The organism is Streptomyces sp. NPDC026575 (genome assembly GCF_055567415.1).
The window spans coordinates 168952-224119 of record NZ_JBVHQM010000005.1 but is presented as its reverse complement, the minus strand read 5'-3'; the positions used below and the strand labels follow the sequence as shown (position 1 = coordinate 224119).

Sequence of the window (55168 nt, the reverse complement as noted above, 5' to 3'; positions counted from 1 at the left end):
GGGACGGAGCGGCTGCTGCCCGGATGGTTCCAGCCGGTCTTCCTCGCCCTGGTCCTCCTCGGCTCGGTCACCAACTCGATCATCACTCTCTACTCCTCCTCGCTGAACCTCCAGGTCCTCGGCATCCCCTGGAGCCGGGCCAAAGCCATCGTGATCAGCGCCGCCGTCACCGCCCTCGGCTCGCTCGGCGCCCTCTTCCTCACCGACTTCACCGAGTCGCTGCTCTCCTTCCTCTCCCTGCTGATCATCGTCTTCGCCCCCTGGGGCGGTGTCTTCCTCGCCGACATGCTGCTACGCCGCTGCCGGTACGACACCGCGGCGCTGCACTCCGGGCGCGCCGGCGCGTACTGGTACCGCTCCGGCTACCACCCGGCGGGGCTGGCCGCACTGCTCGCCGGGATGCTCTTCGCCGCCCTGACCTGCGACTCCGAGCTGTGGACGGGCCCCCTGGTCGCGCCGTTGGGCGGTGCCGACCTCACCTTGGCCGGCGCGGTCGTCTCCGGCCTCGCCTACTGGGCGCTCGCCGGGCGCGGCCTGTCCGCCACGACACCGGCCGCCTGATACGCCCCCTGTCCCGTCCTGCCTCACCTCACCTCGCCTCACCCACCTCGCCCCTCTTCCCCCTACGTGCCACCGGGAGCCTCACCCTCATGACCCGTACCACCCCGCCCGCCGCCCCCGCCGAACTGGTCCTCACCGGGGCCCGTATCCACACCGTCGATCCCGCCCTGCCCGAGGCCGAGGCACTCGCCGTGCGCGACGGCCGGATCGTATGGCTGGGCACGGGCGCGGACGCGGCGGCGTGGACCGGTCCGGACACCCGGGTGATCGACGCCGGCGGTCGGCTGGTGCTGCCCGGCTTCATCGACGCCCACAACCACGTCCGGCTCGGTTCCGACGACGCCTGCGTCCAACTCGCGGGCGCGCGCACCCTGGAGGCGATCGACGAGCGCATCCGCGCCTGGCGCACCGCCCACCCGGACGCCGAGTGGATCGAGGCCGAGGGCTTCGACTACTCGGCGATCCCCGGCGGCCGGATGCCGCGCGCCGGCGACCTCGACCCGGTCACCGGCGACACCCCCGCCTTCGTCCTGAGCTACGACGTGCACACCGCCTGGCTGAACACCGCGGCCCTGCGCCGCCTCGGCATCGACCGGAACCGGACGAGCCTGCCCTTCGGTGAGGCGGAGACCGACCCGGAGACCGGCGAACCCACCGGATTCGTCAAGGACTTCGCGATCAAGGGCCTCTCCCGCGCCGGACACCGCGCCCTGAAGGAACTCGGCGTGCCCTGGGCCTCGGCCGACCGCCAGTACGGGCGCCTCGCCAAGAGCCTCGACGACGCCATCGGCTTCGGCCTCACCACCGTCGTCGAACCCCAGAACTCCCTGGACGACCTCGCCCTCTTCGAGCGCGCCCGTGCCGAGGGCCGGCTGCGCTCCCGGATCGTCGCGGCGCTCTTCCACCCGCGCGGTACCACCGCCGCCGACCTCGACGACTTCGCCGAGGCGGCGCGCCGCCACCGCGACGACCGGCTGCGCGTCGGCCCCCTCAAGCTCTATATCGACGATGTGGTCGAGCCGCGGACGGCCGCCCTCCTGGAGCCCTATGCGGGCTGCCGCCACCACCGGGGCGAGACCTTCTACCCCGCGGAGGAGTTCGGCGACCTGCTGACCGGGTTGGACGCCCGCGGCTTCCAGTGCTTCGTCCACGCCACCGGCGACCGGGGCATCCGCACCGTCCTCGACGCGGTCGAACGGGCCCGCACGGTCAACGGGCCGCGCGACGCCCGCCACCAGGTCGTGCACGTCGAATGCCTCGACCCCCGCGACACCCCGCGCTTCGCCGAGCTGGGGGTGGTGGCCTGTATGCAGCCGCGGCACTGCGCCCCGGAGATCGCCGGACCCGGTCAGGACTGGGCGCAGAACGTCGGCCCGGAGCGCTGGCACAAGGCATGGCCGATGCGCAGCCTGCACACCGAGGGCGCCGTACTGGCCTTCTCCAGCGACTGGAACGTCGCCGAGATGGACCCGATGATCGGCATCTACACGGCGGTCACCCGGCAGCCGCTGGCGGGCGGTGCGGCCTGGCAGCCGGAGGAGACGGTGAGCGTCGAGACCGCGGTGCACGCGTACACGATGGGCTCGGCGTACGCCAACTTCCTGGAGGAGGACCGGGGCTCGCTGACCGTCGGCAAGCTGGCCGACTTCGTGGTCCTCTCCCGGGACATCCTGCGGACCGGGCCGGAGGACATCCCCGGCACGGTCGCGGAGACGGTAGTCGTCGGCGGGGAGATCGTGCACCAGAGGTGACGGGGAGATCGTGCACGAGAGGTGACGGGAAGGTCGTGGATGAGAGGCGAGGGGGAGATCGTGCACTACGAGGACGACCTGGTGGAGGTCATGAACCACTGCGCGGCCGCGCTGCGGCGGGAGTGCGCCATGCCGGACGCGGCCGACCAGCCCGCGGGGGAGGAGCGCGCGGAGGACTTCATCACCGGCCCGCCCGCCAAGGCGGAGAGCCGCCCCTTCCCACCCGTCAGCCGGCCCGGCTCCGTCAGGGGGTGACGTCCGAGTCGGCCGGGCCGGATGGATCCGTCAGCCGCACTGCCAGGTGAACATCGCGCGGTCGAAGCGGGCCTCGGCCAGGTCTTCGGGGCGTATCAGCCAGTAGAGGGCACCACAGTCGCCCCACATCATGTCGGCGTCGTCGTCCGAGTCGAACTGGGCGAGCAGCACCCAGCGGAGAGCCTCCTCGTCGATGCGGGGATCGTCCCACGGCGGGCTGCCCAGCGCGCCGCGGGCGACCTCGAACTCCACTTCGGCCTGCACGGGTGTCGCGTGGCCGCCGAGGCGGTGCTCCGTGCCCTCGCAGTGGTCCCACAGGGCGTCCGCGAACTCCTCGTCGTGCAACGGGTGGTCTTCGGGAAGCTGCGCGAACTCCCGGTGCATCACCGGATGCTCGGGGAACGGCGCCGTCTCCTCAACCCGCGCCGTCACCGCTACCTCGGGGTACGGCCGAATCCCTGCCGGCGCGGTCCGTTCGGCGACCGGAACGTCCGCCGGTATGTACAGCACCCGCGCCCCCGCCCAGCTGTCGGGCTCATCGGGCGCGACCACCGCACAGCCGTCGTCCAACTGCCCGTCGAAGTAGAAGAAGGCCAGCGTCCCGTCTGCCGGCAGGGCGATGTCGAGGGCGGCGGAGGGGAGCGCGGCACAGTCGAGCGCGGCGACGAAGGAGAGCGGGCCGTGCCCCTCCCACACGGGCCACTCCTGGCTCTCCGGAAGCTCGGGCAGGCCGCCGAGCCGACCCACGACTGGCCCCGTATCCGCACCGGTACCGCTACTCGTACTCGTACTCGTACTCGTACTCGTACTCGTACTCGTGCCCGTGGCCTTCTCCAGGCGCAGGCTCGGCCGCAGCAGGCCGATCCACCGCTCGGCGATCTCGGCGGGCAGGTGCTCGTGGGCGAGCGTGTGCAGCGGTTCAGTGGTGCGCTGTGTCATGGGAACGATGATGCACCGAGCCACTGACAACGGCCGCAGAGCCCGGACTCGGTGGCCGTCCGGGCCCGAGACGTCAGGGGGTGTTCAGGTAGGCGAGGACCGCGAGGACGCGGCGATTGCTGTTGTCGTCATCGGTGATGCCGAGTTTGCCGAACATGGAGGTGGTGTATTTGCTGATGGCGCTGTCGCTGAGGAAGAGCCGTCGGCCGATGGCCTGATTGGACAGCCCTTCGGCCATGAGGCCGAGCACGGAGTGTTCGCGTTCCGTGAGCTGCCCCAGTCGCCGGTTCGAGGGTCCGCTGGACAGCAGCTTCGCGATGACGGCCGGGTCCATGGCGGTCCCGCCCCCGGCGACCCGCTCCAGGGCGTCGACGAACTGGTCGGCGTTGAACACGCTGTCCTTGAGGAAGTAGCCGATGCCACCGGAGCCATCGGCCAAGAGCTCGCGGGCGTAGAGCTGTTCGACGTACTGCGAGAGGATCAGCACCGGCAGTCCGGGCAGTTCGCGGCGCGCGGCCAGGGCCGCCCGCAGCCCCTCGTCCGTCTGGGTCGGCGGCATGCGGACGTCGACGACGGCGACGTCCGGCCGCCACTTCAGCAGCGCGTCGAGCGTCTCGGGGCCGGTGGTCGCGGTCGCCACCACCTGATGTCCGTACGCCTCGATGAGGCGGACCATCCCGTCGCGCAGGAGGTAGAGGTCTTCGGCTACAACGATTCGCATGGCACGACCATCCTTGCACGGGTCGGACCGCCCACCGGGCTGCTGATCTCCAGAGTGCCGTCGAAGACCGCGAGGCGGCGGCGCAGCCCGGCGAGCCCACCGCCGGTTCGCTCGTCGGCCCCGCCCTGACCGTCGTCCTCGACATCAACGACGATGTCGTTGCCGTCCCGGGAGACGATGATGCGCGCCCGGGTCGCGCGGGCGTGCTTGACCGCGTTGGTCATCAGCTCGGCGACTCCGAAGTACAGGGCGGACTCGATCGGCGGGTCCAGGCGCAGCGTCACCTCGGCGCTGAGCGCCGCTTCGAGCGGGCTGTCCAGCGCAAGCGCGCGCAGCGCGTCGATGAGCCCCCGGTCGTTCAGCACCGGCGGGTTGATGCCCCGGACCAGTTCGCGGAGTTCGGTCAGCGACGTGGCAGCGCCGGCTCGCGCCTCGCGCAGCAGCTCCTTGGCCCGCTCGGGGTCGGTCTCCATCAGCTTCTCCGCGGTGGCCAAGGAGAGCCCGAGCAGGACCAGGCGCGCCTGTGCCCCGTCGTGCAGGTCCCGTTCGATCCGGCGGATCTCGGCGGCCTGCGCGACCGTGGTGTCCGCGCGCTGGGCGGTCAGCTCGTCCACCCGCTCCGCCAGCGCCATCTCGGGCGACGGGCGCAGGAAACGGACGGCCACCGGCTCGACGGGTCGCCAGGCGTACGGGGCACCGGCGACGGCCACGACCAGACCGAGCGCCCCTATGACGCGTGCGGCGGGCTCCGACTGGCCGAGCCCGAGGACCGCCGCGACCAGGGCGGCCGGCGGGAGTGACGCGACCACACCCGCAGTGAGCGGCGCGATGGCCGTGAACCGCAGGTCGCGCCAGTTGGCGGGGTCGCGCCACCGGACCCGCCACCTCTGGTCCATGAGAGCGTCGCGGCTGGTGCGCTCGTAGCCGAAGCCGTTCCACCAGTACCCGGTGGACAACTGCGTCACCGGTCCGGCCTGCCGGTATCCGGAGGGGATCTCGGTGGCGGTCCACTTCGCGACGAGGCGGCGGACCATCTGGCAGACCGGGCGGGACAGGGCGAGCGTGCCCACGCTCACCAGCACGAGCGGCGCCAGCCACGACCACGGGTTCGCCGCCCCCCACCAGATCCCCAGGGCCACGGCGGCGGCCCATACGGCCGGCACCAGCAGGGTGACGACCGCCACCATGCACGCTCGCACGAACCCCACGCAGGCGCTTGCCACCCACGTCATCAGCTGTCGCATGTCTCTTCCTTCTCACTTCGGCTCGGTGAGTCCACTGTGCGCCGACCGGAGCCGGATTCCGCACGGATCGGCTCGGGAGTGGGTCCAGCCCCACCCAGCCGTACGTCCAGGCCGATACCGCGCCACCCATGCGCTTCCTAACGTCGACATCACACCGGAGATCGCACCGGAGTCCACATCGGACATCGCACCGGAGATCGCACCGGACACGCGACAGATGACGCACCAGACGACGCACAAAGACAACGCACAAAGACAACGCAACGGAAGACGGAGACATGGAAACCACCCAGCGCACCACGGTCGAGCCCACTCACCTGAACCGCACCGACACCCACCCGGCCTTCGGCAAGGTGAAGGTCCTCGTCGCCGTCTACGGCGTGCTGAGTGCCGCGGTCCTCGTCACGGTCGCCGTCCTCGCGCTCACCGCACAGCCGGTGACCTCGTTCATGTGGGGCCGGTCGGCCGGAGTGCTGGCGAGCGCCGCGGTGACCTACTGGCTGACGGTCCTCGCCGCACGCGGAGCGCGCTGGGCCTATCTGCGCATACGCATCATCACGATCGTCATGCCGCCCGTGATCGTCGCCATCGACACGATCCCCGGTGCCCTCCCGGTGTGGTTCATCGCGATGCAGGGTGCATGTGCGATCGCCCTGGCCGCGGCTGCCTTCCTCGTCAACGGATCCGGACTGCGCACCGCCTTCCCCAAGAAGCGCTGACCCGCCGTCACTTGCTGGACACACCGGCCCGCTGACCCGGTCCGGCCTCCCGGCGCGGGTGCCGGAAGGCTCCTGCTCCCCGCATGGTCCTATCGTCCCTATCGTCGCCAACGGGAAACGTGCGAAGCGCCGGTCCGGTGATTGAACGCAGCCCGCCCGTAGCCCGTACAGATACAGACAGCGGCGGGTTTCGGCCTCCCGGGGCCCGCCCGCCGTACCGCCACCGGGCTTCGTAGGGAAGGACCATCGGGTGCCGCACTTGACGCGCTCTCCTCAGCTGCCGGAGACGGACCGGGCGACGGAGGAGGCGGAGGGCCGGACGCCGGACGAGGGCGGCGCGGAGCCGGCGGTGTCCGCTCCGGCCAAGGATCGGGCGGAGGGCAGGGCGGTCGGCGGGTGGCGCGATCGGCACCCGGCTGCCGCGCGGGTCCTGGCGCGGACGGCAACCGTCCTTTCCGCGGTACTCGTACTCTTCGCCCTGCTCCTGCCCGACCAGCTCTCCGGACTCACACCAGGGCAGTTCGCACGTATCCCGGTGGAGGGGATCGCCGGTGCCGCTCTGCTGCTCGTGCTGCCGCCGAAGGCGCGGCGCGTGGCGGCGGTGCTCGCCGGGGTGGCCCTCGGCCTGCTGACCGTCCTCGACTTCCTCGACATGGGCTTCTATTCGGTGCTGGCCCGACCCTTCGACCCCGTGCTCGACTGGGGCCTCTTCGGCGACGCCGAGTCCTTCCTCAGGGACTCGGCCGGCGAGGCGGGGGCCATCGGCGCCGTGATCGGCGTGCTGGTCCTCGTCGTCGCCCTGCTGGTCCTCATGACGCTGGCGGTCGTCCGGCTGAGCCAGGTCATCTCCCGGCACACGGCCGCGGCGACGGGCACCACCCTGCTGCTCGGGACGTCCTGGGTCGCCGTCACGGCGCTCGGCGTGCAGATCGCCGGTGTCCCGGTCTCCTCCAGGAACGTTGCCGAGCTGGTCGGCAACCGTGTGGACCAGGTGCGTGCGGACCTCAAGGACGAGCGCGCGTTCGCCGAGGCGGCCGCCGGCGACGCCTTCCACGACACTCCGCCCGACCGACTGCTGACCGGGCTGCGCGGCAAGGACGTCATCTTCACCTTCATCGAGAGCTACGGGCGCAGCGCCGTCGAGGACCCGAAGATCGCTCCGGGGGTCGACGCCGTACTCGCGGACGGGACCCGCCGACTGCGCAAGGCCGGGTTCTCCGCCCGGAGCGCCTGGCTGACCTCGCCGACCGCGGGCGGGGGCAGCTGGCTGGCGCACTCCACCTTGATGTCGGGCCTGTGGATCAACAACCAGCAGCGCTACCGCACCGTCACCTCCAGCGACCGCCTGAGCCTGACCGGTGCCTTCCGGCGCACGGGGGCCTGGCGGACCGTCGGCATCATGCCGGGGGTCACCCGGTCCTGGCCGGAGGGGACGTTCTATGGTCTCGACCGCGTCTACGACTCCCGGAACCTCGGCTACCGGGGCCCCAAGTTCAGCTGGTCGACCATGCCCGACCAGTACAGCCTGTCCGCCTTCGAACGCCTCCAGCACGGCAAGCCGGGCGGTAAGCCCCTGATGTCGGAGATCATCCTGACGTCCAGTCACAACCCCTGGGCGCCGCTGCCCAAGATGCTCGGCTGGAACGAGGTCGGTGACGGTTCGGTCTACAACGCCATACAGAAGGCGGGCAAGAACCCCACGGAGGTGTGGCGCGACCCCGCACAGGTGCCTGTCGAATACGGGCATGCCATCCAGTACTCGCTGCGCAGCCTCATCTCCTACGTGGAGAAGTACGGCAACAAGAACACCGTGCTGGTCTTCCTCGGTGACCACCAGCCCGTTCCGGCCGTCACCGGCGAGCACGCCGGCCGGGACGTACCGGTCGCGATCGTCGCCCACGATCCGGCCGTGCTGGAACGGATCTCCGACTGGGGCTGGCAGACCGGCCTCAAGCCCGGCCCGAAGGCGCCCGTCTGGCACATGGACGCCTTCCGCGACCGCTTCCTGACGTCGTACGGCCCGCACCCCGGCTCCGCCGCGTCGGCACCGACCCGGTAACCGGCGCCCGGCCGGCCGACCGGTTGGACGGCGCCGGCGCTCACCCCGTCCGTACGCTCACCCCCGTCCGTACGCTCACACGGTCCGTACCGTCACGCCCGCGGCGGCCAGCGCCCCGGCCTCGTCGACCGGGGCGGCCTCGTCGGTGACGAGGGTGTGCAGGGCGGCGGCGGGAGCGACGAAGGCGAGGGCGGTACGGGAGAGCTTGGCGCCCTCCGCGACGGCGATGATGCGGCGCGACGAGGCGATCGCGGCGCGCTTGACGGCGGCGTCGTCGAGGTCGTACGCGGTCAGGCCGTCCGCCGCGGTCACCCCGCAGCAGCCGACCACGGCGGTGTCGAAGCGCACGGCGGCCAGCGACGCGGCGGTCAGCGGGCCGGTCAGCGCCAGTTCGCCCGGCCGCGGCCGGCCGCCCGGCACCAGCAGCGTCAGTTGCGGTGCCGCGGCCAGCGCGTTGGCGGCGTGCAGCGAGAGCGGCATCACCGTCAGACGGCGGTGTTGCAGTGCGTGGGCCACTTCCAGGCAGGTGGTTCCGCTGTCGAGGACGACGGACTCGCCGTCGGCGATCAGTTCGGCGACCGCGGCGGCCAGGCGCCGCTTGGTCTCCTGCCCCTCCTGCACCCGCAGCGCGAACGGCGGCTCGTCGCCGCGCAGCAGCAGACTTCTCGCCCCACCGCGGTAGCGCTCCAAGACGCCCTGGTCGGCCAGTACCTCCAGGTCGCGGCGAATGGTCATCTCCGAGGCCCCGGTGAGGGCCGCCAGCTCCGCGACGCCGATGCGGCCGGCCCCGCGTACCGCGTCGGAGATCTGCCTCAGTCGATCCGTGCTCACCATGCCCATATTGAACATCGATTCTGCTCGAATAGCAATCTTTCGAACATCAATCATGTTCGCTATGTTCGTTTGCATGGAGAGAACGCTACGAGCCGGCCGGCTCGCCACCTTCGTCTACTTCGCCCTCAACGGCTTCCTCATGGGGATGTGGGTCGTGCACATCCCCGCCGTCGAGCATCGCGCCGGGGTCGGCCATGCCGTGCTCGGCTGGCTCCTGCTGCTGCTCGGCGCGGGAGCCTTCGCGGGGATGCAGCTCGCCGGCCGGCTCACCGACCGCCTCGGTGCCCGCCGGGTCGTACCGGCCGGCGCGGTGCTGTGCAGCGCCGCGCTCGTCCTGCCGGGACTGGCCGCGAACGGCTGGCTGCTGGGCGTGGCGCTGCTGGTGCTCGGGTTCGGCAACGGTTGCCTGGACGTCAGCATGAACGCCCATGCCGTCCAGGTGGAGCGCGGCTACCGACGGCCCGTCATGTCCGCCTTCCACGCCACCTTCTCCATCGGCGGCGTCCTGGCCGCGTTGGTCGGCGCGCGCACTCTCGACGGCGGCGCGGGACCGGCGGTCACACTCGGCGCGGCGGCTCTCCTGGGCGTCATCGTCTCCGTACTGGCGGCTCCCGCCCTGCTGCACCCCGAGCCCTCTCGCGCCGTGCACGCACCCACGGAGGCACACCCCGACGCGCCGGCCCCCACCGCGGCCCCGGCCCGGCCCCGCACAGCCCGGCGCATTTGGCTGCTCGCCGCGTTGGCGCTGATGCTGATGCTGTGCGAGGGCGTCGCCAACGACTGGAGCGTGCTCCATCTCCGGGACGTCCTGGATGCTCCGGCCGCCACCGCCGCCCTCGCCTACGGTGCCTTCGCCACGGCCATGACCCTGGGCCGTCTGCTGACCGACCGGGTGGCCGCGCGCTTCGGCCCGGTGGCGATACTCCGCTACGGCGCGTCCCTGGCGGCGCTCGGGCTGACGGTGGCGGCGCTGTCCCCGTGGACGCCCCCGGCGCTGGCCGGCTGGACCCTGTTCGGGGCCGGGCTGTCCGGCTGCATCCCCCAACTCTTCAGCGCCGCGGGCCACACCGACCTGGACGCCGCCGGTGCCAATGTCTCGCGCGTCGCCGGCCTCGGCTACCTCGGCATGCTCGCCGGGCCCGCCCTCATCGGCCCGCTGACCCGCCTCGTCCCCCTCAACCTCACCTTCTTCCTGCCCGTGGCGTGCTGCCTCGTCGCCGCCGGCGCGGCGGGCATTCTGCGTACCGCACGTCCCGCCCCCGTCCGCCAGGAGGCCGAAGCCGAGGCCGTATGACCGCAACATGACCACGGCGTGACCACGGCCCTTACCTCAGGCGGATCGGGCGGGCCGCCGAACGGTGGCCCGGCCGGGCGTACACCCGGCCGGGCCGCAGCCCGAGCCGTCGGCAGCGGTCACGCTGTCTGTCGGCCGCCGCGCACGTTCAGAAGCACAACAGGTTCTCCATCCGTACCGGCCTCCCCGGTGGCAGCGCAGGTTCCAGGGCTCGTCCAGGGGGACGTCGGACCAGTCGCATCGGAAGGGGCCTTCCTTCGGCTCGGCGGGGATCCGGCCCGTCAGGTCGAAGGTGGCGACCGGCTGCCCGGGGCGGTGCGCCTCCAGCTCCAGCTCGATGAAGCCGTCGAGGTCCTCGCGGGTCAGGTCGCCGGTGTCGCGCAGTCTCGCTTCGGCTATGTCCCGTGCGGCGGCGAGTGACCTGCGTACATGGCCGGCGTCGGGTGTCGGTCGTCTATCGGGGGCTGTGGGTGCACTGTCGGCGGCGTGTCGGCGGGGCCTGGCACTTTTTCAGGAACGGCCGCCGAAGATCGCCGGGCGGTCCCGACCCCGAGGAGTGCCCATGCCCACCCCCGTCACGATCATCGGCGCCGGACTCGGCGGCCTCACGCTGGCCCGCGTGCTGCACGTCCACGGAATCCCGGTCACGGTCTACGAGGCCGAGCCCTCTCCGACGGCGCGCACGCAGGGCGGGATGCTCGACATCCACGACTACAACGGGCAGCTCGCGCTCAAGGCGGCCGGTCTGATGGACGCGTTCCACGCCATAGTCCTGGAGGGCCGCCAGGCGATGCGGGTCCTCGACCGGGACGGGACCCTCCTGTTCGAAGAAGCCGACGACGGCACGGGGGGCCGCCCCGAGGCGCTGCGTGGCGAGCTGCGACGGATTCTCCTGGACTCGCTTCCGGCCGGCACCGTCCGGTGGGGGCACAAGGTCGACGGCACCCGTGCCCTCGGCGAGGGCCGCTACGAGGTGACCTTCGCCGACGGCGGCACCGTCGTCACGAGTCTGCTGGTCGGTGCGGACGGCGCGTGGTCGCGGGTCCGGCCGCTGCTCTCCACCGCCACACCCGAGTACATCGGCAAGTCGGTCGTCGAGACCTATCTGTTCGACGCCGACACCCGGCACCCGGCCGCCGCAAAAGCGGTCGGTGGCGGGTCGATGATCGCGCCCTCCCCGGGCAGGGAGATCTTCGCCCACCGGGAAAGCGGCGACACTCTGCACGCCTACGTGGGGCTGTCCGAGCCCCAGGACTGGTTCGCCGCCATCGATTTCGCCGATGCCGCCGCCGCGGCCGCGCGGATCGCGGCAGAGTTCGACGGCTGGGCACCGGAGCTCACCGCGCTGATCACCGACGGCGACACCGCACCGGTCCTGCGCCCCCTCTACGCCCTGCCGGCCGAGCACCGGTGGGACCGGGTGCCGGGGGTGACCCTGCTCGGTGACGCCGCCCACCTCGCGGCCCCGAACGGCGAAGGCGCCAACCTCGCCATGCTCGACGGCGCCGAACTCGGCAGGGCCCTCGCCGCGCGCCCCGACGACATCGAGGCCGCGCTCACCGAGTACGAGCAGGCCATGTTCGTCCGCAGCGCCGAGGCCGTCAAAGGCGTCGAGGTCCACGGGAGCGACTCCGGGAACAACACACCCCAGGCCATGCTCAAGATGTTCACCGAGCAGAACCGACAGGCCACTTGAGCCCGGAGCGGCGGACAGCCGCTCGGCGCTCTCGCACCTAGCCGGGCACGCCCATGTGCTGTGTGCCGACGACGGACAGCAGCCGCAGTGCCTCTGCGGACGGTGAGCCGGGGGTGGCGGTGTAGATGACGACCCGCTGGTCCCGGTCGGTGATGTCCAGGACGTCGCAGGCCACCGCGACGGGGCCGACCAGCGGATGCTGGAAGGTCTTGCAGAGGGTGGGCCGGGCGGCCACGTCGTGGGCGGCCCAGAGCCGGGCGAACTCCTCGCTACCGGACAGGAGTTCCTCGACCAGACCGGTCACCTCCGGGTCGTCGGGATAGCGGGCCGCGGCGGCGCGCAGGTGCTGGGCCGAGGTCCGGGCGAACTCCGCGGCGTCCGAGGCTCCGTACAGCCGTCGGCCGTCCCGGTACGGCCCGAGGAAGTGGCGCCGGATGAGGTTGCGGTCGCGGCGCGACAGGGCGGAGAAGTCCTCCAACAGGGCGGTCGCCAGGTGGTTCCAGGCGATGACCTCGTACGTCGCCGACATCACGAGCGCCGCGGCCTCCGGCAGCCGGTCCAGCAGGTCGACGACGCTCTGCCGCACCTCTCGTGACGGCCCGGCAGGGGGCCCGGGCGGGGCACCGGCGAGGTGGTGGAGGTGGTCGCGCTCGGCGTCCGACAGGCGCAGGGCGCGGGAGAGCTGGGCCAGCACCTCCCGGGAGGGGTGCGGGGCGCGAGCCTGCTCCAGCCGCGTGTAGTACTCGGTCGAGATGAACGCCAGCTGCGCCACCTCCTCGCGGCGCAGCCCCGGGGTGCGGCGGCGCGGCCCGGCGGGCAGCCCCACCTCGGCGGGGGTGATCCGCTCACGCCGGCTGCGCAGGAAGTCGGCCAGTTCTCTTCGATTCACCTCCCCAGTGTGCGTGGTGATCGAATCGCCCAGCCAGGTACTGCCGGTGCCTGGATGAGCGGGGCGGTCGGACACAGGCTCGTCGGCATGAACCACACACGCATCACATCCACCACGACCGCGGGCCTGCTCGCCGACAAGGTCGCCTTCGTCACCGGTGCCGGCAGGGGCATCGGTGCGGCCGCGGCGCGGCTGTTCGCCAGGGAAGGCGCCCGGGTCCTGCTCGCGGCCCGTACGGAGTCCCAGCTCAAGGCGGTGACCGAGGAGATCCGGGAAGTGGGCGGGATCGCGGACTATGTGCTGTGCGACCTGTCCGACGCGGCCGGCGTCCGTGCCGCCGTACAGCGGGCCGTGGAGCTGTACGGCCGGCTCGACGTCGCCTTCAACAACGGTGCGACGGGCCAGCCGCCCGGTCCGATGGACCAGCTGTCGGAGGCCGACTTCGACCATGTCTGCGCCGTCGACTTCAAGGGTCCGTGGCTGGCCATGACCGCCGAGATCGCCGCCATCCGCGACACCGCGCGACGCGGCGCCATCGTCAACACCTCCAGCGTCGGCAGCCTGATGGCCAACCCCTGGCTGCCCGCGTACGGCGCGGCGAAGCGGGCGGTCAACAGCCTCACGGCATCGGCCGCCGCGACCTACGGCCCCGAGGGCATCCGCGTCAACGCCATCGCCCCGGGAACCACGCTGACCGAGATGCTCCACGAGTGGGACGAGAAGTCCCCCGGCACCATCGACCAGCTCAACGCCCAGACCCCGCTGGGCCGCGCGGCCGATCCCGACGAGATCGCCCAGGCCGCCGCCTGGCTCCTCAGCGACCGCTCCTCCTACGTCACCGGTACGGTCCTCCGGGTCGACGGCGGGATGCGCGCCTGAGCCGCCACCGGTCCACGGTGCCGGTGACTCCGTGGCCTCCGTCAGCCACATGCGGTGAGGAGGCCGCGGTAGTCGCGGCATACAGAGCGTAACGGAGGGTGACGGGTCGCCGGCCGGTGGCGAGGCCCCGCGAAACGCTCTGTGGGGCGCCCTGGGGCGTGGGGGTAGGGACCTCGGCCGGGCGAGGTGTCCGGTCGGCCGGTCCGGGGGGACCATGGAAGCCGGAAGCACTCACGGGACGTGGGGACGGGGGCACACCCGTCGGCAGGCCACGGCCCGGAGCCAGGGGAGTGCGTGCGTGGTCCGGCGACCGGAAGGAGGGCCCGGTGAGCGCAGCCGATGACCTTCCGGCCGGCTCCGCCGAGTCGGCAGCCGGGTCGCCCCAACCGAGCGGACTGCTGGATCTCCTCGGCGTGGCCGCGGTGCTGCTCGACGCCGAGGGACGGATCGTCCTGTGGAGTCCGCAGGCCGAGGACCTGTACGGCTACCCGGCCGAGGAGGCGCTCGGGGAGTTCGCCGCCCAGCTGCTCGTCAAGGAACAGCACTGGGACCTGGTGCTCAAGGAATTCGCCGAGGTCATGGAGACCGGCAAGACCTGGGGCGGCACCTTCCCCGTACGGCACAAGGACGGCACCGCGCGGATGGTGGAGCTGCGCAACATGCGGCTGCTCGACGACCGCGGCGACTTCTACGCACTCGGGCTCGGCACCGACTCGCCGACGCTGCGCGAGGTGGAGCGCGACGTCGCCCTGTCCACCCGGCTGATCTCCCAGTCGCCCATCGGGGTGGCGATCCTCGACACCGATCTGCGGTACGTCGCCGTCAACCCGGCCCTGGAACGGATGCACGGCATCCCCGCGAAGGACCACCTCGGCAGGCACTACCGAGAGATCATGACCGCGTCGAAGTTCGCGGTGCCGGAGGCCGCGATGCGCAAGGTCATGGAGACCGGGGTTCCCATGGTCGACCAGTCGACCATTGTCGGCCGCACCCCGGCCGACCCGGGCGGCCACGAGCACGCCTGGTCGATCTCGCTGTACCGGCTGGAGGACCCCCAGGGGCGAGTACTCGGAGTGGCCGACCTGGTGGTCGATGTCACCGACCGCCATCAGGCGGCAACGGAGGCCGCCGAGGCCCGTCGGCGCCTGGCCCTGATCGCCGACGGCTCCGCCCGGATCGGCACCACCCTGGAGGTCGACCAGACCGCCCGCGAGCTGGCCGACGTCACCGTTCCCGAACTCGCCGACATGGTCACCGTCGATGTGCTCGACTCCGTACTGGACGAGCACCGCCCGGCCAGCAGGGCCGGCGGCCCCGCGGTCTTCCGCGCCCTCGCGGTCAAGGCCGCCTACCCCACCGGGGCCGTCGACGCCGTCGACCGCCCCGGTGAGATCGCCGCGTTCGACGCCGACCGCCTGGCCACCCAGTGCGTACGCACCGGTCGGCCGATCCTGATCTCCCACATCGACGACGCCGACATGGCGCGCATCGCCCGCGACGACCACGCCGCCGAGCTCCTGGCCCGCGCCGGGGTGCACTCCTACATGATGGCCCCGCTCACCGCCCGCGGCCATATCCTCGGCTTCCTCGGCCTCAGCCGCGCCCGCAACCCCCTGCCCTTCAGCGAGGACGACCTCGCCCTCGCCGCCGAGCTGGCCTCCCGAGCCGCCGTCTGCATCGACAACGCGCGCACGCACGAGAGCGTGCGCGCCGCCGCCGAGACCCTGCAACGCAGCCTGCTCCCCGACCATCCGCCCCACCGCCCCGGTCTCCAGGTCGCCTCCCGCTACCGGCCCGCGCTGGCCACCTACGAGATCGGCGGGGACTGGTACGACGTCCTCCCGCTCGACGGCGACAAGACCGCCCTGGTCGTCGGCGACGTCATGGGCAGCGGCATCGACGCCGCCGCGACCATGGGCCGCCTGCGCACCGCGACCAGCGCCTTCGCCGACCTCGACCTGGACCCCGCCCAGGTGCTCCAGCACCTCGACCGGATCACCTCGGGGCTGGAGCACTACATCGCCACATGCGTCTACGCGGCCTACGACCCGCACCGCGGCGAATGCCATATCGCCACCGCCGGCCATCTTCCCCCCGCCCTCGTGCGCAGCGGTAGGCGCCCGGAGTTCCTCGACCTGCCCACCGGCACCCCGCTGGGAGTCGGCGGGGTCCCCTTCGAGACCACCACCATCGACCTCGGCCCCGACGACCAACTGGTCCTGTACACCGACGGCTTGGTCGAAACCCGCCACCACGCCATCGACGAACGCCTCGAAGCCCTGCGCCAGTTGCTCGACGCGCCCGACCGCACCCTGGAAGAGACCTGCGACCGACTCCTGCGCGAACTCCGCCGCCCCGACGACCCGGACGACGTCGCCCTCCTCATCGCCCGCATACGGCCCTTCGCACCTCGTACGTAGCGCCCGGCACGTGGCGCGGCGAACCCTCCGTACGGCGGCGCCCTCGACGGATCGAGCCGTTGTCGGACCCTGGCGTTACGGTCGAGACCGATCGGCACACATCCGCCCGCCTCTACGAGTCACGGTCGCGGACCGAGCGGTCACGCTCAGCGGCCACTCGCGGGACGATCCAATGGTGCTGGTACCTGCATCGCGCCGGCGTCCGATGACGCCGGTATCCGATGGCTCCGGTGCCCGACGACGGTGCCGTACGGGACGGGAAGTCCAGGGGCCTTCGGCGCGGTCACTGCTGGTGGTGCCGCCCCTGGGCGTCGAGTTCCGCCCACTCCTTCTCCCACTGGGCGGAGCGCTTGCGGTTCAGCAGGCGGACGCCGGCCTTGTCCGCGCCGAAGAGCAGCAATCCGGTGCCCGACGCGGCCACGGTGCCGGCCACGACGCTGATGGCCAGGGCGTCCCCAGGGGTGCCCGGGTCCCGTATCAGCGCCCCATGCCCGTCCAGCCACACCGTGGTCCGGTCCCCGGCGCGCACGCCGGGCGCCACGGTCGTCTCTCCCGTGCGCGCCTTGTGGTCCGGGGCCATCCACCGGACCACCGCCTGCACCCGGCCTGCCGAGCCACCACTGGTGTCGACGCCGATGCGGGAGGGCGGCTCCTTCGCCACCACAGCACTGACCGAGTGCCATCCGGCGCGCTGCTGCTGGGACGCGGCGTGCACCGCCTGACCGGCCACCACCCCGGCGGCCGGCGCCGCCACCGCGATGACCAGCCCCGTGAGCAGCGCCAGCCAGGACTGCGCCACGTCCGTGCCACGTCGCAGCGGCTCGCGCCGCCATGGTGCGTGCGGTTTCCAAGGAGTCATCCCGCACCCCCTTCACCTGCTGGTATCGAGGGTCTCACCACAGGCGGGCGGGTGCGAGGGCCGAATGTCCCCATCGGCGGGCTGCGGCATGACGACGGCGTCTCCGTATGCCGTGAGCTGCGCTCGAACATGCCGGGGCCGGCCTGCCTGATCCTCACCTCGTTCGACGACGATGACGCGCTGCTGGACTCGATCACGGCCGGGGCGGCCGGCTATGTGCTGAAGGAGATCAAGGGGGCCGGATCCGGTCGCCGCCGTGCGCACGGTCGCCTCGGGGCGGTCCATGCTCGACCCGGCTACCACGGCGCGGCTGATGCGCCGCCTGCGGGGCGTGGAGGACGAAGCCCGGCCCGAGGAGGACGCGCTGTCCGGGCTCTCGCCACGGGAGCGGGAGATCCTCGACCTGATCGGCGAAGGGTTGACGAACCGTCAGATCGGTGCGCGGCTCTGTCTGTCCGAGAAGACCGTCAAGAACCACATCTCCCCTCTGCTGTCCAAACTCGGCGTCGAGCGACGCATCCAGGCCGCGGTGCTCGCCACACGGGGCGGCACGGTGTCCGGCGCGGACATGGGGCGGTACGGGCATGGGGCGGTACGGGAACTGAGCGCCTGCTCATCGAAGGTCTGGCGCGGCGGCCGGAGCGCCGCCGGCCGGTGCTGTTCCGGGAGCGGTGCCCACCACCGCAGACGGGTGTCGCCGTCCGGCCCCGCCTCGACGGTCATTCCGCCGCCCGCGCTCTCGGCCCGTCTGGCCAGGTGCTCCGACCTGATCGTGCACGCCGAGGGCTACGACCGCATGGACGACGCACGGGACGCCGAACAGCGGAGCTGGACCCGCGACCGCCCCGCCGACTGGCTCCGCGCCGGCCAGGCCCTGGAACGCGTGCTGCTGCTCGCCACCAGCGAAGGGCTCGCCAGCTCCTGCGCGTCCCAGGCGCTGGAATGGCCGGACCTGCGCTGGCTGCTGCGCGACCCGGTCCACGGCACCGGCAATGTGCAGATGATCCTGCGTCCGGGCTACGGCCCCCAGGGCCCGCGCACACCGCGCCGACCGGTGGACCAGGTACTGACCATCACACCGTGACCCCCTCGCCGCCGAGCGAATCTGGGCCGTTCGGCCCCCCTGGCAAGGCCCAACGGCTCATTGGTGCGGAGGCGGAATGTCCCGCAGGCTGGACAACAAGGGTCGGCTACCCGGGCGACCCGCGATGGATCCACGCAGCCGCGTGGGAAGAAGGACAGCCATGGAGCCGGAGATCATCACGGTGGGGCTCGACGGATCAGTGGAGAGTCTGGCGGCCGCACAGTGGGCGGCCGACGAAGCGGACCGGCGGAAGGCCGTGTTGCGGCTCCTCCACGCCTGGATACTGCTCGCCGCCGAGGCGCCGGACACCCCGCCCGACCGCGACCAGAACGCCGGCGCCCGCCGGATCGTGCGCCAGGCTCTGGACGAGGTACGGGAACGCCATCCTGATGTGCGGATCGTCGAGGACCTGGTGGGCGCCGAGGCCGAAGCGGCACTGCTGCACGCGGCCGACGAATCGCGGATGGTCGTGCTCGGGACGCGGGCGCTCACCGCGTGGGAGAGCTATGTGCTGGGTGATGTGAGCCTGGACGTGGTGGGCCGGGCCGAAGGGCCGGTCGTTCTGGTGCGGGGCGGTTGGTCCGCCAAGGCGCAGCGCGCCGAGGCGGCGCACGAGGCCCCCTCGGGCCGGGAGCCGCGGGTCGTCGTCGGCGTCAGCCTGAACGGTCCCTGCGACCCCCTGCTCGCCTTCGCCTTCGATGCCGCGGCGACCCGTGGACTGCCGCTGCAGGCCGTGCACGGACGGTCCCTCCCCGTGCACGCCTACGCGCCCTGGGGGGTCGACCCCGATGTGGCCGACGCGATCACCAAGGAAGCGGACGCCGAGCTGCGAGAGTCCGTAGGCCCGTGGGCGGAGCGCTTCCCGGACGTGGCGGTGCGGCTGACCGTTCTCCCCGAGAGCCCGGCGCGGGCCGTGATCGAGACGGTCTCCGGAGCCGAACTCCTGGCGGTCGGCCGCAGGCGCCACCGCCCGCTGCTCGCCTCGCGCCTCGGACCTGTCGCACACGCCGCGATCCACCATGCGACCTGCCCCGTGGCCGTGGTCCCGCACGAGTGAGGCAAGGCGACCGTGAACCCTCCGGGCAACCGGCCGAGTGCCCGGGCCGGCTCGATGGCGCCGGCCAGCGGGAGCCGACCCCGTTCCCGCCACGGGGTGCGGCGTGCGGCAGACCACCGCCGGGCGCGGCAGGCTCGTCAGCACAGCACATGAGGTTCGTAGGAACGGGACTTGCGACAGACCCGTACGCACAGGACGTGACGTCCACACAGGACGTGACGTTCACACAGGACGCGAGAAAGGACCAGCACGAGATGCGGCACCGCAGCGTTGCCGACCTGATGACGCCCCAGGCCGTCGTCGCCCAACCAGGCACCCCGTTCCGAGAGATCGCGCGGCTGCTCCATGAGTACGACATCACCGCCGTCCCGGTCGTCGACGAGGACGAGCGGCCGGTGGGTGTCGTCTCCGAAGCCGATCTGCTGCGCCGGCCGTCCGACGAGCGGGGCCGCACCACCGCCGGTGCGATCATGACCAGCCCCGCCGTGGTGGCGCGGCCCGATTGGAGCGCGGTGCAGGCGGCCAGGACGATGGAGGAGCGGAAGGTCAAACGCCTACCGGTGGTCGACGACACCGGCCGGCTCATCGGGGTGATCAGCCGCAGCGACCTCGTGCAGCTGTTCCTGCGGCGGGACCGTGCCATCCAGGAGGAGATCCTGGAGGACATCCTGACCCGCACCCTGGGCATCGCGCCCTCCGCCGTCACGGTGGACGTCGCCGACGGCACGGTGACCCTCAGCGGCACCGTGGCACGCGGGAGTCTTGTGCCCATCGCCGTGCGCCTGTGCGAGAGCGTCGACGGCGTGGTCGAGGTGATCGACCGGCTCACGGCCGAGGAGGACGACGCTTAGGTGAGGCCGACGGCGCCCGGCACGAGACCACCGATGTCGGGCGGTTGCCGTACGCGCACGGCCCGCAGCCCGGTGTGATGGGCGTCGGCGGCCGTGAACCCGAAGTCCAGTACGGACTCGCCCGCACAGGCGGCCCGCGCCGCCGCTTCCGCCGTGTGCAGTACCTCGGCGCCGCAGCACTCCCTGTCGCCGGCCCGCTGCGTGTCGCGGACGCCCGGCGGCTGTGAGCGCCATGAATCGACGAGGTGAAGCGGCCGGTCGCGGGCCGCTGCCTCCGCGGCACCCCAGTGCACCGCCGGCACGCTGTTCCCGGTGCCGTCCACGCCGACGACGACCGAGCCGCTGACGACCGAGCCGCTCATGACGCACCTCCGCTGAGCCGGGACCACCGACCACATCCCCTCCTGCCTCCAGCATCGCGGGAACAGCTGTGCAGACCCATAGGCCGAGCGGACCAATGAGAGGGAATTTTGCGATTGTTCCGATTTTGGGCAATTGCTTGTAAGGTCCCCTGTACGTCTCCGTGAAGCTGCGGCCCTGAGTGCGTGGTGAGGTGGGGGTGTGCGGCCTCGGCCGCTCGTGAAGCGGTTGAGTGCCCAGCCCCCACAGGTAGTTCACGCACGCGTGGGAACTGGGAGGAGCCATGAAGAAGCTCATCGCGACAGCGTTCATCGCCGCATTGTGCGCCCTCGGCGGCGCCGGTACCGCTTCCGCGGCCACCGCCTCGCCCGGACCCCCGCCGGGTCCCGACACCACCACCGTGACGTTTCACTGCCCCCGCCCGCACGGCACCTTCACGATCGCGGCGGATGCGTGGGTGATGGGCCAGTACGAGTGGTATTACGCAAAGCTCGGCTGCGCCCACACACCGTAGCCCTGCGCGCCCCCGCCGACCGCCGTCTCCAAGCCCCTGACCTGCGAGCGTCCGGACCTGCTCGCCCTGCCCGCCTACCGGTCGGGCCAACTGCCGCCCTCTGGGCGTGATTTCGCCGGAGCCGCCGATCGGTACGCATCCGGAAAATGCGTCGCACTATCAGACGAGCTACTGTGCTCGGGTGTCTTGTGCGGCACGCCATGACTCCGGCGGGCGTGCCTTCGTTCGGCGAGACGGCGAGACCGGCGGTGGGAAGGAGCAGGCATAGGCCGTGGCCTTGACCTCCAGGGCTCACAAGCAGCCCCGCAAGAAGGAACTCAAGCACCTGCGACGGGCCGCGGATGCCTTACTGGCACGCCTGGACCTGTCCGACGGCTGCGATATCACCACGCTGGTGGAACAACTCAGCGCGGACAGAGGACGCCCGATCCGGCTGATATCGCTTCCCCTGGGTGCCACGGCTCCCTGCGGTATGTGGCTGGCGACGGACACCTTCGACGTCATCGTGGTCGAGTCGGACACCAGCCGTCTGCACCGGGACCACATCATCGCCCACGAGCTCGCGCACATGCTGTGCGACCACTGCGACTCCGCCGGATTCAACACGGCGATGATGCGCGATCTGATGCCGAATCTGGATCCACAGCGGGTGCGGGAGATGCTGGGCCGCACCAGCTACTCCACCGCGGAGGAGCAGGAGGCGGAGATCGTCGCCTCCCTCATCCTCGAACGCGTCACACGTCCTTCGGTGGAGTCGGTGTGGAGCGTTCCGTCCGCTGACGCCGAGACGGTCGGTCGTATCGAGAGCTCGCTCAACCCTGGCTCGGGACCGCATGCCCACTAGGGCCTGTCCGATGGGTCAGGATCGGACAGGCCCTGGGGTTTTCGCACAGCGTCGGGCCCTCGGCCGTCAGGAGCTCTCATGACCGCTGTGAAGGCCGTCGTCTTCCCCGCGTGCGCCGTGCTGTGCGCACTCGCGCTGCTCTACAAGCTGCGCGATCTGCGCCATCACAGACGCGATCCGGCACTGCTCGCCCTGCTCATCGCCTTCGGCTGCAAGGGCATCTCGTTCACGCTCTCCACGCCCTCGGTCGCGGAGGCCGTGGACGCGCGCCTCGGCGTGTCCGACATCGGGGCGCTGGGCATCCATCTCTTCGGCGGTGTCGCGTCCAGTGCCGCCTTCCTCACGGCGATCGTCTACTGGGTGTACCCACCCGAGGCCGCCCGGCGGCGCGCCCTGGTCCGGCTGCTCATCGCGGCCCTGTGCGCGGTCGCCATGGTCACCATGTGGGCGGTGGCGGGCACGGGCGCACAGCACCGCAGCGCCCACTATCTGCTGCAGAACGCGCACCGCCCGTTGGTCGCCGGCTATCTGCTGCTCTACGTCAGCGCGTTCGGCGCCGGCATGATCGAGATCATCCGGCTGTGCCGCCGCTACGGGCGGGTGGCCGGACGGCAGTGGCTGCGAAGAGGTCTGTACTGCACGGCGATCGGCGCGAGCGCCTGCCTCGTCTACTGCCTCAACCGCCTGCTCTCGCTGATCGCGGTGCAGAGCGGACTGGACCCGCTGGAATGGGAACTGCTGACGCCGGTGGCCAACGGCACCGGCATCCTCTTCCTGGTGGCGGGACTCACCATGCCCTCCTGGGGGCCGCGCCTCGCCGAGTGGCGGCGTCGGGTCCGCAACTTCGTCACCTACCAGCGGCTGCATCCGCTGTGGGCGGCGCTGTACGCGGCGGTGCCGGACATCGCCCTCAACCCGCAGCACGCCGGTCGCCTCGCCCGCTTCCTGCCCGGCGACATCAGCTACCGGCTCTACCGCATGGTCATCGAGATCCAGGACGGTCTGCTCGCGCTGCGGCCGTACATGGCCCCGGCCGTGGCCGCGGAAGCTCGGCGGTCGGCCGAGGAGGCGGGGCTGTCGGGCGACCGGCTGCACGCCATGGTGCAGGCCAGATCGCTGGTGTCGGCCCTGCGGGCCAAGCGCGACGACCGTCCGCCGGTCCGGGATCCCGAGGCGGCCGGCCCCGAAGCCGGCACGGACGGAGGCGACGCCGCAGAGCAGGCCGCCACGAACGGCGGCTACGCCGAGGAGGTCGGGTGGCTGCTGCACGTCGCCCGCGCCTACACCGCTGTCCGGACCACCGGCCACCGCTCCACTGATCGATCCACCGTCCAGTCCACCCCTGGCCCCACCGAGAGGAAAGTTCGATGAAGTACCGCAAGCTGGGCGCCGACGGCCCCGAGGTGTCCGCGATCGGCTTAGGCTGCATGGGCATGTCGATCGCCTACGGGGTCCCGGACGAGGAGGAGTCCCAGCGCACCCTGGACGGCGCGCTTGAGGCGGGCATCACCCTCCTGGACACCGCTGACGCCTACGGGCAGGGCGGCAACGAGGAGCTGGTCGGCCGCTGGCTGCGCCGGCACGCTCATGAGCGCGACCGGGTGGTCGTGGCGACCAAGTTCGGGCTCCGCCATGACGCGGCCACGGGCCGGGTGGGCGATGTCGACACCTCCGCCGACTACGTTCCGCTCGCCTGCCGGGCCTCGCTGCGCCGCTTGGGCGTCGAGCACATCGACCTCTACTACGCACATCGCCGCGACCCCGCCACCCCCATCGAGGAGACGGTCGGCGCCATGGCCCGGCTGGTGGAGGCCGGACTGGTACGCCACATCGGACTGAGCGAGGTCAGCCCCGCGACGCTGCGCAAGGCCCATGCCGTCCACCCGGTCAGCGCGGTCCAGGTGGAGTACTCCCTCTTCACCCGCAGCGTGGTGGAGGGCGAACTGCTCGACACCTGCCGGGAACTGGGCATCGCCGTCGTCGCCTACTCCCCGCTCGGGCGCGGCATGCTCACCGGTGCCGTCTCCTCCCGCGGCGACCTGGCCCCGCAGGACAACCGCCGGCGCTGGCCCCGGTTCGCCGACGAGAACATCCAGCACAACCTGGCGCTCGTCCAGGCCGTACGGGACGTCGCCGAGCGGATCGGCTGCTCGCCCGCCCAGGCCGCACTGGCCTGGCTGCTCGCCCAGGGCGACGACATCGTGCCCATCCCCGGTACCAAGCGTCGGCGCTACCTGGAGGAGAACGTCGCGGCCGTGGCCCTCGCCCTGACCGACGCCGACCGCGAACTGCTGCGCCAGGCCGTACCCGAAGAGGCCGTGGCGGGCGAGCGCTACCCGGAATCGGCCCTGGAGCGACTGGGGCACTGAACGCGGCCGCGCGACTGTGCCCGAAGAAAACCGGAACCGTCCGGGGTTTCAGCGGACGAGCGACCGGACATCTGTTCGATAGGGCGTATCGGCGTGCAGCGTGGGGGGACCATGGCCGGGCGTGGGTTCAGGTTCAGGTTCAAGGCGGGAGTAGTCCTCGCCGCTGTCCTCGCGCTGCTCGCCCCGGTCGCGGCCCGAGCGGACCCGTCGCCACCCCCGTCCCCCTCACCGCCCCCGACCCCCCCGCCGCTCACCGACGACCGCGGGCGCACGCTCACCCTGCGCGGCTGGAACGTCGAGGACAAGACGCACCGCGGCGCCGACGCGCTCACCGCCGTCACCGAGCGGCACTTCCGCGATATGCACCATCAGGGGCTCAACTTCGCCCGCCTGCTGGTCTTCTGGGACGACCTGGAGCCGCGCCCCGGCCACTACAGCGCGCGCTACCTCCGCAAGATCGAGCGGATTCTGGACTGGGCCCACCGCTGGCGCATCCAGGTCGTCATCGACGCCCACCAGGACGTCTTCGGGCCCGAGTTCGGCCATCGCGGCATTCCCGAGTGGGCGACCCGCACCGACGGACTGCCCTTCACCCCGCACCCTGACGACTGGTTCGCGGAGTACTTCGAACCCGCCGTGCAGGCCGCCTTCGAGCACCTCTACGACGACCGGGACCTCCAGCGGGCGCAGGCCCGCATGTGGCAGGTGCTCGCGCGGCGCCTGGCCCACCACCCCGCCGTGTTCGGCTACGACCTGATCAACGAGCCCATGGGGCGGCTCCGTGCGGGCGAGGACCTTCCGGCGGCCGCCCACCGCATCGAGTCCGAGCAACTCACCCCGATGTACCACCGGATCGCGGCCGCCATCCGCACGGCCGACCGTCACAGCAGGCTGTTCGTCGAACCGACCCCGATCGTCGGCGAGGGCCTGCCCACGGGCCTCGGCCGCATCCACGACCCCAAGGTCGTCTACGCACCGCACTTCTACAACGCCACCATGGAAGCGGGCGGCGACTACGACCCCTCGGCGCGCTGGATCGAGACCTACGAGAACACCGTCACCCGCTACCCGAGCGCCCAGCACATACCGGTCGTCATCGGCGAATGGGGCCCGCGCGACAGCTCGCTGCCCAACATGGCGCGCTTCTACGGTGCCGCCCTCGCCTCCCTCGACCGCTACAGCTCCGGCTGGGCGGGCTATGTGTGGTGCTACGGAGGCGGGTACTGCGCTGTTGGCGAGGACGGCCGCTTCCACGCCAACAAGGAGCAGACCGCGCGCCCCTACGCCCCTGCCGTCGCCGGCAGGGTCCGCGAGCAGGGCTACGACCCCGCGGCACGCACGTTCCGCCTCGTCTACGACTCCCCGGGGCGCCCCGGCCTCAGCGAGCTGTCCGCCCCGTCCACCTCCGCGGGCTGGCGGGTGTCGGTGCGGGGCCCGGCGGTGGCCCGGCCGCGTACGGTGCCGCCGGGGGAGCGGGGCACGATCCGGGTGCGGACGCGGCCGGGCGCCACCGGGCGGGTGACGGTGACGGTCTCGGCACGGGGGTGAGACCTGGTCCCTCTGCGCGGCGGTCCGTGCTTGTCGGTGCCCTGTCGGTGTTCGTCGGCGCCTGTCAGTGCCCTATCGGGGCCTCGTCGGCGTCGTCGGCCAGCCTCGGACGTACCAAATCCGCAGACTGTCGCAGACCGACGAGGAGCCCGCAGTGTCCGCAAGCAGGGAAACGAAGCGCCCGAAGGGCATGGACGTGCTGATCTCCGGTGCCAGCATCGGCGGTCCCACCCTTGCCTACTGGTTGAACCGGTACGGCTTCCACGTCACGGTGGTGGAGCGGGCCGCCGGCCTTCGCCCCGGCGGGCAGGCGATCGACGTCCGAGGCCCGGCGCTGGAAGTCGCCGAGCGCATGGGGGTGTTGGCGGAGATCCGCCGCCAGAGCACCGCCCTGCGCGGGATGTCGGTCGTCGACGGCGACGGCAACGAACTGTCCAGGAGCACCGAGCGCACCGCCAGCGGAGGGGAGATAGACAGCCCCGACGTCGAGATCCTGCGGGACGACCTGGCGCAGATCCTGTTCACCGCGGGCGGTGGCGAGATCGAGTACCTCTTCGACGACTCCATCGCCACCCTTGAGCAGGACGACGACGAGGTCCGGGTCGTGTTCCGCAGTGGCACGGCACGCACCTTCGACCTGGTCGTCGGCGCCGACGGGGTGCACTCCCACACCCGGCGGCTCGTCTTCGGCGAGGAGGAGAACTACCTTCGCCATCTGGGAAGTTACCTGGGCGTGTGGTCGGCACCGAACCACCTGGGCCTGGACCGCTGGGAAGTGGTCTGCCGCATGGGGGACGGCCGTCAGTGGGGCCCGATGGTGATGAGTGTCCGGGACAACACAGAAGCCCGGGTCTTCGTCGGCATCGAGTCGGACGAGCCGCCCGCGCGGTTCCTCCCCCGCGATGTCATGGAGCAGAAGCGCCTGGTGGCCCGCGAGTACGCGGATGCGGGCTGGGAGCTGCCGCGGCTGCTGAAGGAGATGTGGGACGCCCCCGACTTCCACCTCGACTCCCTGGCGCAGATCCGGATGGATTCCTGGTCCCGCGGCCGGGTCGTCCTCCTCGGCGACGCGGGGTACTGCGCCTCGCCCGCCTCCGGCCAGGGCACCACCATGGCCATGGCCGCCGCGTATGTCCTGGCGGGCGAGTTGCGGGACGCGGCCGGCGACCATCGCACCGCCTTCGCGACGTACGAACGGGAGTTGCGCGGGTTCGTGGCGGCGAACCAGGAAATCGCCCTGGTCACCCGCGCCCACATGCGGCAACAGCACGCAGCGGACACCGACCTGATCGAGGTGCTCCCCAGGTTTGAGGAGCCGGACTTCGCCAGGGTCTTCGAGAAGGTCGCCGCCTTCCGGCTCAAGGACTACTGATCCTTTGAGGGCTTCCAGGGGCGTGTGCCGAAAGCGCGGCGCTCTGCGAGCATGGCGGGATGGAACATGTTCGACAGATGATCAGTTCTGGGTCGCCGCTTGAGCCCCGCATCGGATTTTCCCGGGCGATCCGCAAGGGGAAGCATGTCGCGGTTGCCGGCACTGCGCCCATCGGCGACGACGGGGCGACGGTGGGGCAGGGCGACGTCTATGCCCAGACCGTGAGGTGCCTGGATATTGCCGAGGCCGCTCTGAAGGAGGCGGGGGCGGCGCTGGAGGATGTCGTGCGGACCCGCATCATGCTCACGGACGTGACGCTATGGAAGGAGGCCGCGCGAGCGCATGGAGAGCGGTTCGCAGCGGTCCGTCCGGCATGCACCTTTGTCGAGGTCTCCCGCTTCATCGACGCTGACTGGCTCGTCGAGCTGGAGGTCGACGCGATCATCGACTGACTGACGCCATCATCGACTGACTCGCGAAGGTGCCGGCGTGGACGCTTCCCTGCGGCAACGCCGGAAGGCCCCGGGATGCGGGGAGGCGGGGGCGCGCCGACAGTGGGAGATGAGTCCCGCGCCGGACGAGGAGGAGCTGATATGACGCACTCCCTGTCCGAAGCGGCCTTCCGGTCCCTGTACCGCCGGCTGCGCGACCAGGCCCGGGAGGGCGTGGACCAGCGGCGCGGAGCACTGGGCCGGCTCACGCCCGAGCGGGTGCTGGCCGCTGCCGCCGAGGTCCGCTGCGGACGCACCGTGTCGCTGGCCGCCCTCATCGAGACCACGCCGGGGCCCGACAACCCCCAGCCCGCGTCCCACCGGATGACCGTGCCGACGGTCGGGGAGGACGGCGGCCGCGGGCTGCGGTTCGCCCTCGACCGGTTCGCCATGAACGTGCACGGGGACGCCGACAGCCACCTCGATGCGCTGTGCCATGTCATCTTCGACGGCGAACTCTACGGCGGTGTCCCGGCGAGCAGCGTCACGCCGGACGGTGCCGGCGCGCTCACGCTGGACCTGGTGCGCGACGGCATCGTCGGTCGCGGCGTCCTCCTGGACATCCCGCGCCTGCGGGGCGTGCCCTGGCTCGAACCAGGAGACCATGTCACCACCGAAGACCTGGTGGCGGCCGAGACCGCGCAGCAGGTCACGGTCGGGCCGGGCGATCTGCTCTTCGTGCGGGTCGGGCACCGCCGCCGGCGCCGGAGCCTCGGTGCGTGGGACGCGGCCCGGGCCCGGGCGGGTCTCCATCCCACGGCGATGGACTTCCTGGCAGAGCGGCGGGTGGCGGCCCTGGGGTCGGACGGCAACAGTGACACGGCCCCCAGCGCGGTCGCCGAGATCCCGTTCCCGGTGCACGTACTTGCCATGAACGCCATGGGGCTGCACCTGATGGACTACCTGGACTTCGAGGAACTGGCACCGGAGTGCGAACGGCAGGACCGCTGGCACTTCCTGTGCGTGATCGCCCCCCTGCGGCTGCCCGCGGCCACCGGCTCTCCGGTGAACCCGATCGCCGTGCTGTGACCGCGCCGGGACGCGGGCTGTTCCAGGTGCCGCGCTGCCGCCGGGCGTATACGTTCGAAGAGGGAAGGCTACGGCCGGCTCCGGCAACGGCCGGGGACCGCAGAAGCAAGGACGGTGGTCGCCATGGGCGACTCCTCCCACTACGACGTCATCGTCATCGGTACCGGCGCCGGCGGCGGCACACTCGCCCACCGGCTCGCCCCCTCCGGCAAGCGGGTGCTGATCCTCGAACGCGGCGACTACCTGCCGCGTGAACGCGACAACTGGGACTCCACCGCCGTGTTCGTCAAGGGCAAGTACCGGGCCGAGGAGTTCTGGCTCGACAAGCACGGCGACCAGTTCCCGCCCGAGGTCAACTACTACGTCGGCGGCAACACCAAGTTCTATGGTGCGGCGCTGTTCCGGCTGCGCCCCGAGGACTTCGGCGAGCTGCGCCACCACGACGGCCTCTCTCCCGCCTGGCCGATCCGTTACGAGGATCTGGAGCCGTACTACACCGAGGCGGAGCACCTCTACCTGGTGCACGGCCGGCACGGCGAGGACCCTTGGGAAGGGCCGTGCAGCGGGCAGTACGCCTACCCGCCGGTCGAACACGAGCCGCGCATCCAGCAGTTGAGCGACGACCTGGAGAAGCGCGGACTGCACCCCTTCCACCTGCCCATCGGCGTCAACCTCACGCAGGACGAGAACGGGCGGGCCACCCACTCCAGCGTCTGCATCCGCTGCAACCGGGTGGACGGCTTCCCGTGCCTGGTCCGCGGCAAGTCCGATGCCCAGGTGATCTGCGTGGAGCCGGCACTGCGCCACCCCGACGTCGATATGATCACCCGCGCCCGGGTGAGGAGGCTGGAGACCGATCCCACCGGGCGCAGCGTCACGGCGGTCGTCGCCGAACTCCCCGGCGAGGAACGGGTCCGGTTCTCGGCGGACATCGTGGTCGTGGCCTGCGGTGCGGTCAACTCCGCCGCCCTGCTGCTGGCTTCGGCGAACGAGCGGCACCCCCGCGGGCTGGCGAACAGCTCGGACGTGGTCGGCCGCCATTACATGCGCCACAACAACCTCGCCCTCATGGCCATTTCGCACCAGCCCAACGACACCCAGTTCCAAAAGACGCTCGCCCTGCACGACTGGTACCTGGGCGCGGACGACTTCGACTACCCCCTCGGCGGAATCCAGATGCTCGGCAAGTCGGATGCCGAGCAGATCCACGGTGAGGCCCCGCGCTGGGCCGGGGCGGTGGCACCGGACATGCCCTTCGAAGTCCTGGCCCATCACGCCGTCGACTTCTGGCTCTGCGGAGAGGACCTGCCACAGCCCGACAACCGGGTCACGCTGGACGGCGACGGCCGCATCCACCTCGCACTCGACGAGAACAACAACATCGCCGGACTCCAGCGCCTACGGCACAAGCTGGAGCACCTGCTCGGCCACCTGGGCATGCACGAACACCGCCTGCTGTCCCACAGCATCTATCTGCACAAGGGCATGCCGATCGGCGCCACCGCACACCAGGCCGGCACGGTGCGATTCGGCGACGACCCCGCGTCCTCCGCTCTGGACGTCAACTGCAAGGCGCACGACCTGGACAACCTGTACGTCGTCGACACGAGCTTCTTCCCGAGCATCGGCGCGGTCAATCCGTCCCTGACGGCCATGGCGAACGCGCTCCGGGTGGGCGACCACCTCGTGGCCCGGCTCGGCTGATCGACTGATCTGCGTACCCTGCGTACGGGCTCATCGGTCTTCCGGTCCCCCCGGCTCCTCTTCGTCCCGCAGCCTCCGCCAGATCTGGGTCCGGTGCAGCACATAGAGGGCGATGAACAGGACGATCGCCTGCAACCCGACGGCCAGCAGCCAGAAGACGGCTCGGCTCTCCAGCTCGTTGGTCAGGTAGTCGAAGTTCATGCCGAAGAACCCGGTCAGGAACGTCAGCGGCAGGAAGATCGTCGACACGATGGCCAGCCGATTGATCACGCCGTTCTGCTCGCCGGACACGAGGGAGGAATGGCTGGCGAATGCCCGCCGGGCGGCGTCCTGAAGGGACTCGATCTCCGTGAGCACCAGCCTGCCGGCGTGCTGGAACTCCCGGGCGAGCCGTTGCCGCTCCTCCGGGAAACTGCGACTGAGCATCCGCCGGGTGAAGAGTTCGTCCGTCACCTGGAGGTACGGCAGGAGGGAGTGGTGCAGGAGGGCGGCGCGCCGTCGCAGTTTCGCCAGCCGGAAGATCTGCTCGGGGTGTCGTCGCTCGAACATCTCGTCCTCTAGGTCCTCCACCGCCAGGATGGCCTGCACGGCGTCCCGGCGATAGGTCTCCAGCGCATCCTGCAGCAGCAGGAACAGCACGGCCGCGGTGTCGGCGGGCCGTTCCTGCCCCAGCCGTCCGGTGAGGTTCTCCAGCGCCCGGACCGGCCCTCGGTGCACGGTGATCAGCTGCCGCTCGCTCACCACGACGTGGACGTGGGTGACCTGGTCGTCCTCGATCACGGGGACGACGAAGCCCGCCAGGTCCCCGAGGAACTCGGCCCGCGCGGGTTCTCCCTCCCGCCCGAACCAGGTCAGCCGCTCGGGCTCCAGGCCGAGCTGGTGGACGATCGGCTGCTCCTCGGGCGGCAGCTCGTCGGAGAGCTGGATATCGACGAGGAGGAAGTCGGACTCGGCGAGACGTTGACGCGCCTCGGACATGTCGGTGCGAGTGACCCTCCCTCCCGGCATCGACACCACGGATACGATCATCGCTCCTCGCCGTTGTCACAAGGCCCACAAGGCCCACCGGCTCACGGTGCGCACACCCCGGAGGCCGACGCATGCGCAGGCGGGCAAGCGCCACGACGGGCGGTGGATTCCCGAAACCGGCCGACCGGGGGGAATACAGGGCGCGACGGCGAGGAAGGCGAGCGCCATGACTGCTACCACTGCCATGACTGCCATGACTGCCATGACTGCCACGAGCGCCTTGGTCGCCCTGGCCACCGAGCCGGTTCCGGACGGCCCGGGCCCCGTGCCCAGCGAGCCCGATCCAGTGCCGCGGGACCCGGTTCCCGCCGCGCCCGGACCGGGGGAGCCGGGTCCCGGTCCGGGCCCTGCGGAGCCGCCCGGCGCCCGACCCGGTGAGAACCCGTCCCCCGAGCCGCCCGACTGAGCCCGGCGGGCCGGCCCACACCGGTTGCCTGGGTGCAGCCATCGTCGCAAGGTAGGAGGAATGGTGCATGTTGGCTACGCGATGACGACCAAGCAGGCCGGGCCCCGCGACCTGGTCGAACACGTGGTGGCCGCCGAGCGCGCCGGCTTCGGCTCCTCGGCCACGTCGGACCACTACTCTCCGTGGCTGGCCTCGCAGGGGCACTCGCAGCAGGCGGCCACCGTGCAGCTGCTGTCGGAGGGCCGGTTCGGGCTGGGGCTCGGCTCCGGCGAGAATCTCAACGAGCATGTGGTGGGCCGGGGTTGGCCGCCCGCGCCGGTACGGCTGGGCGACCTGGTGATCGCCACCGAGCCCAGAAGCGAACTCGTCGACGCCAGGAGCCGTTCCTGCGCTGGGCGCAGGCCGAGCTGCTGCCCGCAGTGCGCGAGCTGTGAACGCACCCGCGCACCCCTCTCGTTGAGGAGATGAGCATGCCCGATGTGCACCCGCACCCCTGGACCACGGCGGGGACCGTGCCCGACCCGTCGGCAACGGGGCCGCTCGACGCCGACGAACTGCGAAGGCTGGACGCGCACTGGCGAGCGGCCAACTATCTGTCCGTCGGGCAGATCTACCTGATGGCCAATCCGCTGCTGACGGAGCCGCTGCGCCCCAAGCACATCAAGCCGCGGCTGCTGGGCCACTGGGGCACCTCGCCCGGCCTGAACCTGGTGCACACCCACCTCAACCGCGTCATCAAGGCCCGCGAGCTGGACGCGCTGTGCGTATGGGGCCCGGGGCACGGCGGGCCCGCGGTGGTGGCCAACTCCTGGCTGGACGGCACGTACTCCGAGACCTACCCCGACGTCGGCCGGGACGGGGCGGGCATGGCGCGGCTGTTCCGGCAGTTCTCGTTCCCCGGCGGGATTCCCAGCCATGTCGCGCCGGAGACGCCGGGATCGATCCATGAAGGCGGTGAGCTGGGCTACTCGCTCACGCACGCCTACGGCGCGGCGTTCGACAACCCGGGGCTGCTGGTCGCCTGCGTGGTCGGGGACGGGGAGGCGGAGACCGGGCCGCTGGCCGCGTCCTGGCACGCCACGAAGTTCCTCGACCCGGTGCACGACGGTGCCGTGCTGCCCGTCCTGCACCTCAACGGTTACAAGATCGCCAACCCGACGGTGCTCGCCCGGCTCCCGCAGGACGAGCTGACCGCCCTGCTGCGCGGCTACGGCCATGAGCCGCTCCACGTCGCCGGCGACGACCCCGCCGAGGTGCACCAGGCCCTCGCCGCGGCCATGGACCACTGCCTGGACCGGATCTCCGACATCCAGCGCCGGGCCCGTACCGACGGCGCGACGGAGCGCCCCGCCTGGCCCATGATCGTGCTGCGGACCCCCAAGGGCTGGACCGGGCCGCGCGAGGTCGACGGGCAGCCGGTCGAGGGCACCTGGCGCTCGCATCAGGTCCCGCTGGCCGGCGTCCGCGACGACCCCGAGCATCTGCGGCAACTGGAGGACTGGCTGCGCTCGTACCGGCCGGAGGAGCTGTTCGACGCGGAGGGCCGGCCACAGCCCGAGGTGCTCGCCTGCGTGCCCGAGGGGACGCGCAGGCCGGGTGCCTCGCCGCATGCGAACGGGGGCCTGCTGGTGCGGGAGCTGCCGCTGCCACCGCTGGAGCGGCACGCGGTGGAGGTCGAAAAGCGCGGCACCGTGCTGCACGAGCCGACCCGGGTGCTGGGCGGGCTGCTGGCGGCGGTCATGGCGGCCACCGCCGAGCGCCGCGACTTCCGGGTCATGGGTCCCGACGAGACCGCGTCCAACCGGCTGGACGCGCTCTACGACGTCACCGGCAAGGCGTGGCAGGCCGAGACGCTGCCGACCGACGAGCATCTCGCACGCGACGGCCGGGTCATGGAGGTGCTCTCCGAGCACCTGTGCCAGGGATGGCTGGAGGGCTACCTCCTGACCGGCCGGCACGGGCTCTTCTCCAGCTACGAGGCATTCGCCCATATCGTCGACTCGATGGTCAACCAGCACGTCAAATGGCTGCGGACCGCGCGCCGGTTGCCCTGGCGGCGCCCCGTCGCCTCGCTGAACTACCTGCTCACCTCGCATGTCTGGCGACAGGACCACAACGGCTTCTCCCACCAGGACCCGGGCTTCGTCGACCACGTCCTCAACAAGAGCCCCGAAGTGGTCCGGGTCTATCTGCCGCCGGACGCCAACACCCTGCTGTCGGTGGCCGATCATGTGCTGCGCAGCCGCGACTACGTCAATGTGGTCGTGGCCGGCAAGCAGCCGACCTTCGACTGGCTCACCCTCGACGAGGCCCGCGCGCACTGCGCCCGCGGCGCCGGTGTGTGGGAGTGGGCCGGCACCGAGGTCGGCGGCCACGACCCGGACGTGGTGCTGGGCTGCGCCGGGGACGTCCCCACCCAGGAGACGCTGGCCGCCGCCGCTCTGCTGCGCCGGCATCTGCCGGAGCTGGCCGTACGGGTGGTCAACGTCGTCGACATGGCCCGGCTGCTGCCGGCCGGAGAACACCCGCACGGCATGCCGGACTTCGAGTACGACGCCCTGTTCACCCCCGACAAACCGGTCATCTTCGCCTACCACGGCTACCCCTGGCTGATCCACCGGCTCTGCTACCGCCGCGCGGGCCACCACCATCTGCACGTCCGCGGCTACAAGGAGGAGGGCACCACCACCACGCCCTTCGACATGGTCGTCCGCAACGACCTCGACCGGTACCGCCTGGTGATGGACGTGGTGGACCGGGTCCCGGGCCTCGGCTACCGCGCCGTCGCGCTGCGCCAGGAGATGGCGGACGTACGCAGCCGTCACCACGCCTGGATCCGCGAGCACGGAACCGATCTGCCGGAGGTCGCCGAATGGACCTGGACCGGGTGACCAACACGCCCGCCAACGGGCACCCGACGCCTTCAGACGCGAGGCGGGAGAAACGCCCCCGCTCCTGACTCGACACACCCTCGACCGCAGGAGTCCACGTGATGCGACGTCGCCCTCGGATCGTGATCGTCGGAGCCGGTTTCGCCGGCTACAACTGCGCCCGCACGCTCTCCCGGCTGGCCAAGGGAGCCGCCGAGATCGTGCTGCTCAACCCCCTCGACTACTTTCTGTACGTCCCGCTGCTGCCCGAAGTGGCGGCCGGAATCCTCGAACCGCGCCGGGTGTCGGTGTCGCTGACCGGCACCCTGCCGGATGTCCGACTTGTCCTCGGGCAGGCCCACGACGTCGACCTCGATGCCCGCCGGGTGGCCTACACCGACCCCGAGGAGCGGGAAGGGACCCTGTCGTACGACCGGCTGGTGCTGACCGTCGGCAGCGTCAACAAGCTGCTGCCCGTCCCCGGTGTCGCCGAGCACGCCCACGGCTTCCGGGGAATGCCCGAGGCGCTCTACCTGCGCGACCACATGACCCGCCAGATCGAGCTGGCCGGTGCCACCGACGACGAGGACGAGCGGGCGGCCAGGTCCACCTTCGTGGTGGTCGGCGCCGGATACACCGGCACCGAAGTCGCCGCCCACGGCGTGCTGTACACCCAGGCGCTGGCCCGGCAGAACGCCCGGTTGCGCGCCGGCCCCCGGCCGCGTTGGCTGCTGCTGGACGTCGCCGACCGGCTGCTGCCGGGACTCGACGAGCGGCTGTCACGCACCGCCGACCGGGTGCTGCGCGCCCGCGGGGTCGACGTCCGCACCGGCACCTCCGTCAAGGAGGCGACGGCGGACGGGGTGCTGCTCGACGACGGCGGGTTCATCGCCAGCCGCTCGCTGATCTGGTGCGTGGGCGTACGCCCCGACCCGCTGGTCGCCTCCCTCGGGCTGCCCACGGACAAGGGGCGGCTGTGCGTCGACGCGTACCTGAATGTCCCGGGGCGGCCCGAGGTCTTCGCCTGCGGTGACGCCGCCGCCGTACCGGATCTGACCCGTCCGGGCGAGGTGACGCCGATGACCGCTCAGCACGCCCAGCGGCAGGGCAGGGCCGCGGCCCGCAACGTGGCGGCCTCCTGCGGCAAGGGCACCCCGCGCGCCTACGAACACCACGACCTGGGCTTCATGGTCGATCTCGGCGGGATCCAGGCTGCCGCCAACCCTCTGCACCTGCCGATCTCCGGCCCGGTCGCCGGCGCCGTGACCCGCGGCTACCACCTCATGGCGATGCCCGGCAACCGCGTCCGGGTGGCCGCCGACTGGCTCCTGGACTCTCTGCTGCCCCGCCAGGGCGTCAGCCTCGGCATGGTCGCCCCATGGTCGGTGCCGCTGGACACCGAGTCGCCGGAGGTGGCCCGGCTGCCACGTGGCACGACGGGGACGGCGTAGCAGGAACGCCTCACCACAGCGACGTGAGCACGGCCGTCGAGGAGCGGGAGGTCCGCCCCGTGGAGCCGCACATCCGCAGCTTCCTCGAAGTGCTGCCGCTCACGGCGCTGGCGGTCCTGGGAACGCTCCACGCCGACCAGGTCCGCCGCCTCCTGCGCGGCACCCGGGACGCCGGTGACTGGAAGCCGCTGCCGAAGCTGTCCCCGCTGCCCGCCCGCTACTTGGCCGGGGTCGGGCTCGGCAGAAGGGCGGACAGGCCGCCGGTGCCCGGCGGGCCCGTGTGCGGGGCGGGGCGCGGATCGGGGGCCGGGCCGGGCGTGGGGCCTGGCGTCGGGGGCGCCGGATGAGGTGGCACTGGGTCCGGTTCGGGGCGCGGCGGGGGCGGCGGTACCGGGTCGGGGCCGGGCGCGGGGACCGGACCGGGGCCCGGGCCCGGCTGCGGACCCAGCGGGCCGGGGTCCGGCCCCGGTGTGGGCGGTACCGGATCGGGGCGGGTGAGGCCGGCCGATCCCGGGGGCTGCGGCGCTGCCATGGCGTCCTCCGTCCAAGGGGGAGAGCGTTCCGTCCACCCTCCACCGTACGACGGACGGTGGCGGGGGCCGCGGCAGTCCCCCTCTGCCCGGGGACGGAGCACCCGTACGTACGAGCCTGTGCATGCCTCCCTCTGGGGAAGGGATGGCAGTGACGGGAGAGGAATCACGGACCTCACCGGCGTATATCGCGGAGGGCGGCATGAGAGCCGACGGTAGGCAACGCGCCCTCGTTCGGGCCCTTTTGGACCGGCTCGGCGAGACCTATGCCGAGGAGTGCGGCATCAAGCTGCGGAACACCCCGCAGCCGCTCTACCAGCTCCTGGTGCTGGCCGATCTGCTCAGTACGCGGATTCGCGCCTCGGTGGCCGTCGCCTCGGCGAGGGCCCTGTTCGACGCAGGGATGAGCACTCCGCGCCGGATGCTCGACGCCACCTGGCAGCAGCGCGTGGACGCGCTCGGCGAGGGCGGCTACCGGCGCTATGACGAGAGCACCGCCACCCGGCTGGGGGCGGGCGCCGAGCGGCTGCTGGGCGAATGCCGCGGCGATCTGCGGAGGCTGCGGGAGGCGGCCGACGGCGATGCCGGTGAGCTGCGCCGGGCGCTTCAGGAACAGCCCGGCATCGGGCCCAGGGGATCCGCCATTTTCCTGCGCGAGGTGCAGGGAGTCTGGACGGAGTTCGCTCCGTTCCTCGATCCGAAGGCCGTCCAGGGCGCGGAGCGGCTGGGGCTGCCGGCCGACCGTACGAAGCTGGCGCGGCTGGTCACGACGGACGAGGCGGCCGCGTTCGCCTCGGCGCTGGTGCGCGCGGCGCTGGACCGGGAGGTCGCCGGAGAGGTGCGGGAGGCCGCCGGCGCCGGGTAAGCCGCCCGCCTCAGGGTAGGCGACCCGCAACGGCACCGATCGGCACACCAGTTATGGAGGCTGAACACCATGGGTATCGGCGGGTGCATCGGTCTGCTAGCGATGGGGGCCATCCTCACGTTCGCGGTGGACTGGCACATGGCCGGAGTCAATCTCGACCTTGTGGGCGTCATTCTGATGGTCGTCGGCGTCATCGGCCTGACGGCATACGTGAGCATCCTCAAACGGCGGCGTACCCAACCGCCCTCTCCTGGCGCACCAGTGGTCGACGTCGAGGACACCCGCTACTACAGGTAGCCGCATGTCCGCCGGGCGATCACCGGCGGTGGACCGGTGACTTCGTCCCGGGCAGCCCGGCACCCAGCGGCGCTGTTCACCCATGTGGTGCAACACCGCAGATGTCCACCTTTGGACCGCTCGGGATGCGCAGGTCACGACACGGACCACTCTGGAAGGGAGGCGCCTATCGGCAGCACCGCCGGGAAAAGGTAAGGCATCCATGAATGAGGGAACCAAGATCATGCTCGCCGCGGCACTGGCCGGCGGGTACGTACTGGGCCGAACGAAGAAGGCCCGGCTCGCTCTCACGGCTGCCACCTATCTCGCCGGGCGGCAATTCGGACTCCAGCCGCGCCAGCTACTGGCCGAGGGCGCACGACGGCTCGGGGACATCCCCCAGGTCGCGCAGCTGGGGGAGCAGTTGCGCGGCGAGGTCATGGACGCCGGCCGGCAGGCCGTGGCAACCGCCGCCAACCGCCGTCTGAACGACCTCGCCGATTCACTTCACGACCGCACCAGCCAGCTCGAAAGCGGTCTGGTGCCGGGGGAGGAAGAAGAAGCGGAAGAGGAGGAAGAGGGGGAGTACGAGGAGGAAGAAGGCGAGCCTGAGGAGGAGGGCGAGGAAGAAGAGGAGGAGGAAGAGGAGGAAGAGGAGGAAGAGGAGCCGGAGGGCGAAGAACCGGAGGAAGAGCTGGAGGAAGAGGCCGAGGAAGAGCCCGAGGAACGGCCGCGCCGCCGCGGGCGCCGGCGCACAGAGCGGGCGGAGCCGGCCCGCCGGCCGTCAGCCGGCAGAACTGCCGCGCGGAAGAAGGCTCCCGCAAAGAAGAAGCCGGCCAAGAAGGCACCTGAGAAGGCCGCGGCGAAGAAGCGCCCCTCCAAGAAGACCGCCGCGAAGAAGACGGCTGCGAAGAAGGCTCCGGCGAAGAAGAGCACGGCGAAGAAGGCTGCCGCGAAGAAGAGCACCACGAAAAAGAGCACGGCGAAAAAGGCATCGGCCAAGAAGGCGTCGACCAAGAAGGCCGCGGCGAAGAAGGCACCCGCGAAGAAGACCACCAAGGCGACTGCGAAGAAATCTACCGGCCGAGCCACCAAGAAGACCGCTCAGCGGCCCGCCAAGAAGTCCACCCAGAAGCCTGCCAGGAAGACCGCCAGGAAATCCGCCAAGAAGACGACGTCACGCACTACGGGCCGGAGGTGACCGGGCATGGCCAAGACCGAACAGGGCAATGTGGACTCGGGGGTCGAGCGACTCCGCGAGGAGCTCGGTGACTTCCTCACGGCGTGGGCCGGGAATCTGGCCGAACGCGCCGGCGACAAGCTGGTCGATGTGACGGAGCAGCTCACCGACGTCACCAAGAACGGCGGATCGCTGTCCGCCATCGGATCCGGCCTGCTCAAGGGGGACTCCCCCCTCAAGGCCGTGCTGAGCGGAACCGCGAAGGGCGTCAAGGACAAGGTGCTGGGGAAGGCCAAGGAAGCCCTGGGCGGCGGAAAGGGAAGCGGCTCGGGGAGTCAGAAGGTCACCAATATCGTCGAAGTGCTCGATGTCGGTGTGTCGGTGCGTACCGCCTACGACCACTGGACGCAGTACGAAAAGTTCAGCAGCTTCACCAAGGGCGTCCGCAGTGTGTCGGTGAACGACGAGACGGCCAGCGACTGGAAGGTGAAGGTCGGCCCGTCGACGCGGAGCTGGAAGGCGACCGTCCAGGAGCAGATTCCGGACGACCGCATCGTCTGGTCGTCCGAAGGCAGCAAAGGATCGACCCGTGGCGCGGTCAGTTTCCATGAACTCGCGCCCAATCTCACCCGCATCGTGCTGGTCGTCGAGTACTACCCCTCGGGGTTCTTCGAGAAGACCGGGAATCTGTGGCGTGCCCAGGGCCGGCGGCTGCGGCTGGACTTCAAGCACTTCCAGCGCTTTGTGACGTTCGCGGACGAGGCGCCGGAGGGCTGGCGCGGTGAGGTGCGCGACGGCGAGGTCGTACGGACCCACGAAGAGGCCATGGAGGAAGAAGAGGGGGAGGAGTACGAGGACGAAGAGGGCTACGAGGACGAAGAGGGCTACGAGGAGGAGGAAGACGGCGGGAACGGCGAGCAGGAAGAGGACGAAGAAGAGGAGTGATGGGGGGCCTGCCTCCCTCTTGAGTCCCTCTTGAGTCCCTCTTGAGTCCCTGCTCAGTCCCGCCTTCCCCGCTCCCAAGGTCAGTGCTTGAACGGGTGCTTGCCCCTCTCCACGGCCTGCTTCATCTTCCCCTTGAGCTGTTCGGCCTTTCCCTTCCGTTCCGTCTGTGTGTCGCCGAACACCTTTCCGATGACTTCCTTGGCCTTCCCTTCGGCGATTTCACCGAGGTTTCTGGCTTTCTCTCCGATACCCATCTCGTGCTCCCCTTGAATCGAGTCGCCTTGAGTCGTCACTGCTGAGGGTCATTCGGACGGCGGCAGCAAGGTGCCGAGCGGCCCGAGGTCCAGATTGAGGTCCTGCATGGTCAGGTCGTAGCGGGCGCAGAGTTCCACCATCCGGCTGTGCAGGATCATCAGCGTCGCGCCCAGCCGTTCCTCCTGTTCCTCGGTGAGGTCGCCCGAGTCGACGCGTTGGAGGGCCTGGCGCTCCATGAGCTGCCGCAGCAGTTCGACGAGGGTGAGGACGAGCTTGACCAGGTCCCGTTCCACGGTGTCGGGGTCGGTGCTGATCCGGTGTGCGGGCCGGTGCCGCGCCGCGCCGGACGGGGGCAGGGTGTCCTGCGGCGCCGCGGGCAGCAGGCGGAAGGCGCGGGTCGCCGCCTCGGCGACGTCGTCGAAGCGGGTGCCGTGCCGGCGGCCGTCTCCCTCACTGGTCATGCCCTCACCCGGCACGGCCGCCCCGTCACTCGTCATGGCCGCCTCGCGGGGCCGTGCCGGCGGGTGCGAGGGCGGCGGACCAGGGGCCGGGGTTCTCCTCGCTGATCGCGACGATGAGGGCGCGCAGCGAGATGCGGACAAGGTCGATGTCGGCTATGGACAGTACGACGTCCCCGGTGAGCACCACGCCGCCGCTGAGCAGCCGGTCCAGCAGGTCGATCAGCGCGATCTGCCGGTCCGGCAGCGGCTCGTCAGAGGCCGCGCCGAGCCTGGCCGGCGGACCGTCCGCGGCCTTCACGGCGCGGCTCCTTTCAGCGGTGCGGCTTCGGCGGGGGTGGCGAAGGAGTACGGGGCCCAGGGCCCGGTGACCTCGACGCGTACGCCGGACAGCCCCTCGGCGGCCCGCAGCACGTCGGTACGGAATCCCTCCGCGTGCTGCTGCGGGACGAGGTAGGCGTCGTTGACGACGTTCTCGCCGGGGCCGTGGGCCAGTTCGCCCTGCTGCGGCCGGTGCTGGACCCGGTCGACCGCGTAGGCACGCGCGGCGTCCGCCACCCGTTGGACGGCCTGTTCGGCGCCGCGGTAGGCGTCCTCGCGGGCGTGCCGCTGCGCTCTGCGGCGGCTGAGGTAGGCCCGCCCGGGGCTCAGGTCGGTGTCGGCGCCGGTGTCCGGCGGCGGCTCATCCGGCTGCCCGGCCGCCGACTCGACGTAGATCTTGACGCCCCACTCCACCTGCGCGTCCAGTGCGGAGAGCCGCTCGGTGAACGCCTGCCGGCGGTCTTCGAGCATCAGCCGCACCCGTTCGTCGTCGAGGTAGACGGTGGCCAGCCGGAGCGGCAGGACGGTGGTGCGGGCGGCCAGCGCCTCGATGACCCGGTGGTGGGCGCGGGCGACCGACTCCAGCCAGTCCAGGTCCTCCAGGTTGGCCCGCAGCGCGTCCTCGTCGAAGTCCCGCACGGGCACCGGGCTCACCACGACGACCACATCGGCGTCCTGCCCCGTGCGCACCAGCCGCACCGGTGCGTCCGCCACCCCGGGGAGCCCGGCGAGTGCGTCCTCCAACGAGCCGTCGGCGTCCCGCGCCACGGCGTACGCGTAGCTGACGGTGCCGGTCATGGCTCGTCCCGCTTCGTGCCGCGGGAGCCGGTGCCGGTGCGCTTGCCGCTGGTGGTGCGCGAAGGCTTGGAGGCCCGCGCCGTCTTCTGCCGTTCCTCGGCGGGCGGGAGTTCGGCGTCCTCGCGCAGCTCCGCGATCTCGGCGCGCAGCCGCTTGTTCTCCTCGGCGAGCGAGCGGTAGCCGTCGGAGGCCCGGGACGACAGCGCGGGGTCGTGCTCCCACCAGTCGATGCCCATCTCCTTCGCCTTGTCGACGGAGGCGACCAGCAGCCGCAGCTTGATGGTGAGCAGCTCGATGTCCAGCAGGTTGATCTGGATGTCGCCGGCGATGACGATGCCCTTGTCCAGGACCCGCTCCAGGATGTCGGCGAGGTTGGCCGAGGAGCCCTGGCCGTACGGGGTCGCTCTGGAGGGGGAGTCGCCCATCCTCCTGGCGACGGGTTCACTCACGGCCGCTCCCCTCGATGCGCGGGTCCGGCGCAGTGCCCCAGCGCTGGGCCCGGATCTCTTCCAGCCGGTCCAGCAGTTCGTCCTCGCGCCGGTCGAAGGTCTCCTCGTCGATCTCGCCTGCCAGGAGCCTGCGCTCCAGATCGGCGAGTTCCTGCTCGATGGGCCTGGGGTCGTATGCCTCGCGCTCGGCGGCCTCGACCACCCGTTCCATCACCCAGGCCACCCCCCTCACCGGCGCCAGGGGAAGGGTGGCGAGGTGCGTCAACAGGCCCATGGGGACTCCTTAGACGAAGCTGTAGGCGGGCAGTGGTCCGCGCAGTCGCAGGTCGAAGTCGCCGCCCAGTTCGTCGGCGAGCTCCTTCTCGGCGGTGCGGAAGCGGTCTTCGTGTTCCTGGTCCACCAGGAACGACACGTTCAGGAAGTCGTCGCCGGTGGGCTCGGACACCCGCTCCTCGCGGGCGAGGCCGCGCAGTGCCTCGACGACCGAGGCGACGAGCCGGTCCTGGCGGGCCTGTACTTCCTGGGCGACCAACTCACCGAGGGCGAGCGGCGCGTCGGGCCCGGCGCGGCCGCTGACGATCTGCTCGTTGAGGTCGCGTGCCTGGTCGTTGTCGAGGAGGATCTGACGCAGCAGGGCGTTCTCGTCCTGGGAGCACTTCAGGTGGTATTCGGCGCAGTGCTCAAGCGCTTGGAGCCGTTCGGCGAACCGCTCGGCCCTCTCCTCCAGCACTGCGCGTACCGCGTCGTCGTCCGTGGTGGTGAAGCCGAACTGCAGGGGCAGGACCGTGCCGTCGGCCATCAGCCGTTCCTGGACGGCCTGGTGGGCGGCGAGGTCGCGTCGTTTGGTCCGGAGTTCTTCGGGGGCGTCGCTGACGACGGCGGACAGCCCGCCGGCCGCCACGGTGCGCAGCGCGGTGGGCGGATCACCCACGCCGTCGACGCCGTCGAGGCGTTGTGGATGGGTGGCCGCGACGATGGAGTAGACGTAGACGGGCATCGCTCAGTCCTTCCGGTGCCGTACGGGTCGGCGGGACGGCCGCTCCCGCCTTCCGGCGGGCTCCTTCTGCCGCTCCTCGGCTTCCTCGTGATCGTCGTCTTCCTCGTCTTCCTCGTCGTCCCCGCCCTTGCCCTTGAGGGCGTCCGTCACCACCTCCGCGGCTCCGCTGAGAGCGCCCTTGGCCTTGCCGTGGGAGCCGCCCTCGGTCACTTCGCCGACGATGTCCGTCAGCTCGCTCGGCTTCTTGTTCCCGGCCTCCAGATCGAGGCGGTTGCATGCCTCGGCGAAACGCAGATAGGTGTCCACGCTCGCCACGACGATGCGGGCGTCGATCTTCAGAATCTCGATGCCCACCAGTGAGACCCGTGCGAAGACGTCGATGACCAGACCGCGGTCCAGAATCAGGTCGAGCACGTCGTAGAGGTTGCCGGAGCCGCCTTGGCCACCCCTGGCGATGGTTCCTTCTCCCTGCGGCACCACAGTCACGGTGCCTCCCTTCACCGGCTCACCCCGGTCGTGGAGCGGCCGTCTTCCTCGCCCGGCGAACGGAACGGCGGAGTGGTACCCGCAGCCACCTCATCGGCGGTCGATCTGCCCTCGGGTGTAGCGGCGGGTGCGCTCGTACGCCATCAGTTCGCCCTCCTCGTCCAACGTCACCCGGTAGCTCGCCATCACGCTGGTGGTACCGGGGACGCGTTCCAGTTCCAGCACTTCGACGTCCGCCTGCCAGCCGTCCGCCGTCGGTTTCACCGCGGAGACGGACTCGGGCGCCTTGCCCAGCAGCTCCTTGAGTTGCTGGGCCGCACGCCGAAGGGCCTGCGACGCCGAAACGCGGCGGGCCGCGTGCTGCGTGCCGTCCTCGCTCGCCCGGCTGCCGCTCTGTGTACCGCTGCTCTTCCTGGCGGTCTTCTGAGCGGTCTTGTCGCCGGTCTTCCGGCTGGACGGGCGCCGACCCGGCGCCGCCTCGTCCTCTTCACCTGCGGCCATGTTCCCTTCTCCGAGGTCGGAGACGACATGCTGCCAGCGCCAGATCAAAAGACGCCATTACATGGTATACGGTGCATTTGGTTGATCTCTTGATTATACCGGGCTAAATCATTGCATTTCCTTCTGGTCCTGCGCAGGTTCACGCCGGGCGACTGCCGGTAGCTGTGCGTGCCCCATGCCCAGGCGGGAGCCCGTGGCCTGAGGGTGAGCGGTGCCCGGTGTCCCGCAGGGCGCCACCGCGTGACCCGCGCACCCCGACGGAGTAACGCGCGGCGCGGTGACGGGGAGGCCCCGGCCCCGCATGTGAGCCTGTGGCCGGGATCCGGTCGGTCGGCAGGAGGTGCGCAGGCGGTGACCCGGCAGCTGGCGGCGAGCGCCGAACTCATCGGCTGGTGGGCGGCGTTGACGGTGCTGTGGATCGTGCTGATCGGCCCGGTCGACGCGCTGGAGTGGCTCGTGGGCGCCGCGGCCGGGCTGATCGCCGCCCTTGCGGCACGCGGGGCGCGGCGCGCGGCCGGCGGCCGGTGAACGGCTGGACGGCCGCGGGGACGGCGCTGCTGCTGTGCGGCGTCACTCCGGCCGCGTACGGTGCGGCCTCCGGGTCGGTCGGGCGGCGGGTGCCCGCGCAGAACCTGACGACCACGCTCCTCGCACTGGTCTTCCTGCTGCTGGCCCAGGGCTTCGGCCGCACCGCCTATGTCGACACCGCGCTGGTGCTCTGTGTGCTGGGGCCGGCCGGCACCCTGCTCTATGTGCGGCTGCTCGCCGACCGGTTGGCCGTCGATCCGCCGCGGTCGCGCACGCTGCGCGCGACGACCAGGCTGAACTACCTCGCGGTGGCGGCGGTGGTGGTGCCGTTGTGCCTCGCCGCCGGTCCCGGCCGAGCGGCGCTGAAACTGCTGGTGATCGGCGCGCTGCTGGTGCTGGGCAGCCGGGTGGCGGGCCGGGCGCTGACCGCCGTCGCCGCGCAGGACGGGCGGCCCGCCTCCACTGAAGGAGCGTCAGATGGCTGACGACGTACCCGTACTGCTCGGACTGCTGCTGGTGGCCGCCGCCGGGACCGGGACCGTGCTGGTCCGCGACCCGGTACGCCAGTCGTTCCTGCTGTCGCTGCTCGGACTGGCGCTGGCCACCCTCTTCCTGCTGCTGCAGGCCCCCGATGTCGCGCTCTCCCAGCTGGCGGTCGGCTCGGTGCTGACACCGCTGATGGTGCTGCTGACCGTACGGAAGGTACGCCGCAGGGCGCGCAGCGAGCGCCGGGAGGAGCGGGCATGAGCATGCGGTTGCGGCGGTGGGTCATGGCCCTCGGCGGGCTGGGCACGGCCGTGCTGTTCACCGTCGCCTGCTGGGGTCTGCCCCCGTTCGGCGGACGGTGGCATCCGTACGGCGACCGGGCGGTACGGGCGGCGCTGGCCCGGCACACCGCCAACACCGTCTCCTCGGTCAACTTCGACCAGCGGGCCTTCGACACCCTCGGCGAGGAGTCCATCCTCTTCGGCGCGGTCCTGGGCACCGTGGTCCTGCTCCGCCAGACCCGCGACGAACACCGGCTGCCGCCCGAGCCGGCCCGGGTCGCCCCACCCGTGTCCCGCTACGCCCTGCTCGCCCTGCCCGTCACCCTTCTCATCGGCCTGTACGTCATCGCACACGGCCAGCTCAGCCCGGGCGGCGGCTTCCAGGGCGGGGTGGTGGCGGCGACCGCGCTGCACCTGCTCTACATCGCGGTGGACTACCGGGCGCTGGAGCGGATCAGGCCGGTGGGCCGGTACGAGGTGGCCGACGCGGCGGGCGAGGCCGCCTACCTCCTCGTGGGCGCCGCCGGGCTGCTGGTGGGGGCGGCCTTCCTTGCCAACTTCCTTCCGCTCGGCACGTTCAACACGCTCGGCTCCGGCGGCACCGTCCCGCTGCTCAACGCCGCCATCGGTGTGGAGGTCGCGGCCGGAGTCGTCGTGCTGCTGGCCCGCTTCCTGGACCAGGCCGTGGAGATCGAGAGCGGGCCGGGCGACGACCGGGCGGAGGCCGGGACATGAGCGTGCTGCCGTACCTGATCGCGGGGTGGCTCTTCCTGATCGGCTGCTACGGGCTGGCGACCAGCCGCAACCTCCTGCACGCGGTCGGCTGCCTCACCGTCTGCCAGTCCTCGACGTATGTGCTGCTGCTCGCCGTCGGCTACCGGCGCGGCGGCACCGCCCCGGTCTTCTCCGACCTCGCCCCCGGCTCCCGCCCGCTCGTCGACCCCGTCGTCCAGGCCCTCACCCTCACCGACATCGTCATCGGGGCGACCGTCACCGCGCTGCTGCTCGCCCTGGTCATCCAGGTCGCCAAACGGCACCGCACGGTCGACCCCGATGAACTCTCGGAGCTGCGCGGGTGACCGTCGCACAGCTCCTGCCACTGATCGTCGCCACCCCGCTGTTCGGCGCGGCGGTGCTGGTCGGCGCCGGCCGGCGGCTGCCGCGGTACGTCGCCGAGAGCCTGGGGTGCCTCTTCGCGGCGGGCACCGCGGCGCCGGCCCTGTACGCCGCGGCCGCCACCCCCTCGTCCACCGCGCGGCCCGTGGAGTGGCTGGGCGGCTGGCGGCCGCACGGCGGGGTGAGCGTGGGCATCGTGCTGGTCGGCGACCGGATCGGACTCGGGCTCGCCGCGCTGGTCTCGCTGCTGGTACTGGCGGCCCTGGTCTACGCCTGGCGGTACTTCGACGAACCGCCGCGCCGCCATGCCGGTTCCTTCCCCGGGCTGGTGCTGCTGTTCCAGGCGGGCATGTGCGGTTTCGTGCTCACCGGGGACCTCTTCAACGCCTTCGTCTTCTTCGAGCTGATGGGCGTCGTCGGCTACGCGCTGACCGGTTACCGCGTGGAGGAGGCCCGCGCCGTCCAGGGCGCCCTGGTGTTCGGCGTCATCAATTCCCTCGGCGGGTACACCACGTTGCTGGGCATCGGACTGCTCTACGCCCACACCGGCGAACTCGGCCTGGCCCAGATCGGTGCCGCGCTGGACGCCCGCCCCGGCGGCGGCCCGGACCCGCTGACGGCCGCCGCGTTCGTCTTCGTCGTCACCGGGCTGCTGGTCAAGGCCGCCGCTGTGCCGTTCCACTTCTGGCTCGCCGATGCCCATGCGGTCGCGCCCACACCGGTGTGCATGCTGCTGTCGGGGGTGATGGTCGAACTGGGCCTCTACGGAACGGCCCGGATCTACTGGACCGTGTTCGCCGGTCCCGGCGGCCTGCCGGCGCCCGACGCACACCGGGCACTGCTGACCCTCGGGGTGCTGACGGCCGCGGTGGGCGCGACGCTGTGCTGGCAGCAGCGCCATCTCAAACGCCTGCTCGCCTACTCCACGGTGGCGCACATGGGCCTGTTCCTCATCGGCCTGGCCACGCTGTCCCCGGAGGGAATCGGCGGCGTCGCCCTCTACGTCCTCGCCCATGCCGGGGTGAAGGCCGCGCTCTTCGCCTGCGTGGGCATCCTGCTGGACCGTTACGGCAGCGTCGACGAGCACCAGCTGCACGGCGCGGGCCGGGAACTCCCTTGGGTGGCGGCGATGTTCGCGCTGGGCGGCCTGGCGCTGGCCGGGCTGCCACCCTTCGGCACCGGTCTCGGCAAGGCGGCCGTGGAGAAAGCGGCAGGCGGCTGGGCGACCGCACTCTTCGTCCTCGTATCCGCGATGACCGCCGGCGCTGTCCTACGTGCCGGAGCCCGGGTGTTCCTCGGGCTGGGAGCCCGTCCGCCCGATGCCCCGGAGGAGACGACCGGGGAAGCGGAGGAGCCGGAGACCCGGGGCGGGCTGCTGTCGCGGATCCCGGACAGCATGCTCGTGGTCCCCGCGGCGCTGCTCGCCGGCGCGCTCGCGATCGGCCTGCTCCCCGGCCTGTGGACCGGCGCGGGCCAGGCCGCCGACGCCTTCACCGACCACGGCGGCTACCTCGCGGCCGTGCTGTACGGCCAGCCGTCGGAGCCCGCACCCACTCCCGCGCCGCACTGGACGGCGTCCGGTGTGCTGTGGGACCTGCTGGCCACCGCCCTGGCCGTGACGCTCGCACTGCTGGCCGTACGGCGGCGGACAGGCGAACCGGCTCGCTGGTCCACCGCGCTGCGCCGACTGCACTCCGGGCATGTGGGCGACTATGTGGCCTGGTTCCTCGCGGGCGTCACCCTGCTGGGGCTGCTGATGCTCTGAGCGCAACACGACCACCGATTGTGCGCGGCTCCGCCCGCCGGTGCATACGCTCACGTGGGCTATCCGATCGATCACCGGGAGGCGACGCTTGACGGACGACGGGCAGGAACTCCGCCGGGGTGAGCAGGAACTCCGCCGAGGTGAGCGGAAACCCCACAAGGGCGAGACGGACGCCAAGACCGCGGTCACGGTATGTGTGGCCCTCGGCGCCAACCTCGTCATTTCCCTGGCCAAGCTGATCGGCGGGATCTTCGCGGCTTCCCCCGCACTGCTCTCGGAGGCGGCGCATTCTCTCGCCGACAGCCTCAACGAACTGTTTCTGCTCGCCTCGCTCAAGCGCAGCACACGGGCTCCGGACACCAAGCACCCTTTCGGCTACGGGAAAGAGCGGTACTTCTGGTCGCTGCTCGCCGCCGTCGGCATTTTCGTCATGGGCGGCTGCTTCTCCTTCTTCCAGGGCATCGAGGCGCTGCGCTCGGACCGTACGGAGAGCCATGCGGGCTATGTGGCCGGGCTCATCGTGCTCACCGTCGCACTGATCGCCGAAGGAGCCTCCCTCGTCCGCGCCCTGGTGCAGGTGCACGGTCAGGCTCGGGCCACCGGCCGCAGCACGCTGGGCATGATCCGGGCGGGCGACGATCCCGCACTGCGCACGGTGCTGGCCGAGGACTCCACCGCCTGCATCGGCGTGCTGGTGGCCATGGCCGGCATGGGCCTGCACCTGCTCACCGGGGACGTGGGCTGGGAGGCCGGCGCATCGATGATCATCGGGGTGCTGCTGATGTTCGTCGCCTACCGGCTTGCCGAGGAGTCACGCGGCGCGATCATCGGCGAGGCCGCCGACCCGGCCCTGCGCCAGGCGATGCAGGAGTTCCTCGACCAACAGCCGGAGATCGACACCGTGACCGGGCTGCAGAGCATGCGGCTGGGCCCCCGCTCGACGCTGGTCGCGGCCCGGATCGACCTGGTCGGCGGGCTGGACAGCGAAGAGGTCGAGGAGGTGCTGGTGCGGGTCAAGCAGGAAATGCGGGAGAAATGGCCGACCGCCCACCAGATCTTCCTCGATGTCACCGAGGCTTCCGCAAAAGACCGGGAAAGAGCCCGACACGAGCGCCGAAAGCTCGATGAGACCGTGACCTCCCAGCAGGAACGGCACGAACCGAATCGTGCACCGGACGACAGCCCTTAGCTCACCGCAGTGCGGGCGAGCCCGGCCGGCGTCGATCCGCCAGCATTTGCCGTTATCAAAGGCCGGGACCAATCTGAAAGAAGACGTATACGAGATCGGAGAGCACTGTGATCGTTCTCGGAGTCATCTTGCTGATCATCGGCTTCCTGACCGGCATCGCCATCCTGTGGACCATCGGGCTCGTACTGCTCGTCATCGGCGCGGTGCTGTGGATTCTCGGCTCGATAGGACACGCGGTCGGAGGTCGACGACATTACTGGTAGCGGCCTCACCAGTTCGGCTCGGTGACGAGCGGCCCCAGGCGTCCGTAGCCCTGAGCCCACGACGTGCGCTCCACCGAAGGGCTCGGGTGGACCCGCCCAGCGCCGGCGAGGGTCCCCTCGCCGGCTACGCCCGCGCCACCAGCAGCGTGGTCCGCGCCGTCACCGCCAGCCGCATCGGCCGCGTCGCCTTCCGCACCCTCCAGGTGATCCTCCCGCTCGACCACCCCATCCTCACCGCCGCCACGGAGTACGAGCAGCGCGGTGTCGTCCGGCGAAGCTCCTGATCGCCCTCGCAGGGGCCTCTTCGCTGAACTCGGCTTAGTGCAGCGGCAGTTTGCGGGCACGCACCACGCCGACGTGCGCAGGGGTTCGTTGGCCAGTCCGGCCCGCGCTGCCGTCACCGGTATCCGGCGAAGCCGGGTGTCAAGCCCCGGCCTCTCCCATGCCGTCACCCGTCTCCCCGCCGGCATCCGGCAGCGGGACCGTGCTGCCCCGGGGGATCAGGCGGGTCGGCAGGATGATGTGCTGCGCCGGGTCGGCCTCGGGGTCGTTGACGAGGGAGCAGGCCAGTTCGCCGGCGGCGCGACCGATGTCCTCGGGGGACTGGGCGATCGTGGTGAGGTCGGACCATTCGGCGATCGGGTGGTCGTCGAAGCCGAGGACGGAGAGGCGTTCCGGTACGGCGATACGTGACTTGCGCAGCGTCCAGATGACGGAGGCGGCGAGCTCGTCCTGCTCGGCGAAGAGCGCCGTGGGAGCGTCCCGCAGGCTGAGCAGCTCGCCGACCGCTTCCGCGATGCTGCGCTTGTCGGCGACGGGGGCGGCGACCACCAGAGCGTCGTCCAGGGGGACGCCTGCCTCGGTGAGCGCCTGCTGGTAGCCGACGAGGCGTTCGTTGGAGCTGAAGGCGAAGCCGCTGGCGCCGATCGTCTGGAAGAAGGCGATACGGCGGTGCCCGAGATTGAGCAGATGCTGGGTGCCGCGGCGGGCGCCCTCCACATCGTCGACGTACACGCTCGGGCAGCCCTCGGCGTGCTGGCTGACGTAGATCACCGGCATCTGGAGGTCGTCCAGCCGCGCGGTCTCCTCCTCGGTGAGGTCGAAGGAGAAGACCAGCAGTGCGTCGGCGTTCCGGCGGGCCGGGAGTCGCTCGAAGAAGTCGGCGCGCTCGGTCATGTCCGGGGTGACGTAGACGAGCAGGTCCATGCCGGCCGCTCGCAGCTGCGGCCCGAGGGTGGAGACCGCCGAGCCGATGAACCAGGAGTTGAGCGTGGGCGTGAGGACCGCGACCACGCCGGTCTTGCCGGTGACGAGACTGGCGGCCTGCCGGGAGACCGCGAAGTTCAGCTCGCGGGCGGCCCGCTCGACGCGCGCGCGGACTTCGGGGGAGACCGTCGACAGACCGCGCAGCGTGCGCGAGACGGTGGAGGCGGAGACCCCGGCCCGCTCGGCGACGTCGGCCATCGTGGGGTGCCGTTGAGCTGGAGGCATGAGCGGACGGTAGCACAGCGAGCACAGGTGTACGGCGAGGCAATGACAGCGCTGTCATTGCGGTGTGCGGCGGTATCCGTGGGCGTCGTGCCCAGGGAAAGCTGCAGAGTGCATGCGAATGGCCCGTGCATTACCGCGACGTAACGCATTGACTTCCCCTGGGTGGACTCCTAGCGTGAAAGCGCTGTCACAGAAGAGTCGAAGTAACTCGTTCGGAGCGAACCTCTGACGCTTTGACCTGCGATTTCATCATGGCTGATGAGGGAGGCAGCGCAGTCACGACGCATCTGCCGTGCTTTTATGTCCCTCTCTCGCCTTCCCGTCACATTTCCCTCGATGTCGCCCGGCCGCCCTTCCGCCGCCGTGGTGACCGGCTCGTCGCTCCGTACCGCTCGACCAGGAGAGACGTGCCGTACCGCTCGACCAGGAGAGACAGAGTGAAGACCAGGACCACCAGAGCGCTGAGCGCGGGCGCGGCTCTCGCCGGGCTGGCGTCCGTCGCGGCGTGCGGCGGCAGCGGTGCCGTCACCGCGGCGGGCGGCAGGCCCTCCTTCGAAGGGCGCGGCCCCATCACCTACGTCGCCGGCAAGGACGCCAGCGGTGTCATCCAGTCCGTGCTCGACCGCTGGAACAAGCTGCACCCGAAGGAGAAGGTCACCTTCATCCAGCTGCCGACGGACCCCGACGCCCAGCGTCAGCAGATGATCCAGAACGCGCAGACGAAGTCCGATGCCTACACGGTGCTGTCCCTCGACGCCGTGTGGACCTCGGAGTTCGCCGCGCACCGCTGGGTCGACCGGCTGCCGGAGAACCGCTTCCCGCTGCGGCAGATGCTGAAGCCGATCGTCGAGACCGGCGAGTACCGCGGTGGCCTGTACGCCGTCCCGATGAGTTCGGACGGCGGGATGCTCTACTACCGCACCGATCTGCTCAAGAAGGCCGGTATCGCCAAGCCGCCGGCCACCTGGTCGCAGCTGAAGGCGGACTGCGCCAAGGTGAAGACGCTGCCCGAGGCGAAGGGCATGTCGTGTTACGCCGGGCAGTTCCAGAAGTACGAGGGCCTGACGGTCAACTTCGCCGAGGCGGTGAACTCCGCCGGCGGCATCGTCACCGATCCCCAGGGCCGACCGCACGTGGACAGCCCGCAGGCGAAGAAGGGCCTGGACTTCCTGGTCGACTCCTTCCGGGACGGCACGATCCCCAAGGACGCCCTCACCTACCAGGAGGAGGACGGCCGCCGCGCCTTCCAGGCCGGGAAGCTGGTCTTCCTGAGGAACTGGCCGTACATGTACTCCCTGACGTCCAAGAAGGACGGCTCCAGCAAGGTCGCCGACACGTTCGCCGCCGCGCCGCTGCCCGGCCTCGACGGCCCCGGCACCTCCAGCCTCGGCGGCCACAACCTGGCCCTGTCGGCCTCGGCGGAGAACAAGGCCACCGCGATCGACTTCATGAGGTTCTTCGCCGGCCAGGAGATCCAGCGGTTCACGCTGTCCCGCGCACCGGGAGCGCCGACCTACCACGCGCTCTACGACGATCCGAAGCTGATCAAGCAGTACCCGTACCTCCCCACCCTCAAGAAGTCGGTCCTGCGCGCCGTGCCGAGGCCCCGGGTGTTCCAGTACGGCGATGTCACCGCGGCGGTCCAGCGGGAGGGCTATGCCGCCCTGACCGGCGCCAAGAGCAGCGCACAGGCGTTGACGGACCTCCAGCGGACCCTTCGGCAACAGCCCGCGAGCGACTGAGGAACGAGGAGTACGCCATGGCGACCACACACACCACGGCAGCGCCCCGGGCCCCGCTGTCCGTACCGGCCAGACCCCCGGGACGACGACGCAAGGCGACCTCCGGTTCCGGACGGCTCGCGGCTCTGCTGATCTCCCCGACCCTGCTGGTACTGACGATCGTGGTCCTCTACCCCACGATCGTGGCCCTCAAGGACTCGCTGTTCGGCACCCCCGGACTCGACCCGAAGACCGGATTCGTCCGGGACGCCGATCCGTTCGTGGGAGTCGAGAACTACACCGCGATCTTCGGGGAGGCGGGCGCCCGGTTCTGGAACGCGTTCTGGAACACCACCTTCCTCACCGTCACCACCGTCGCGCTGGAAGCCGTCATCGGAGTGGCGATGGCGCTGGTCATGCACCGCGCGTTCCAGGGCCGGGCGCTGGTCCGGGCCAGCATCCTGGTGCCGTGGGCGGTACCCACCGCCGTCAGCGGTCTGCTGTGGCGGTGGATCTTCAACAGCGACGGCATCGCCAACGCCGTCACCGGCCGGCATGTGCTGTGGACGACCGAGGGCTTCCACGCCAAGGTCGCGGTCATCATCGCCGACGTATGGAAGACCGCGCCGTTCATCGGGCTGCTCGTACTGGCCGGCCTCCAGGTGATCGACAAAGCGGTCTACGAGGCGGCCAGGCTCGACGGGGCGAGTGCGCTCCGCCAGTTCTGGCACCTCACCCTGCCCCTGGTGAAGCCCGCCCTGCTGGTGGCCGTGCTCTTCCGGACGCTGGACGCACTGCGCATGTTCGACCTGCCGTACCTCCTCATCGGCGCCCAGAAGACCTCCGTGGAGACGCTGTCGATGCTCGCCCAGGACCAGGCGGCGAACGTACGGTTCGGACCCGCCGCGGCCTATGCGGTGATCCTCTTCGTCTATGTCTTCCTGATCGCGCTGGCCTTCGTCCGGCTGCTCGGCGCCAATGTCGTCGGGGACGACGACGCGGCCCCCAAGCGCGGTCTGCGGCGCCTGCGCCGCCGTACGGAGGTGGCGGCATGACGTACTCGCCGAACTGGCGCAAGTGGCTGCTGTACGCGGGAGTCGCCCTGGTCGTGGCCTACTGCCTCGCACCGTTCTACTGGATGCTGGTCTCCAGCCTCCGGCGCACGTCGGACATCTTCGACAACTCGCTGATCCCCACCCGGTTCTCGTTCGAGAACTACCTCGCGGTCCTCGACCCCTCCCAGTCCTTCACCCGTGCCCTGCTCAACAGCATCGTCGTGGCCGGCATCACCACCGTCCTGGCCCTGGTCCTCGCCACCTTCACCGCCTATGCGATGGCGCGGCTGGAGTTCCGGCTCAAGCGGCTGGTGCTCACCCTGATCATTGCCACCTCGATGTTCCCGGTGGTGTCGATCGTGGTCCCGCTGCTGAAGATGTTCGTCGACTTCGGCTGGATCAACAGCTACCAGGCGATGATCGTGCCCAGCATGTCCTTCACCCTGCCGCTCGCGGTGTGGAACCTCACCGCGTTCTTCCGGCAGATGCCCGACGAACTGGAGCATGCGGCCATGGTCGACGGCTGCACCCGCGGCCAGGCCTTCCGCAAGGTCATCATCCCGCTGGCCGCGCCCGGCATCTTCACCACCGCGATCATCACCTTCATCGCCTCCTGGAACGAGTTCCTGATCGCCCTGTCGATGACGAACAAGGCCGAGATGCAGACCGCACCCGTGGCGATCTCCAAGTTCTCCGGGGCCACCCAGTTCGAGACGCCGTTCGGCAGCCAGATGGCGGCCGGGGTCCTCGTCACCATCCCGCTCGTGATCATGGTGCTGATCTTCCAGCGCCGGATCGTCGCCGGCCTGACCGCCGGCGCGGCGAAGTAGCCCGCCCGCCCTCCGTACCGCTCACCGCACACTCTTCCCCAAGGAGGACGCCCGACCATGCCCAGCACCGCACCCTGGTGGCGCAGCGCCGTCATCTACCAGGTCTACATCCGCAGCTTCGCCGACGGGAACGGCGACGGGATCGGTGACATCGCAGGCATCCGCTCACGCCTTCCCTACCTCAAGTCCCTCGGCATCGACGCCATGTGGATCAACCCGTGGTACAAGTCGCCGATGGCCGACCACGGATACGACGTGGCGGACTTCCGGGAGATCGACCCGC

At 71.0% G+C, this 55168-nt stretch carries 58 protein-coding genes and 2 pseudogenes (2 of these 60 running past the window's edge); 42 read left to right on the top strand and 18 right to left on the bottom strand.

All coding sequences use genetic code 11. The features are described 5' to 3' along the window. The 3 genes from ACZ4NB_RS09010 to ACZ4NB_RS09000 form a co-directional block, all read left to right on the top strand. A protein-coding gene (locus ACZ4NB_RS09010; RefSeq protein ID WP_467659532.1) for a purine-cytosine permease family protein crosses the window boundary here: on the top strand, window positions 1-561 show its 3' portion. It extends 900 nt beyond the left edge of the window; 561 of the gene's 1461 nt are visible here — the last part of the coding sequence; its start codon lies beyond the left edge, outside the window; the stop codon is at window positions 559-561. 89 nt (window positions 562-650) lie between these two features. Then, on the top strand, window positions 651-2312 hold the full coding sequence (locus tag ACZ4NB_RS09005; RefSeq protein WP_467659530.1) for an amidohydrolase: 1662 nt from the start codon (window positions 651-653) through the stop codon (window positions 2310-2312). Between the two features lie 39 nt (window positions 2313-2351). Then, entirely contained in the window at window positions 2352-2567 is a 216-nt protein-coding gene (locus ACZ4NB_RS09000) for a hypothetical protein (RefSeq protein WP_467659528.1), read from the top strand. A 30-nt stretch (window positions 2568-2597) separates the two neighbouring features. Here the strand turns inward: ACZ4NB_RS09000 and ACZ4NB_RS08995 are convergent, their stop codons facing one another. The 3 genes from ACZ4NB_RS08995 to ACZ4NB_RS08985 all read right to left on the bottom strand — a co-directional run bounded on the left by ACZ4NB_RS08995 (window position 2598) and on the right by ACZ4NB_RS08985 (window position 5471). Beyond that, window positions 2598-3506, bottom strand: a complete 909-nt coding sequence (locus ACZ4NB_RS08995) for a YwqG family protein (protein WP_467659526.1) — start codon at window positions 3504-3506, stop codon at window positions 2598-2600. A gap of 73 nt (window positions 3507-3579) precedes the next feature. Then, window positions 3580-4227, bottom strand: a complete 648-nt coding sequence (locus tag ACZ4NB_RS08990) for a response regulator transcription factor (RefSeq protein WP_467659524.1) — start codon at window positions 4225-4227, stop codon at window positions 3580-3582. Continuing rightward, complete coding sequence (locus ACZ4NB_RS08985; RefSeq protein WP_467659522.1) at window positions 4212-5471, bottom strand: sensor histidine kinase; 1260 nt, start codon at window positions 5469-5471, stop codon at window positions 4212-4214. The genes ACZ4NB_RS08990 and ACZ4NB_RS08985 overlap by 16 nt, the downstream gene beginning before the upstream one ends. A 278-nt stretch (window positions 5472-5749) precedes the next feature. Between ACZ4NB_RS08985 and ACZ4NB_RS08980 the strand changes: the two genes are divergently transcribed. After that, window positions 5750-6190, top strand: a complete 441-nt coding sequence (locus tag ACZ4NB_RS08980; RefSeq protein ID WP_467659520.1) for a hypothetical protein — start codon at window positions 5750-5752, stop codon at window positions 6188-6190. Between the two features lie 250 nt (window positions 6191-6440). Next, entirely contained in the window at window positions 6441-8249 is a 1809-nt protein-coding gene (locus ACZ4NB_RS08975) for an alkaline phosphatase family protein (RefSeq protein ID WP_467659518.1), read from the top strand. 75 nt (window positions 8250-8324) lie between these two features. On the opposite strand, the gene ACZ4NB_RS08970 is transcribed toward ACZ4NB_RS08975, so the two are convergent. Then, a complete protein-coding gene (locus tag ACZ4NB_RS08970; protein ID WP_467659516.1) occupies window positions 8325-9083 on the bottom strand; it encodes a DeoR/GlpR family DNA-binding transcription regulator in 759 nt (252 codons plus the stop codon). Between the two features lie 73 nt (window positions 9084-9156). Here ACZ4NB_RS08970 and ACZ4NB_RS08965 point away from each other — a divergent pair, with 73 nt between their 5' ends. Together ACZ4NB_RS08965 and ACZ4NB_RS08960 are read left to right on the top strand one after the other, a co-directional pair. Then, window positions 9157-10377 (top strand): MFS transporter, encoded by a 1221-nt coding sequence (locus tag ACZ4NB_RS08965; RefSeq protein WP_467659514.1) that lies wholly within the window; start codon window positions 9157-9159, stop codon window positions 10375-10377. A 562-nt stretch (window positions 10378-10939) separates the two neighbouring features. After that, window positions 10940-12073 carry an FAD-dependent oxidoreductase gene (locus ACZ4NB_RS08960; RefSeq protein WP_467659512.1) on the top strand — a complete coding sequence of 378 codons (1134 nt, stop codon included), beginning with the start codon at window positions 10940-10942 and terminating at the stop codon, window positions 12071-12073. A 37-nt stretch (window positions 12074-12110) separates the two neighbouring features. Here ACZ4NB_RS08960 and ACZ4NB_RS08955 read toward each other — a convergent pair whose 3' ends face one another. Further along, entirely contained in the window at window positions 12111-12962 is an 852-nt protein-coding gene (locus ACZ4NB_RS08955; protein ID WP_467659511.1) for a helix-turn-helix transcriptional regulator, read from the bottom strand. 87 nt (window positions 12963-13049) lie between these two features. Here ACZ4NB_RS08955 and ACZ4NB_RS08950 point away from each other — a divergent pair, with 87 nt between their 5' ends. Then, window positions 13050-13841 (top strand): SDR family NAD(P)-dependent oxidoreductase, encoded by a 792-nt coding sequence (locus tag ACZ4NB_RS08950; RefSeq protein WP_467659509.1) that lies wholly within the window; start codon window positions 13050-13052, stop codon window positions 13839-13841. A 326-nt stretch (window positions 13842-14167) separates the two neighbouring features. Beyond that, window positions 14168-16261: a SpoIIE family protein phosphatase gene (locus tag ACZ4NB_RS08945; RefSeq protein WP_467659507.1), complete on the top strand. Its 2094-nt coding sequence runs from the start codon at window positions 14168-14170 to the stop codon at window positions 16259-16261. A gap of 283 nt (window positions 16262-16544) precedes the next feature. Here the strand turns inward: ACZ4NB_RS08945 and ACZ4NB_RS08940 are convergent, their stop codons facing one another. Next, window positions 16545-17120: an Rv1733c family protein gene (locus ACZ4NB_RS08940; RefSeq protein WP_467659505.1), complete on the bottom strand. Its 576-nt coding sequence runs from the start codon at window positions 17118-17120 to the stop codon at window positions 16545-16547. A gap of 27 nt (window positions 17121-17147) precedes the next feature. Between ACZ4NB_RS08940 and ACZ4NB_RS08935 the strand changes: the two are divergent. From ACZ4NB_RS08935 to ACZ4NB_RS08925, 3 genes and pseudogenes are all read left to right on the top strand, one after another. Next, window positions 17148-17664, top strand: a pseudogene (locus tag ACZ4NB_RS08935) (LuxR C-terminal-related transcriptional regulator); the annotation flags it as partial. 700 nt (window positions 17665-18364) lie between these two features. Further along, window positions 18365-19261, top strand: a complete 897-nt coding sequence (locus ACZ4NB_RS08930) for a universal stress protein (protein WP_467659503.1) — start codon at window positions 18365-18367, stop codon at window positions 19259-19261. Window positions 19262-19515: 254 nt separating this feature from the next. Then, window positions 19516-20112 carry a CBS domain-containing protein gene (locus tag ACZ4NB_RS08925; RefSeq protein ID WP_467659824.1) on the top strand — a complete coding sequence of 199 codons (597 nt, stop codon included), beginning with the start codon at window positions 19516-19518 and terminating at the stop codon, window positions 20110-20112. On the opposite strand, the gene ACZ4NB_RS08920 is transcribed toward ACZ4NB_RS08925, so the two are convergent. Next, window positions 20109-20474 carry a universal stress protein gene (locus ACZ4NB_RS08920; RefSeq protein ID WP_467659501.1) on the bottom strand — a complete coding sequence of 122 codons (366 nt, stop codon included), beginning with the start codon at window positions 20472-20474 and terminating at the stop codon, window positions 20109-20111. The two genes, ACZ4NB_RS08925 and ACZ4NB_RS08920, sit on opposite strands and share 4 nt — an antisense overlap. Window positions 20475-20755: 281 nt before the next feature. Between ACZ4NB_RS08920 and ACZ4NB_RS08915 the strand changes: the two genes are divergently transcribed. The 9 genes from ACZ4NB_RS08915 (at window position 20756) to ACZ4NB_RS08875 (ending at window position 30343) form a co-directional block, all read left to right on the top strand. Next, complete coding sequence (locus tag ACZ4NB_RS08915; RefSeq protein WP_467659499.1) at window positions 20756-20986, top strand: hypothetical protein; 231 nt, start codon at window positions 20756-20758, stop codon at window positions 20984-20986. A 271-nt stretch (window positions 20987-21257) separates the two neighbouring features. Then, window positions 21258-21830 carry a toxin gene (locus ACZ4NB_RS08910; protein WP_467659497.1) on the top strand — a complete coding sequence of 191 codons (573 nt, stop codon included), beginning with the start codon at window positions 21258-21260 and terminating at the stop codon, window positions 21828-21830. Between the two features lie 78 nt (window positions 21831-21908). Further along, window positions 21909-23201, top strand: coding sequence for an MAB_1171c family putative transporter (locus ACZ4NB_RS08905; RefSeq protein WP_467659495.1), 1293 nt, complete (start codon window positions 21909-21911; stop codon window positions 23199-23201). Next, complete coding sequence (locus ACZ4NB_RS08900) at window positions 23198-24199, top strand: aldo/keto reductase (RefSeq protein ID WP_467659493.1); 1002 nt, start codon at window positions 23198-23200, stop codon at window positions 24197-24199. Before ACZ4NB_RS08905 ends, ACZ4NB_RS08900 begins: the two co-directional genes overlap by 4 nt. Before the next feature lie 111 nt (window positions 24200-24310). After that, entirely contained in the window at window positions 24311-25747 is a 1437-nt protein-coding gene (locus ACZ4NB_RS08895) for a cellulase family glycosylhydrolase (RefSeq protein ID WP_467659492.1), read from the top strand. Between the two features lie 154 nt (window positions 25748-25901). Further along, a complete protein-coding gene (locus ACZ4NB_RS08890) occupies window positions 25902-27119 on the top strand; it encodes an FAD-dependent monooxygenase (RefSeq protein WP_467659491.1) in 1218 nt (405 codons plus the stop codon). A 77-nt stretch (window positions 27120-27196) separates the two neighbouring features. Continuing rightward, complete coding sequence (locus ACZ4NB_RS08885; protein ID WP_467659489.1) at window positions 27197-27571, top strand: RidA family protein; 375 nt, start codon at window positions 27197-27199, stop codon at window positions 27569-27571. Window positions 27572-27712: 141 nt separating this feature from the next. Beyond that, the gene (locus ACZ4NB_RS08880; RefSeq protein ID WP_467659488.1) at window positions 27713-28639 is read left to right on the top strand and encodes a cyclase family protein; all 927 of its coding nucleotides are present in this window, start codon (window positions 27713-27715) and stop codon (window positions 28637-28639) included. Window positions 28640-28762: 123 nt separating this feature from the next. After that, window positions 28763-30343 (top strand): GMC oxidoreductase, encoded by a 1581-nt coding sequence (locus ACZ4NB_RS08875; protein WP_467659487.1) that lies wholly within the window; start codon window positions 28763-28765, stop codon window positions 30341-30343. A gap of 30 nt (window positions 30344-30373) precedes the next feature. Here the strand turns inward: ACZ4NB_RS08875 and ACZ4NB_RS08870 are convergent, their stop codons facing one another. Further along, window positions 30374-31372 (bottom strand): magnesium transporter CorA family protein, encoded by a 999-nt coding sequence (locus tag ACZ4NB_RS08870; protein ID WP_467659485.1) that lies wholly within the window; start codon window positions 31370-31372, stop codon window positions 30374-30376. Between the two features lie 466 nt (window positions 31373-31838). Between ACZ4NB_RS08870 and ACZ4NB_RS08865 the strand changes: the two are divergent. The 8 genes and pseudogenes from ACZ4NB_RS08865 to ACZ4NB_RS08830 all read left to right on the top strand — a co-directional run. After that, window positions 31839-32129 (top strand): annotated as a pseudogene (locus ACZ4NB_RS08865) (LLM class F420-dependent oxidoreductase); the annotation flags it as partial. A gap of 119 nt (window positions 32130-32248) precedes the next feature. Further along, the gene (locus ACZ4NB_RS08860) at window positions 32249-34669 is read left to right on the top strand and encodes a phosphoketolase family protein (protein WP_467659483.1); all 2421 of its coding nucleotides are present in this window, start codon (window positions 32249-32251) and stop codon (window positions 34667-34669) included. A gap of 101 nt (window positions 34670-34770) precedes the next feature. Then, a complete protein-coding gene (locus tag ACZ4NB_RS08855) occupies window positions 34771-36099 on the top strand; it encodes an NAD(P)/FAD-dependent oxidoreductase (protein ID WP_467659481.1) in 1329 nt (442 codons plus the stop codon). Between the two features lie 23 nt (window positions 36100-36122). Then, a complete protein-coding gene (locus ACZ4NB_RS08850; RefSeq protein ID WP_467659480.1) occupies window positions 36123-36446 on the top strand; it encodes a hypothetical protein in 324 nt (107 codons plus the stop codon). A gap of 385 nt (window positions 36447-36831) precedes the next feature. Continuing rightward, window positions 36832-37494 carry an endonuclease gene (locus ACZ4NB_RS08845; RefSeq protein WP_467659478.1) on the top strand — a complete coding sequence of 221 codons (663 nt, stop codon included), beginning with the start codon at window positions 36832-36834 and terminating at the stop codon, window positions 37492-37494. A gap of 69 nt (window positions 37495-37563) precedes the next feature. Further along, window positions 37564-37791, top strand: coding sequence for a DUF6458 family protein (locus tag ACZ4NB_RS08840; protein WP_467659476.1), 228 nt, complete (start codon window positions 37564-37566; stop codon window positions 37789-37791). Between the two features lie 202 nt (window positions 37792-37993). Continuing rightward, a complete protein-coding gene (locus tag ACZ4NB_RS08835) occupies window positions 37994-38971 on the top strand; it encodes a histone protein (protein WP_467659822.1) in 978 nt (325 codons plus the stop codon). A 6-nt stretch (window positions 38972-38977) separates the two neighbouring features. Further along, window positions 38978-39895 (top strand): SRPBCC family protein, encoded by a 918-nt coding sequence (locus ACZ4NB_RS08830; RefSeq protein WP_467659474.1) that lies wholly within the window; start codon window positions 38978-38980, stop codon window positions 39893-39895. Between the two features lie 80 nt (window positions 39896-39975). On the opposite strand, the gene ACZ4NB_RS08825 is transcribed toward ACZ4NB_RS08830, so the two are convergent. From ACZ4NB_RS08825 to ACZ4NB_RS08785, 9 genes are all read right to left on the bottom strand, one after another. Beyond that, on the bottom strand, window positions 39976-40149 hold the full coding sequence (locus ACZ4NB_RS08825) for a CsbD family protein (RefSeq protein WP_467659472.1): 174 nt from the start codon (window positions 40147-40149) through the stop codon (window positions 39976-39978). Between the two features lie 48 nt (window positions 40150-40197). Beyond that, complete coding sequence (locus ACZ4NB_RS08820) at window positions 40198-40611, bottom strand: gas vesicle protein K (protein ID WP_467659470.1); 414 nt, start codon at window positions 40609-40611, stop codon at window positions 40198-40200. 25 nt (window positions 40612-40636) lie between these two features. Further along, entirely contained in the window at window positions 40637-40909 is a 273-nt protein-coding gene (locus tag ACZ4NB_RS08815; protein WP_467659468.1) for a gas vesicle protein, read from the bottom strand. Continuing rightward, window positions 40906-41727, bottom strand: a complete 822-nt coding sequence (locus ACZ4NB_RS08810; protein ID WP_467659466.1) for a GvpL/GvpF family gas vesicle protein — start codon at window positions 41725-41727, stop codon at window positions 40906-40908. Before ACZ4NB_RS08810 ends, ACZ4NB_RS08815 begins: the two co-directional genes overlap by 4 nt. Then, complete coding sequence (locus tag ACZ4NB_RS08805; RefSeq protein ID WP_467659820.1) at window positions 41724-42152, bottom strand: gas vesicle protein; 429 nt, start codon at window positions 42150-42152, stop codon at window positions 41724-41726. Before ACZ4NB_RS08805 ends, ACZ4NB_RS08810 begins: the two co-directional genes overlap by 4 nt. A gap of 16 nt (window positions 42153-42168) precedes the next feature. Further along, on the bottom strand, window positions 42169-42450 hold the full coding sequence (locus ACZ4NB_RS08800) for a gas vesicle protein GvpG (RefSeq protein WP_467659464.1): 282 nt from the start codon (window positions 42448-42450) through the stop codon (window positions 42169-42171). Between the two features lie 9 nt (window positions 42451-42459). Next, the gene (locus ACZ4NB_RS08795; RefSeq protein ID WP_467659462.1) at window positions 42460-43173 is read right to left on the bottom strand and encodes a GvpL/GvpF family gas vesicle protein; all 714 of its coding nucleotides are present in this window, start codon (window positions 43171-43173) and stop codon (window positions 42460-42462) included. Between the two features lie 3 nt (window positions 43174-43176). After that, window positions 43177-43659: a gas vesicle structural protein GvpA gene (locus ACZ4NB_RS08790; RefSeq protein ID WP_467659461.1), complete on the bottom strand. Its 483-nt coding sequence runs from the start codon at window positions 43657-43659 to the stop codon at window positions 43177-43179. A gap of 90 nt (window positions 43660-43749) precedes the next feature. Then, window positions 43750-44160: a gas vesicle protein GvpO gene (locus tag ACZ4NB_RS08785; protein ID WP_467659459.1), complete on the bottom strand. Its 411-nt coding sequence runs from the start codon at window positions 44158-44160 to the stop codon at window positions 43750-43752. 351 nt (window positions 44161-44511) lie between these two features. Between ACZ4NB_RS08785 and ACZ4NB_RS08780 the strand changes: the two genes are divergently transcribed. From ACZ4NB_RS08780 to ACZ4NB_RS08740, 9 genes are all read left to right on the top strand, one after another. Beyond that, window positions 44512-44688, top strand: coding sequence for a hypothetical protein (locus tag ACZ4NB_RS08780; protein ID WP_467659457.1), 177 nt, complete (start codon window positions 44512-44514; stop codon window positions 44686-44688). Next, window positions 44685-45173: a monovalent cation/H+ antiporter complex subunit F gene (locus ACZ4NB_RS08775; RefSeq protein ID WP_467659455.1), complete on the top strand. Its 489-nt coding sequence runs from the start codon at window positions 44685-44687 to the stop codon at window positions 45171-45173. The genes ACZ4NB_RS08780 and ACZ4NB_RS08775 overlap by 4 nt, the downstream gene beginning before the upstream one ends. Continuing rightward, window positions 45166-45435 (top strand): hydrogenase subunit MbhD domain-containing protein, encoded by a 270-nt coding sequence (locus ACZ4NB_RS08770; RefSeq protein ID WP_399144884.1) that lies wholly within the window; start codon window positions 45166-45168, stop codon window positions 45433-45435. Before ACZ4NB_RS08775 ends, ACZ4NB_RS08770 begins: the two co-directional genes overlap by 8 nt. Then, complete coding sequence (locus ACZ4NB_RS08765) at window positions 45432-46190, top strand: MnhB domain-containing protein (RefSeq protein WP_467659453.1); 759 nt, start codon at window positions 45432-45434, stop codon at window positions 46188-46190. The genes ACZ4NB_RS08770 and ACZ4NB_RS08765 overlap by 4 nt, the downstream gene beginning before the upstream one ends. Further along, the gene (locus ACZ4NB_RS08760) at window positions 46187-46534 is read left to right on the top strand and encodes a sodium:proton antiporter (protein WP_467659451.1); all 348 of its coding nucleotides are present in this window, start codon (window positions 46187-46189) and stop codon (window positions 46532-46534) included. Before ACZ4NB_RS08765 ends, ACZ4NB_RS08760 begins: the two co-directional genes overlap by 4 nt. Continuing rightward, window positions 46531-48336, top strand: coding sequence for a complex I subunit 5 family protein (locus tag ACZ4NB_RS08755; protein WP_467659449.1), 1806 nt, complete (start codon window positions 46531-46533; stop codon window positions 48334-48336). Before ACZ4NB_RS08760 ends, ACZ4NB_RS08755 begins: the two co-directional genes overlap by 4 nt. A gap of 88 nt (window positions 48337-48424) precedes the next feature. Next, the gene (locus ACZ4NB_RS08750; protein ID WP_467659447.1) at window positions 48425-49525 is read left to right on the top strand and encodes a cation diffusion facilitator family transporter; all 1101 of its coding nucleotides are present in this window, start codon (window positions 48425-48427) and stop codon (window positions 49523-49525) included. A 107-nt stretch (window positions 49526-49632) separates the two neighbouring features. Beyond that, entirely contained in the window at window positions 49633-49788 is a 156-nt protein-coding gene (locus tag ACZ4NB_RS08745; protein ID WP_467659445.1) for a DUF6131 family protein, read from the top strand. A gap of 86 nt (window positions 49789-49874) precedes the next feature. Continuing rightward, window positions 49875-50072, top strand: a complete 198-nt coding sequence (locus ACZ4NB_RS08740) for a hypothetical protein (RefSeq protein WP_467659443.1) — start codon at window positions 49875-49877, stop codon at window positions 50070-50072. Window positions 50073-50211: 139 nt separating this feature from the next. On the opposite strand, the gene ACZ4NB_RS08735 is transcribed toward ACZ4NB_RS08740, so the two are convergent. After that, the gene (locus ACZ4NB_RS08735; protein WP_467659441.1) at window positions 50212-51279 is read right to left on the bottom strand and encodes a LacI family DNA-binding transcriptional regulator; all 1068 of its coding nucleotides are present in this window, start codon (window positions 51277-51279) and stop codon (window positions 50212-50214) included. A 437-nt stretch (window positions 51280-51716) separates the two neighbouring features. Between ACZ4NB_RS08735 and ACZ4NB_RS08730 the strand changes: the two genes are divergently transcribed. The 4 genes in view from ACZ4NB_RS08730 to ACZ4NB_RS08715 are tightly spaced (at most 57 nt apart) and all read left to right on the top strand, a layout consistent with a single transcriptional unit that may run on beyond the window. Then, window positions 51717-53021, top strand: a complete 1305-nt coding sequence (locus ACZ4NB_RS08730; protein ID WP_467659439.1) for an ABC transporter substrate-binding protein — start codon at window positions 51717-51719, stop codon at window positions 53019-53021. Between the two features lie 17 nt (window positions 53022-53038). Beyond that, on the top strand, window positions 53039-54055 hold the full coding sequence (locus ACZ4NB_RS08725) for a carbohydrate ABC transporter permease (RefSeq protein ID WP_467659437.1): 1017 nt from the start codon (window positions 53039-53041) through the stop codon (window positions 54053-54055). Next, entirely contained in the window at window positions 54052-54885 is an 834-nt protein-coding gene (locus ACZ4NB_RS08720) for a carbohydrate ABC transporter permease (protein WP_467659435.1), read from the top strand. The genes ACZ4NB_RS08725 and ACZ4NB_RS08720 overlap by 4 nt, the downstream gene beginning before the upstream one ends. Before the next feature lie 57 nt (window positions 54886-54942). Beyond that, window positions 54943-55168, top strand: the 5' end (the start) of a protein-coding gene (locus ACZ4NB_RS08715; protein ID WP_467659433.1) for a glycoside hydrolase family 13 protein. It continues 1415 nt past the right edge of the window; only the first 226 of its 1641 coding nucleotides appear in the window; the start codon lies at window positions 54943-54945; its stop codon lies beyond the right edge, outside the window.

Bases quoted from the DNA above. Each gene is read 5' to 3' on its own strand.
- ACZ4NB_RS08720 (WP_467659435.1), top strand. From the start codon at position 54,052: ATGACGTACTCGCCGAACTGGCGCAAGTGGCTGCTGTACGCGGGAGTC.
- ACZ4NB_RS08870 (WP_467659485.1), bottom strand. From the start codon at position 31,372: ATGATCGTATCCGTGGTGTCGATGCCGGGAGGGAGGGTCACTCGCACC.
- ACZ4NB_RS08995 (WP_467659526.1), bottom strand. From the start codon at position 3,506: ATGACACAGCGCACCACTGAACCGCTGCACACGCTCGCCCACGAGCAC.
- ACZ4NB_RS08795 (WP_467659462.1), bottom strand. From the start codon at position 43,173: ATGCCCGTCTACGTCTACTCCATCGTCGCGGCCACCCATCCACAACGC.
- ACZ4NB_RS08930 (WP_467659503.1), top strand. From the start codon at position 18,365: ATGGAGCCGGAGATCATCACGGTGGGGCTCGACGGATCAGTGGAGAGT.
- ACZ4NB_RS08915 (WP_467659499.1), top strand. From the start codon at position 20,756: ATGAAGAAGCTCATCGCGACAGCGTTCATCGCCGCATTGTGCGCCCTC.
- ACZ4NB_RS08985 (WP_467659522.1), bottom strand. From the start codon at position 5,471: ATGCGACAGCTGATGACGTGGGTGGCAAGCGCCTGCGTGGGGTTCGTG.
- ACZ4NB_RS08770 (WP_399144884.1), top strand. From the start codon at position 45,166: ATGGCTGACGACGTACCCGTACTGCTCGGACTGCTGCTGGTGGCCGCC.
- ACZ4NB_RS08925 (WP_467659824.1), top strand. From the start codon at position 19,516: ATGCGGCACCGCAGCGTTGCCGACCTGATGACGCCCCAGGCCGTCGTC.
- ACZ4NB_RS09000 (WP_467659528.1), top strand. From the start codon at position 2,352: ATGAGAGGCGAGGGGGAGATCGTGCACTACGAGGACGACCTGGTGGAG.
- ACZ4NB_RS08825 (WP_467659472.1), bottom strand. From the start codon at position 40,149: ATGGGTATCGGAGAGAAAGCCAGAAACCTCGGTGAAATCGCCGAAGGG.
- ACZ4NB_RS08980 (WP_467659520.1), top strand. From the start codon at position 5,750: ATGGAAACCACCCAGCGCACCACGGTCGAGCCCACTCACCTGAACCGC.
- ACZ4NB_RS08760 (WP_467659451.1), top strand. From the start codon at position 46,187: ATGAGCGTGCTGCCGTACCTGATCGCGGGGTGGCTCTTCCTGATCGGC.
- ACZ4NB_RS09005 (WP_467659530.1), top strand. From the start codon at position 651: ATGACCCGTACCACCCCGCCCGCCGCCCCCGCCGAACTGGTCCTCACC.
- ACZ4NB_RS08855 (WP_467659481.1), top strand. From the start codon at position 34,771: ATGCGACGTCGCCCTCGGATCGTGATCGTCGGAGCCGGTTTCGCCGGC.
- ACZ4NB_RS08735 (WP_467659441.1), bottom strand. From the start codon at position 51,279: ATGCCTCCAGCTCAACGGCACCCCACGATGGCCGACGTCGCCGAGCGG.
- ACZ4NB_RS08960 (WP_467659512.1), top strand. From the start codon at position 10,940: ATGCCCACCCCCGTCACGATCATCGGCGCCGGACTCGGCGGCCTCACG.
- ACZ4NB_RS08895 (WP_467659492.1), top strand. From the start codon at position 24,311: ATGGCCGGGCGTGGGTTCAGGTTCAGGTTCAAGGCGGGAGTAGTCCTC.
- ACZ4NB_RS08920 (WP_467659501.1), bottom strand. From the start codon at position 20,474: ATGAGCGGCTCGGTCGTCAGCGGCTCGGTCGTCGTCGGCGTGGACGGC.
- ACZ4NB_RS08970 (WP_467659516.1), bottom strand. From the start codon at position 9,083: ATGGTGAGCACGGATCGACTGAGGCAGATCTCCGACGCGGTACGCGGG.
- ACZ4NB_RS08900 (WP_467659493.1), top strand. From the start codon at position 23,198: ATGAAGTACCGCAAGCTGGGCGCCGACGGCCCCGAGGTGTCCGCGATC.
- ACZ4NB_RS08835 (WP_467659822.1), top strand. From the start codon at position 37,994: ATGAATGAGGGAACCAAGATCATGCTCGCCGCGGCACTGGCCGGCGGG.
- ACZ4NB_RS08785 (WP_467659459.1), bottom strand. From the start codon at position 44,160: ATGGCCGCAGGTGAAGAGGACGAGGCGGCGCCGGGTCGGCGCCCGTCC.
- ACZ4NB_RS08765 (WP_467659453.1), top strand. From the start codon at position 45,432: ATGAGCATGCGGTTGCGGCGGTGGGTCATGGCCCTCGGCGGGCTGGGC.
- ACZ4NB_RS08990 (WP_467659524.1), bottom strand. From the start codon at position 4,227: ATGCGAATCGTTGTAGCCGAAGACCTCTACCTCCTGCGCGACGGGATG.
- ACZ4NB_RS08950 (WP_467659509.1), top strand. From the start codon at position 13,050: ATGAACCACACACGCATCACATCCACCACGACCGCGGGCCTGCTCGCC.
- ACZ4NB_RS08830 (WP_467659474.1), top strand. From the start codon at position 38,978: ATGGCCAAGACCGAACAGGGCAATGTGGACTCGGGGGTCGAGCGACTC.
- ACZ4NB_RS08885 (WP_467659489.1), top strand. From the start codon at position 27,197: ATGATCAGTTCTGGGTCGCCGCTTGAGCCCCGCATCGGATTTTCCCGG.
- ACZ4NB_RS08845 (WP_467659478.1), top strand. From the start codon at position 36,832: ATGAGAGCCGACGGTAGGCAACGCGCCCTCGTTCGGGCCCTTTTGGAC.
- ACZ4NB_RS08800 (WP_467659464.1), bottom strand. From the start codon at position 42,450: ATGGGCCTGTTGACGCACCTCGCCACCCTTCCCCTGGCGCCGGTGAGG.
- ACZ4NB_RS08940 (WP_467659505.1), bottom strand. From the start codon at position 17,120: ATGACTCCTTGGAAACCGCACGCACCATGGCGGCGCGAGCCGCTGCGA.
- ACZ4NB_RS08805 (WP_467659820.1), bottom strand. From the start codon at position 42,152: ATGGGCGACTCCCCCTCCAGAGCGACCCCGTACGGCCAGGGCTCCTCG.
- ACZ4NB_RS08965 (WP_467659514.1), top strand. From the start codon at position 9,157: ATGGAGAGAACGCTACGAGCCGGCCGGCTCGCCACCTTCGTCTACTTC.
- ACZ4NB_RS08810 (WP_467659466.1), bottom strand. From the start codon at position 41,727: ATGACCGGCACCGTCAGCTACGCGTACGCCGTGGCGCGGGACGCCGAC.
- ACZ4NB_RS08840 (WP_467659476.1), top strand. From the start codon at position 37,564: ATGGGTATCGGCGGGTGCATCGGTCTGCTAGCGATGGGGGCCATCCTC.
- ACZ4NB_RS08725 (WP_467659437.1), top strand. From the start codon at position 53,039: ATGGCGACCACACACACCACGGCAGCGCCCCGGGCCCCGCTGTCCGTA.
- ACZ4NB_RS08905 (WP_467659495.1), top strand. From the start codon at position 21,909: ATGACCGCTGTGAAGGCCGTCGTCTTCCCCGCGTGCGCCGTGCTGTGC.
- ACZ4NB_RS08820 (WP_467659470.1), bottom strand. From the start codon at position 40,611: ATGACCAGTGAGGGAGACGGCCGCCGGCACGGCACCCGCTTCGACGAC.
- ACZ4NB_RS08875 (WP_467659487.1), top strand. From the start codon at position 28,763: ATGGGCGACTCCTCCCACTACGACGTCATCGTCATCGGTACCGGCGCC.
- ACZ4NB_RS08860 (WP_467659483.1), top strand. From the start codon at position 32,249: ATGCCCGATGTGCACCCGCACCCCTGGACCACGGCGGGGACCGTGCCC.
- ACZ4NB_RS08880 (WP_467659488.1), top strand. From the start codon at position 27,713: ATGACGCACTCCCTGTCCGAAGCGGCCTTCCGGTCCCTGTACCGCCGG.